Origin of the sequence: Ruegeria sp. HKCCA5426, assembly GCF_013034585.1 — a bacterium.
In the GTDB taxonomy this organism is placed as follows: Bacteria; Pseudomonadota; Alphaproteobacteria; order Rhodobacterales; family Rhodobacteraceae; genus Ruegeria.
On record NZ_WQGH01000002.1, the window covers coordinates 454,838 to 512,508 of the forward strand.

Below are 57,671 nucleotides of genomic sequence, written 5' to 3' on the forward strand. Positions count from 1 at the left end.
TCGCCAAGGCGCTGCAAGTTATAACGGGCGATACGCGCTATAACCTGCAATACCTGCCGACAAACGGTCCAGCGGCCGGGCGAATTTCACCGCCCGGCTCACAGGCAATTTCTAGAACAACTGCAAATCCTTTGCGCCGCTCTGGATTTCAGCGAAGTTGGGCATGTTCTGGACGGCCACCGGCGCAGGTTTCGCACCCGGCATCGCAACCGTCGGCTTCGCAGCCACCGCTTTGCCAAAGGCGGGCTTTTCCAGCTCTCCTCGGATATCGCGCAACAGGGTCTTGTGATCCGGCATAGATTTGAGAATCTGCGCAAGGTCCACTTTCGCGCCCTTCCACCACTGGAACCAGATCGGCTTTTTCAAAGGCCGCACCCGATCACGAATGCCTGTGCCATAGCCTGTGTCGTAGACTTGCTTGCCCAACAGCACCGTCTGGTAAACGCGGTGATCAAACAGCGTCGCGAACTCAACATCGTGCTGCATCGGCAAGCGGTGCTGCCACAGCTCGAGGTTCTCGGCCAACCGGTCGGGTATTTTCATCTCGGTCCGGGCATCGATCCAATATTGATCATCCGTGCGGTTACCCAAGCGATAGTGCAGACAGATGAATTCGAGCACCTCGTCATAAAGCTTGTCCATCTGTCGGTTGTACCGCGCCCGCAAGGACGGTTCGATCGCCTGCGTCGGCAGATGTTCGGCGAACCAGCGCACCGCGTGGTCGATCATATGAATCGCGGTGCTTTCCAACGGCTCGATAAACCCGCCGGACAATCCGATGGCCACGCAGTTCTTGACCCATGCATTGCGCACCCGTCCAACCCGCATTGGGATCACACGCGGCGTCAAACCTTTGCCGCTGTCGCCCAGCCATTCAAGGTATTCATCCGCCGCTTGATCATCCGTGCGGTGCGCAGAGGAATACACATAGCCCGTGCCCACACGATTGAACAACGGCACCCGCCACGTCCAACCAGCTCCCAGCGCCGTAGAACGCGTGGCGCTTTCGATCTTTTCGGGGTCAGGATGTTCGACCTGCAAGGCCATGGCCCGGTCATTGGGCAGATAGTCCGAATAATCCATGAACGGCTCACCCAAAGCCTGATTAATGATCAGCCCCCGGAACCCGGTGCAATCCACAACCATCTCGATATCGTGGCGGCCTTTGCGCTCCAGCATCAGATGGCTGACATTGCCCTGCTCGTCCAGTTCGACCGATTGGACCTCATCCTGAATGTGTTCGACACCGCGCTTTGTGCAGACCTTCGTCAACATCCCCGCGAATTTCACAGCGTCCAGGTGGTATGCAAAGCCGAACCGTTGTTCGAATTCCGGTGCACCCAGTGGCCGCGCGCCTTTGCACATACGAGCCAGATCATCGTGCGGCGAGATTGATTGCGTAAAGTCCCGATCCCCGTTGCCAAAGCGCAGGAAATATTCGGCCGCCTCCAGCCCTTCCAGCATCTGGCCATGAGCAAAAGGGTTCATATAGTCGATGCGGTTGCCCTTGGCGTCGTTGTTCCAGTTACAGAACTTCACACCCAGTTTAAACGACGCGTTTGTCTCGCGGAAAAAGTCCCGCTCGGCAATCCCCGCCTGCCGGAGCGTAACCGGCATGCGCGGCACGGTAGCCTCTCCCACCCCCACCGTCGAAATATTCGGGCTTTCGATCAGGCAGATGCGCGGTCGGTCCTTTGGCGCTGACGTGCGAGAAAACACCATCTCAAGGATCAGCGCGGTCATCCAACCTGCGGTGCCGCCGCCCACAATAGTGATTTTACGCAAACGGTTGTTCATTTAGCTCTCCCCCTCAATATTTCAGGGGACTATACCAGCTTTCCGATACCTCGCTAGGGCCTAGGCCTCCTTGGTTGTCAGCATGTTCAAAGCTGTGACAATCCGTGAAGATTCCCCCATCCCATCACCGCTATGACACCGGCTAAACTCATCAAAGTTGCCCCGGTTTCAACCGTTTTTGCGGGCTGGCAACTATTGGCAATCCCAGCGTTACGAATAGTGCAAATCCCTAGATGGATTAGATTTCCTCGCCCTTCTTAAGCAGCTCATCAATCAGCTCACGCTGAAGATCTTGGCTGTCGCCCCCTCCGAATTCGGCAGCGCCGCCTGAATACAGGGTGCCATACGTCTTGGCGATATTCACGGTTTGGGCCAGCCCCGAAATCAGTTGGTCCTTATCTAGTTTGGACAGGGGGTGAATGAATGCGGCCCACAACGTGCCGTTGGCAATGGCATAGCGCGCGTCCAGAGTGCTGTCGAAATTCGCCTGCATCATGCGTTGAAGGTCCGCAGCCGACAAATCAGCGGCGCTGCTGATGGAAACCATCGCCCGCATCCGATCCGCGTTGATATCCGTGATCACCAAAACCGAAACATCCGACACGGTCATTTGGAAACCCGGCCCTTGGGGTTGCGCGTCCGGATCCAGCGCAAAAATTATCTTCCCAAGACGCTCATAGGTCATGGGTGGCTCGGCTTCTTGCGCAGCTAGACTTCCAGCCAGAAAAATCAGAGCTAAGGTCAATCGGATCATGGTATCGCTCCTGCGGATTACCAATTCACCCTACGCAGCCCTGAGGCGACTGACCAAACAAAGCTTGGTGAGGAGCGTTCCCAAAATCGTGAGAGCCACCAAGGTTCTAAAACACCTTGCGTTTGGCGTCTTCAACTATGGCAATCGCCTCGGCCAACGCCGCTTCGATACTCAGATTCGATGTATCCAGCAGCACAGCATCCTCCGCAGGTTTCATCGGGGCCGTGCTGCGCTCGGAATCGCGGGCGTCGCGTTCACGGACATCTTGCAGAACCTGCGCGCGGGTTGTGTCGGACCCATTAGCGCTGAGTTCCAGATACCGCCGCTCTGCCCGAACCTCGGCGCTGGCGGTGACAAACAGCTTAACCTCAGCCTCGGGGCAGATCACCGTCCCGATATCGCGCCCGTCCAAAACGGCGCCTCCGGGGCGGGTCGCGAAACTGCGCTGAAAGTCCACAAGTGCCGACCTAACCTCAGGGATCACAGCCACCTTTGACGCGGCCTGAGCGATTTCGGCGGTGCGTAGATCGCCCTGCCCTAACTCTTCAGCAGTTAAAGCCTGAGCGGCTGCGACCGGTTCCATCCCGTCAAGTGTCCGGCGGCCAACCGCACGGTACAGCAGGCCGGTGTCCAGATGCGCGAACCCGAAATGAGCCGAAACCCCTTTCGAAATCGTCCCCTTCCCCGCCGCTGCAGGCCCGTCTATGGCAACCGTGAAGCTCACGTGCGGTCCACCTTGGCACCCAGTGCCGCCATCAGCGGTTCAAAGATCGGGAACGAGGTCGCGATCGGGCCGCCATCATCGACCGAGACCGGCGTTTTTGCGCCCATCCCCATCACCATGAAGGACATGGCGATACGGTGATCCAGAAAGCTTTCACAGGTGCCGCCGCCGGGCACATTGCCAATGCCCAGTCCCTCGACCGACCACCAGTCGTCACCCTCATCCACGCTCACGCCATTGGCGCGCAGGCCGCGAGCCATCGCGTCGATCCGGTCGCTTTCCTTGACCCGCAGTTCTTTCACGCCACCCATCATCGTGGTGCCAGTGGCATTGGCCGCAACCACGGACAGCACCGGATATTCGTCGATCATCGAGGCCGCGCGTTCCGGCGGCACGTTAATGCCCTTCATATTTGGTGAGTATTTCGCGCGTAGATCGGCAACAGGCTCGCCGCCCTCTTCACGCTCGTTCTCATAGGTCAGGTCCGCGCCCATCTCGCGCAACGTGGTGAACAACCCCGCCCGGGTCGGGTTCAGGCCGATGCCCGGCACCAACACATCCGAGCCCGGCGTGATCAGCGCCGCGCAAACCGGAAAGGCAGCGCTGGACGGATCACGCGGCACGGCAATCACCTGCGGTTTCAACTCAGGGCGACCGGTCAGGGTGATCACCCGGCCTTCATCCGTATCTTCAACGGTAATCTCTGCACCGAACCCGGCCAGCATCCGTTCGGAATGGTCACGGGTGGCCTCTTTCTCGATCACCACGGTTTTGCCCGGCGCATTCAGACCTGCTAGCAGCACGGCGGATTTCACCTGCGCCGACGGAACGGGAACCTCATAGCGCACCGGAACAGGTTCAGCCGCGCCGACGATGGTCATCGGCAAACGTCCGCCCGAGCGTCCAACGGCCTGCGCCCCGAACAGAGCCAACGGATCCGTCACTCGCGCCATGGGGCGTTTGTTCAGGCTTGCGTCGCCAGTAAACGTCGCGCTAATCGGACAAGTCGCCATCGCACCCATGATCAGTCGCACACCCGTGCCCGAGTTGCCGCAATCGATCACCTGATCAGGTTCAGCAAAACCGCCGACACCGACGCCATGCACCGTCCATTCACCGCCACCGTGATCTGTCACCTCGGCCCCAAAGGCGCGCATGGCCTTGGCGGTATCCAGAACGTCCTCACCTTCCAGCAGACCGGAGATCTTCGTCTCACCCACCGCCATCGCACCCAAAATCAGCGAACGGTGCGAGATCGACTTGTCGCCGGGCACCTCTGCCGTACCGGTCAACGGGCCGCAGGGATGCGAGGTCATCGGGATGGGCGTACCGTGTCCGGACATGGGGGCTCCTGTTTTCGCTATCAGTGCCTTAGCCGCTTAGCGAATTGGGGCCAGATGGTCCAGCGACAATCAGCCCTTGCGGCGGAAGGTCAGATAATGAGGCACGCGCCCCTCGCGCAGGGCCTTCTGTTCATAGCGGGTGGAAATCCAATCGCCCCAAGGCTCACGCCAATCGGTAGGACCCTCGGCCAACCACTCAAAACCCGCGCGTGGCACTTCCTCAAGCGTCTGGCGGACATAATCAGGAATGTCCGTCGCCACCCGAAAGATTGAACCCGGCTTCAAGGCGCGGGCAAGTGGCTCCAGATGTTCTTGCGTCACAAAGCGGCGGCGGTGGTGCCGCGTTTTGGGCCATGGGTCGGGATAGAGAAGGAAGGCGCGCGAGATACTGGCCTCTGGCAACACGTCAAACAGATCACGTGCATCGCCGGGATGAACGGCGAGGTTCTCAACCCCCGCCTGCCGGATTTTGCCCAGCAACATCGCGACGCCGTTGATGTAGGGCTCGGCACCTATAATACCGATACCGGGGTTGCAGGCAGCCTGATGCACTAGATGCTCACCGCCGCCAAAACCAACCTCAAGCCAAACATCCCGTCCGCCAAACAGCGCCTGCAGATCCAGCGGCGCGCGTTCGGGGTTACTCTCCCAATCGACCGCGCCGGGGGACAGCGCCTCGAGGTCTTCGCTTAGATATGTCTTTTGACTGGGCTTCAGGGTCTTGCCCTTGAAGCGGCCATAAAAGTTTCTGCGGGGGCGTTGGGGTGTCTGGTTTCTCATGGGCGAAGCCCATACTGTGCAGACACCACGGACACAAGAGGGCGGCCCGGTCCACTCAACAGACCCGCCGCCCCCAAAAAGCATCAGAATAGAGCGCGCCCGTTAGGGCGCACCTTTGGATAACAATCAGACAGCCGATTTCAGGGCGTCCACCAGATCGGTGCGTTCCCAACTGAAACCGCCATCCGCGTCGGGTTCACGGCCAAAGTGGCCATAAGCCGCCGTGCGCTGGTAGATCGGCTTGTTCATCTGCAGATGCTGGCGAATGCCGCGCGGCGTCAGGTCCATCACCTGACCGACGGCTTTTTCGATCTCGGCATCTGAAATCTGGCCAGTACCATGCGTATCCGCATAGATCGACAAAGGCTTGGATACGCCAATCGCATAGCTAAGCTGAATCGTGCAGCGTTCCGCCATGCCCGCGGCCACCACGTTCTTGGCCAGATAGCGTGCAGCGTAAGCAGCCGAACGGTCCACCTTGGTTGGGTCCTTGCCCGAGAACGCACCGCCGCCATGAGGCGCGGCACCGCCATAGGTGTCCACGATGATTTTGCGCCCGGTCAGGCCCGCATCGCCATCGGGGCCGCCGATCACAAATTTGCCGGTGGGATTCACATGCCATTCTGTGTCAGCCGACAGCCAGCCATCGGGTAGAGTTTCGGTTATGTAGGGCTCAACAATCGCGCGGATATCGTCCGAGGACAGCGCCTCATCCAGATGCTGTGTCGACAGCACGACCGAGCTGACGCCCACAGGCTTGCCGTCACGGTACACGACGGACAGTTGCGATTTCGCGTCCGGGCCCAGCGCGGGCTCGGTGCCGTTTTTGCGAACCTCGGCCAGACGGCGCAGGATCGCGTGGGAGTACTGGATCGGGGCTGGCATCAGCGCAGGAGTTTCAGTCGTGGCGTAGCCAAACATGATCCCCTGATCGCCCGCGCCCTCGTCCTTGTCGCCCGAGGCATCAACACCCTGCGCGATATGCGCGGACTGCTCGTGTAGCAGGTTCGTCACCTCGACGGTTTCGTGGTGAAACTTGTCCTGCTCATAGCCGATATCCTTGATACAAGCGCGCGCGATCTCGTCGATACGGCCCATGTAATCGTGCAGTTTTTCCTGATCAGACAGACCTACTTCTCCGCCGATGACAACGCGGTCAGTCGTTGCGAAGGTTTCGCACGCGACGCGCGCTTCGGGTTCTTCATTCAGAAAAGCGTCTAGGACGGCATCGGAAATCCGGTCACAAACCTTATCCGGGTGCCCTTCGGATACGGATTCCGAAGTGAAAGTGTAGTTCTGTCGGGACATGAAAGTGCTCCATTAAGATTTCCCCATCACGCCAGGAAGCCGTTGTGACAGGCATTCGATGGGATACGCCCGCAAAATCATCGGGTCAATCCGAAATTACGCGCCCTCTCTCCGAGCGTTGCGCCAAAGCAGCGCAAGCGCTCCGACCAGCAGCAAAAAGATGGGTATGTCACCAATCCTTGAATAAAGTGTGACCGCAAAAGGCTTTGGCAGGTTTGCATCGACATACCCGGCCTCACCCAAAGCAAGCGACCGAGTGATGCGGCCCAGCGGGTCAATCATTGCCGACACCCCGGTATTGGCTGACCGCATCATGGGCAATCCCTGCTCAATGGCCCGCATCTGGGCTTGTGCAAGATGTTGATAAGGGCCTGATCGTGTTCCAAACCACGCATCGTTGGTAATCTGCAACAAGAAATCGGCACGTCCCGGAGCGGACAGAACATCCTGGGTAAAGACCGCTTCGTAGCAAATCAAAGGCAGTGCCTTACCCAGCGCACCCGCATCCATCAAGGCAGCGCCCGGCCCGGCGCTGAACCCGCTGCCCGTGGTTGCAGCCATGCCATAGATACCAATTCGCGCCATGAGGTCGCCAAGCGGCACGTACTCTCCGAACGGGGCAAGGTGATGTTTATCGTACAGCCCTTGTTGTTGACCGTCCTCGTTCAAGTAGATCATCGAGTTGTAGATCCGAGGCCCGTCCCCGCGTTGAATACCCAAAAAGACCGGCGTCCCCTGTGCCGCATCCACGACAACATCCAGGTAAGGTTGCGCGCTACCCAACCAAGCCGGCACCGAGGTTTCCGGCCAGACAATCAAATCCGGTTTTGGCTGCGCGGCCGTGAACTCAATCTGACGCGCAAAAAACAGCGGCGCATAGTCCGGGTCCCATTTCTGGTGTTGCGGCGCGTTGGGCTGAATTAGGCGTACGATATGCCCCGTTTCGGTAACATCAGGCCGAAAAGCAGCATAACCAACGGCCAAGCACACCACTCCCACAGACAAGCACGCAGGCAACGCAAACGAGGATCGTTGCGTCAGAGCGGCTCCCATAGGCAATGTTGCCAACAGCGTCAGAGCGCCTACCCCATATGGACCAACCAGCGCCAAAACCTGAGCGAAGGGCGTGGCGACCCAAATCTGCGCCAACCCAGCCCATGGAAATCCGGTCAGTACGTAGCCGCGCGCGCACTCTGCCAAGGATATCGCGATGGTCAGAAACACAGCCTGACCAATTGCGCCTTGCCCCGGGCGGCGCGCCACCCAAAAGGCCAGCGCCCAGAACAGCGCCAGCCCTCCGGCCATGAACACAAGCGCAAAGGGTGCCATCCAGGCATGACGTTCCGCGTCCACAAGGAACGGTTCAATGATCCAACTTAACGCATGAGCGAAATAGCCCGTCGCAAAGGCCCACCCCAGCCAAGCCGCCTGTGCACGCGTTTCCGTTGCCAAGTTCAGGGGCGCCAAAGCAAGTAACGCTGCAATGGATGCAGCCCAAAACCCGAATGGCGCCAGACCAAACGCAGTTACCGCGCCCAATATGAACGCCAACACTAGCCTTAACCAAATAGGCAAGCCCTGTGCAGGGTTCATGCAACGATATCCGGCAACATGACACGCAAGCGCTTGATCCTGCGCGGATCGGCATCCAAGACTTCGAACTCTGGCCCCTCGGGGTGCAGAACAACTTCACCACGTGCAGGGACACGCCCCGACAGCATAAAGACCAAACCGCCCAGCGTGTCGATCTCTTCTTCGTCGACATCCTCGTGGCTGGTCAACGAGCGCCCGATCTCGGCTTCAAATTCTTCAAGCGGGACACGGGCCTGAACCACATAGCAACCCGGCTTCTCTTCAACCCAGAGCTGGCTTTCGTCGGCGTCATGTTCATCGGCAATCTCACCGACCACCTGTTCAATCAGGTCCTCGATCGTCAGCAATCCGTCAACGCCGCCATACTCGTCTATCACAAGCGCCATGTGCCGGCGTTCCGTCTGCATTTTGGTCAACAAGACCCCAATCGGCATTGACGGCGGCACAAACAACAGGGTCCGCAGCATCGACACCAGATCAAATTCAGAGGACGTTCCGTTGAAACCATGCGTCAGCGCAAAATCCTTGAGGTGAACAAACCCAAGCGGTGTATCAAGCGTCCCCTCGTATACCGGTATCCGCGACAGCCCGCTGTCACGAAAAACCTGCGCCAATTCGTCTTTGGTGATGGTCGAGGATACAGACACGATCTCTGCCGTTGGGATGGCCACATCTTCGACGCGCATACGCCGCAGGTTGATCATGCCCCGTGGCTGGCTCTTGTCGGCCTCGTGTCCGTTGGCCGCAGCAACCTCTTCGACGTTCTGGGTCGAGAACGCGTCCACTATTCGAGAAAAGAAACCCGTTTTCTCTCTTATGTCATTGTCGCCGTCCTTTGGTTGCGCGCCCTGCGCCGCCATAGAACTGCCGTCTGTATCGCCCATTTTCCCATTCCAAATGATCGGCCCGAATGGGCCCCTATTAAACTATATATGGGTTATCAATACCCAGTTTGCCAAGTATCTCGACCTCGACACCCTCCATCAAAGTGGCGTCGGGGTCACGAACGTGATCGTATCCCAGCAAATGCAATGTTCCGTGAACAAGCAGATGTGTCACGTGATCTTCGAAAGGTTTCCCCGCCTCATTGGCTTCGCGTGCGCAGGTATCATAGGAAATTGCGATGTCGCCCAGTGCGATTTCTCCGGTGAAATCCGGGCTTGGACAAGCGGGTTCCTGACCCGCGATCTCAGCCGCCAGATCATCGGTTGGCCAGCTCAGAACGTTGGTCGGAGTGGGTTTTTCGCGAAATTCCGCATTCAACTCGGCGATGCGAGTGTCGCCGCAGGCAAGAAGGCTTATCTCACACAATTCGGAATCCACGCCCTGATGGGCCAGCACAGCGGTCACAGCGCGCGTGGCCAAGGGCTCCAACCCCTGCCAGCGCATGTCCTCAACCGTTAGCTCAAGATTCATTGTGTCTCTTCCAAAGCCCCCGCAGGGCCTTTGAAACTATCCGGTTTCACGACCCGAGTCAGCCTCATACGCTTCGATAATCGCAGCGACAAGCGGGTGCCGCACCACATCCTTCGAGGTGAAATAGTTGAAGCTGATGTTCGGGATCGTCTTCAGCAAACGCTCGGCATCGGCAAGCCCCGATTGGACCCCGCGCGGCAGATCGACCTGCGATCGGTCGCCCGTAATTACCATCCGGCTGCCTTCGCCCAACCGGGTCAGGAACATTTTCATCTGCATGGTCGTGGCGTTCTGCGCCTCGTCCAGAACAACAAAGGCATTCGCCAGCGTTCGACCGCGCATAAAGGCAAGCGGAGCAATTTCGATTCGTTTTTCTTCGATCAGCTTGGCCAATTGCTTGCCGGGAAGAAAGTCGTTCAGCGCATCATAAAGCGGCTGCATATACGGATCGACCTTGTCCTTCATGTCACCGGGCAAATATCCCAGCTTCTCACCCGCTTCGACCGCAGGACGGCTGAGGATGATGCGGTCCACATGGCCGCCAATGAACATCGACACGCCCACCGCGACGGCCAGATAGGTTTTACCTGTCCCTGCCGGACCGATCCCAAAGGCCAGTTCGTTATTGAACAGGGATTGCACATAAGCCTTTTGCGCATCGGTACGCGGTTCAACCAGCTTTTTGCGGGTCTTGATCTCAACCGTGCCACCTTTGAACATTTCAAGCTGGTCACCGTCGCGGCTTCCGGTGCCTTTTTCAGATCCGCCCATACGAAGTTCGCGATCCACATCTGCTGCTTCGACCTCGCGCCCACCCTCAAGGCGGGTGTACAGGGCCTGAAGGACCTCAATTGCCTGTTTCTGGGCATCTTCCTCGCCCATCACAACCAACTGGTTTCCGCGTCGCACGATCTGAACGGATAATTTATGCTCAACATCAGTCAGATTGCGGTCATATTCGCCGCACAGATCAATCAACAACCGGTTGTCTGGGAATTCAACAAACGCCTCACGCTGGGGCATTTCATTTTGCGGTGGGTTCAGGGCACCGATGGCCAATACGTTCTCCTGTCTTGGCGTTTCACCTTGAGCGTAGACAACAACTCTTGGTGGGTGCAAGTAACAGTTTCAAATTTTCCGTAACTGATGTCGAAACCGCCGATCACAGTCCGGTCTGAAAACCGGCGCAGGTATAAAAAACTGGCAAAAAGCCGGTTGTTCAGAACCGGTAATTCAAGCCAAATCGCAAACCCCGATACCGCGGTGTCGACTTGGTGAAAAATCCATTTTCAAAGACGATGTCCTTGGAATCAAACTGAACGTATTCATATTCGCCTGTAATCGACCAATTGGCGTTCAAATTGTGTTCCGCACCAATGCTGGCGGAAAACCCGTTGCGCGAGTCGCTTTCTGCAAAGCTTTGAACCGTAGGCCCAAGAGACAAGCTGTTCGTGGTTTCAACGTCACCGTTCACATAACCCACCGAGAGGAAATACAACACCGTGCCGCTTTTGTTGGTAAGGCCATTTCGGAAGCGAATCGACACAACGTCCGAGACTTCGGATCCACCGTCCACAGTGATGCCCCCGATTTGCGTCGTGACATCATCATCCAGCGAACCGAAGTCATATCCGATTTCAAACCCGTAGACATAGTCGCGGCCTTGCCTGGCCGGTAGAATACCCCGCCATCCTGCCCGTACACCACCATAGGAACCGCTTAGATCCAATTCACCGATCGCAAATGTATCGGTGGGCGTTGTCAGGCCAAAGCGATCCGTTCCACTGGTCGCGTATCCGCCGGTCAAGCCGAGATAAAACGCACTGACGTCGCTGTCGAAACGCTTGGGGCTGACGATGGGAGGATCTGAAACACCTTCTTCAAGGTTGCCAGCCGTTACCGCGCCGGAAAGAAACACAAATGCAACCAAAGCAGAAAGTGGCAGTTTGAATTTGAGTATATTGATAAGATTCAAAACCTTCACTCGCACTCTCCATGGCCACGCCCTTGATACTGGGCGACGCAAAAACGACCTCAGGGACGGCTAGAGCCGTATACCCCTAAAAAATATGACTTTTCTCGAAACATAGTTCCAAGTCATAAATCAAGGGTAAATTTTTCCATAAGATTCAACCATGACGCAACGACACGAAAAATGTCGCGTCAAAGCAACCTGCCAGCCAGCGAATTCGAGCCTGAGCTGGTGATGCGCACGTCTCTCAACTCACCCACCTCGACATCGGCATCCGAGACGTGAACCGAATGAAGATACTCGGATTTTCCGACCATCTGCCCGGGCAGACGGCCGGTTTTTTCAAACAGCACGCGGACATTTCGTCCAACCATCGAATCCTGAATTTCGCGCTGGTGCCGCGTGATCATGGCCTGCAAACGCTGTAGGCGGTCATCCGCCACCTCAGGATCAACCTGAGACCGTTCGGCGGCAGGGGTTCCGGGGCGCGTGGAATACTTGAACGAATACGCATATCCGTATCTGACCTGCTCGACCAAATCCAACGTGGCCTGAAAGTCCTCGTCTGTCTCCTCGGGGAAGCCCACGATGAAATCGCCTGACATGATGATATCAGGCCGCGCTGCGCGGATGCGTTCGATCAGGCGCAGATAGCTTTCGGCGGTATGACTGCGGTTCATCCGCTTCAAAATCCGATCCGAGCCTGACTGCACCGGCAGATGCAGGTAGGGCATCAGCTTGTCGCAAGTTCCATGCGCCTCGATCAGGTCATCGGCCATGTCGTTGGGGTGCGAGGTGGTGAACCGGATGCGCTCCAGCCCATCAACCTTGTTCAATTCCCAGATCAGACCCGCCAGCGTCATGTCCCCATTGGGCCCCGCACCGTGATAGGCGTTAACGTTTTGACCCAGCAGAGTGATTTCGCGCACGCCACGTTCAACCAGATCCTGCGCTTCGCGAATGATGCGGTCGGCTGGACGGCTGACTTCGGCCCCGCGGGTATATGGCACCACACAGAAGGCGCAGAACTTGTCGCAACCTTCCTGTACAGTCAGAAACGCCGTCGGGCCGCGCTTGGCCTTGGGGCGGTTTTTCAATTTCTCGAACTTGTCTTCCTCGGGGAAATCCGTGTCTAGCGCCTTGGCACCTTCGCGGGTCTTGGCTTCCATCTCTGGAAGACGGTGATAGCTCTGCGGTCCCACCACCAAATCGACCAGAGGTTGCCGGCGCATGATCTCTTCGCCCTCAGCTTGCGCAACACAGCCTGCGACGCCGATCTTCAGATCAGGCTTTTCCGCCTTCAGTCCCTTGAAACGGCCCAGTTCGGAATAGACCTTTTCAGCCGCCTTTTCACGGATGTGGCAGGTGTTCAGCAGAATCATATCTGCATCGTCAGGCGTCTTTGTTTCGACATAGCCCTGACCGCCCATTGTCTCGGCCATACGCTCGCTGTCGTAGACGTTCATCTGACAACCATAGGTCTTGATGTACAGCTTTTTGGGTTCCGACATGGGTGTAGCCTTTGCGTTCGCGGGATCGACGTCGTCTATACTTTACGAACGCCGCTTGCAATGCCCGCGCGATTACCCGATTTTGGCCAAAAACTCCAGTTGGATGAAATCAGACGGGCGATGCAGTACGACTCCCTCAACTCTTTCCTGCGAACCGGCGCGAAGGCCCTCATGAAAGGCCCAGTCGCACTGATTTTTGCCGAAGACGATGTTGAGGTCGATGGCACAATTCAGCACCACCTGAACCTGGGCTTCAAATCTCTTGTCGTGTTCATGCCGCAGGAGTTTTCTCTGGACCCTGCCCTTGCCGACCGTATCCACCGCGTCACTTTGACATGCGCACCGCGCACAACCGTCTTTGAGGCGATCAACAAGGTCATGAAAGCCGCGCCGGATGTTTGGATGTATTATTGCTATAACACCGAGTACCTGTTTTTTCCGTTTTGTGAGACACGGACGATCGGCGAATTGCTAGCCTTCCATTCGGAAGAGCGCCGTAATTCCATGCTATGCCATGTCGTTGATCTTTACGCGGATGATCTGACGGCTGCGCCGAATGGGGTAGCCCCTGATCGCGCCCTGTTGGACAAGACCGGTTATTATGCCCACACCCGCCACGACACCGACGGCCATCCGCTGGAGCGTCAGTTGGACATGTCCGGTGGCCTGCGGTGGCGGTTCGAAGACCAGATCCCTTATGAACGCCATCGCATCGACCGGATCGCCATATTCAAAACGCAGCCGGGATTGGAACTCAGACCCGATCACACGTTCAACGAGCCCGAATATAATACCTATTCCTGCCCGTGGCATCACAACCTGACCGCTGCCATCTGCTCGTTTCGCGCGGCAAAGGCGTTGAAAATCAACGCTGGTTCAAACAGCAATATCCAGTGCTTTCGCTGGAGCAACTCGACCCCGTTTCAGTGGTCGTCGCGACAATTGCTGGACTTGGGGTTGATCGAAACCGGTCAGTGGTTTTGATTCGAACGCCTAACGTCTGAGAAGAATCGGGAACCAATCCTCTCGCAGCCGCTGTCCGGGCTGCATGTCATGCCCCGGAAACGGAGGAGATGTGCGACCCGGGCGTTCGACATAGCGCGCATCGTCACCAACAAGGCGCAATGAAAAGGCGCGGCGGCGACTGTCTGAATGATTGCCACGTGCACCGTGCAAGGTTCGGTAATTGAAGGCAACGGCGTCACCCGGCGCCATCTCATACTCGACGACCTTCATGCCCTCTGCGTCGGGGTCAGGGACTTGGATGTACTGCCCCCCATCGGGAAAGAACCCTTCTTCGGAAACCCAGCGAGTCGGCAGAACCTCTTTCTTCCACCGGTGCGATCCGGCGACGCACCTCAGCGTTGCTTGTGACACGGGGTCCAGCGGCGACCAGAAACTGATGGTTTGCTGACCTTCGACAAAATAATACGGCCCGTCCTGATGCCATGGAGTTGCCATCGACGTGCCCGGCTCTTTTACCAGAACGTGATCGTGAAACATCTGAACAGTCTGAGACTGCATCAGGTCCGCCGCGACTTCGGCCACGGGCGAATTGTGGACGACCTTCTGAAATTGTTCGATCCGCGACCAGTTGCAGTAATCGTCAAAAAACAGCCCCGTTTCACCCTGCTTTTTGTTATCCGACGCATATGGACCGGGATCGGCGATGTTGACCTCAATCCCATCGCGCAGGGTGTCGACGTAGTCCGCAAACAAACCTTTGATCAGAATCACACCGTCGCGCTGATAGGCGTCAATCATTTCTTGCGTAACCAAAGGGTGCATCTTTTCTGTCTCCGTTCCGGTGGTTCGTCGATCTGCGCATGGATCAAACCCCGGTTCAAATCACATCTTTCGAATTTGGACTTGATTTCCTTTTTGTTTCCCCCGGCTTCAGAGCGTATATCTTTGCGCGATTGGCAGACATGGCAGCTTGCCATCAGCGGCCCGGCAATTCTTGGGGTAAATCTGAAAATCGGGCAAAACACGATGGTCGCGCAAAGAGCTGCCTCGTTGGAGATTCAACGCGACACGTCACACAGCCGCTAGACCCGGTTACGGTTAAGGCGTTGTGATTACTTACAATTACTGAGAAAGGTTACTTCTTCCGCAGGCGGATCACGACGTCCACCGAAGCTATTTCCACGCCTTCGGGCGCTTCGGGAAGACGTTGAATCACCAGTTCTTCTGATGGTGCATCGCTCAGGCGGCCCTCATCCTCCCAGAAAAAGTGGGGATGGTCATGGGTGTTGGTGTCGAAATAGCTTTTCGACCCGTCCACTGTAATTTCCTGCAAAACGCCCGCATTGCAGAAGGCGCGCAATGTGTTGTAAACGGTTGCCAAAGATACGGCATCACCGTTCTTTTTGGCTGATTCAAAAAGGCTCTCTGCGGTCACATGGCGATGACGGCCATCGCCCACCAACAACTCGGCCAGCGCCACCCGCTGACGCGTCGGACGCAATCCGGCGTGAACCAACCAATTCGTGGCGATGTTCTGGCTTTCAGGTGTCATCAATCCGATACCTTCGTTGTACTTAGGTATATATAAGTGCTGTGGTCAGGTAATTTCAAATGAATTTCATTCGCAAAGAATAGTCTGAACACAACATGATGTGGACCACCGCTCTTGCAGGACCTTGCATACGGGTGCTAGACGAGGCCAGATTAGATAAACGGACCCCTGGCAGGAGAGGCGGCAAGAATGGCCCAATTCCCGAGCAGCTTTGACAAGGACGATCTGCTGAAATGCGCCCGTGGCGAATTATTCGGCCCCGGTAACGCGCAGTTGCCTGCCCCACCTATGCTGATGATGGACCGGATCACCGATATCTCGGCCGATGGCGGCGCGCATGGCAAGGGCCACGTTCTGGCCGAATTCGATATCACGCCTGATCTGTGGTTCTTTGACTGCCACTTCCCCGGCAATCCGATCATGCCCGGCTGTCTGGGGCTGGACGGACTGTGGCAATTGACAGGCTTCAACCTGGGCTGGCGCGGCTGGCAGGGGCGCGGCATGGCCGTGGGCGTGGGCGAGGTCAAGCTGACCGGCATGGTACGTCCTGACCGCAAGATGCTGACTTACAAAATAGACTTCAAAAAAGCGATCCAGACACGGCGCCTGACCATGGGTGTTGCGGACGGAATCGTCGAAGCGGACGGTGAAATGATCTACGACGTTAAAGATATGAAAGTCGTATTATCTGAAGCCTAAGCCTGACCGGGCCGAAATAAGGAGCACGCAAATGCGTCGAGTAGTTGTCACCGGCTTGGGGGTCGTGTCCTCCATCGGGAACAATGCCGAAGAGGTTCTGGCCTCACTCAAAGCTGGTAAGTCCGGCATCGAGGCCAATGACCAGATGGTTGAACACGGCTTTCGCAGCCAGATCGCCGGGTCGCTCAAGATCGACGTGACCGAGCATGTCGACAAGCGCACGCTGCGGTTTATGGGGCCCGGCGCGGCCTATGCGCATATCGCCATGTCTCAGGCGATCGCTGATGCCGGTCTGACCGAAGATCAGGTCGAGAACCCGCGCACAGGTCTTGTCGCTGGCTCAGGCGGCCCGTCGACCAGTGCAATGCTGACGGCGCATCAGACTGTTCTGAAAAACGGCGCGACCAAGCGGATCGGGCCCTTCGCCGTTCCCAAATGCATGTGCTCGACCATCTCGGCCAACCTTGCGACGGCGTTCAAGATCAAGGGCATCAACTACTCGATCACATCGGCCTGCTCGACCTCGTTGCACTGCATCGGCAACGCGGCGGAACAGATCATGCTGGGCAAGCAAGACGTCATGTTTGCCGGCGGCGGTGAAGAACTGGACTGGACCCTGTCCTGCTTGTTCGACGCGATGGGCGCGATGTCGTCGAAATACAATGACACGCCAACCAAAGCCTCGCGCGCGTTCGATCAGGATCGCGATGGTTTCGTGATCTCGGGCGGCGGCGGTATCGTCGTGTTGGAAGATCTGGATCACGCTCTGGCCCGCGGCGCAAAAATCTATGCCGAGGTCACAGGTTATGCAGCAACCTCTGACGGTCACGACATGGTTGCCCCGTCCGGCGAAGGCGGCGAACGCGCCATGCGTCTGGCCTTGGGCACCCTCCCCGAGGGTCGGAAGGTCGGCTATATCAACGCACATGGAACCTCGACCCCGGTCGGTGACGTGGGCGAGGTTGAAGCCGTGCGAAGAATCTTTGGCGAAGGCAATGTGCCTCCGATTTCATCGACCAAGTCGATGACCGGCCACGCGCAGGGGGCGGCTGGCGCACTCGAGGCAATTTTCTGCCTGCTGATGTTGCACCATGACTTCATTACGCCGTCGATCAATGTCGACACACTTGCCGAAGGCATCCTGCCCGGTGAAATTGCAACACAAGTGATTGAAAATGCAGGTTTGGACAGTGTGATGACCAACAGCTTCGGCTTTGGCGGCACGAACGGGTCCATGGTTCTGTCCAAGTATAACGGGTGAATATGATGTCGGATCTTCTTAAGGGCAAACGCGGCCTGATCATGGGCGTGGCGAATGACCGCTCGATCGCGTGGGGCATTGCCAAAGCCATGCACGAGGCTGGCGCGGAACTCGCATTCACCTATCAGGGCGAAGCATTCGGCAAACGGCTGGAGCCATTGGCACAAAGCCTCGGCAGCGATTTCATGGTGGATGCGGACGTCACCGACGACGCCTCGCTGGACCGTGCATTTGGCGAATTGGGCGAACGCTGGCCGACGATTGATTTCGTGGTCCACGCCATTGCCTATTCGGACAAATCCGAATTGACGGGCCGGTTTCTGAACACAACACGGGCGAATTTCAAACACTCGATGGATGTGTCGGCCTATTCGTTCATCGAGGTCGCGCGCCGCGCCTATCCGCTGATGAAAGACAATGGCGGCACGTTGCTGACGCTGACCTATCAGGGCTCGAACCGCGTGGTTCCGAATTACAATGTCATGGGCGTGGCCAAGGCCGCGCTGGAATCGGCCACACGCTATCTGGCTAACGATCTTGGCCCTGAAGGTATCCGCGTGAACGCCATCTCCCCCGGTCCGATGAAGACACTGGCAGGGGCGGCCATTGGCGGCGCGCGCAAGACCTACAAGTTCTGCGACCAGAACGCGCCGATGCGCTCGAACGCGACGCTTGAAGCTGTGGGCGGCACTGCTGTCTACCTGGCATCAGATGCCGGCGCGTGTACTTCCGGCGAAATCATCCGCGTCGATGGCGGGTTCCATGTTCTGGGTATGCCGCAACCGGATCACATGTGACCCGATCTTTCCCTGTCGGTGCCAAGATTTGAACATCTTTCCCCGGCAGTGATAGCGGCATGAGCAAAGCCGAACATATTATCGCAAGTAGCCCCCGCGTTTCCCGCTCCCGCCGAAAGCAGGGTTTTTTAGGGGTTCGTGGTCGCGCAGCATTGCTGACGCTGACAATGCTGTTGATGCTGTTTGTATTCTTCACGCAACCGCATGTTCGCGCCACTATTGAATCCTGGACCAGCCTGATTACAGGCTGATCCGATCCGGGCCTTGTGTGGGCTTAGTTTATCGAAACAACCTCAATATCGAAAATTAGGTCCTGCCCTGCCAGCGGATGGTTTGCGTCGAGCGTAACGGTCGCCTCGTCCGCCTCAACGACAGTCACTGGCATAACCTGTCCGTCGGGGGCCTGCATCTGCAATTGCGAACCGGGATCCAGCGGGATGTCATCAGGAATTCCTTTGCGCGGAATGCTCTGCCGCATTGCGGGATTGATCGGGCCATAAGCGTCCGCACAAGCGATCTCGACCCGCTTCTTTTCACCCACGGACAACCCGGGCATAGCGCTATCCAGACCGGGAATAATCTGACCGGAGCCGACAACGAATTCCAACGGGTCACGCCCATCCGAGCTGTCAAAGACTTTGCCGTCCAACAGCGTCCCGGTGTAGTGAATGCGAACCGTGTCGCCTTGCTTGATTTCGGTCATATTGGCCTCCGGCCGGAAAAAGGATTGAGCGGCCAACCCTAGGGTGTGACACGGCATTGTAAACCCTTCGCTCTTTTGCCAACCTGCGCCCAAAGAAAGGAGGGGATCAAATGCCAATCAAAACTTGCGTTTTCGACGCGTATGGAACGCTGTTCGACGTCGCGGCGGCCGCACGTCAGGCTGCTGCCGAACCCGGCTTTGAAGCATTGCAGCAGAAATGGCCGGAACTGGCGAATTACTGGCGCTTGAAACAGTTGCAATACACGTGGTTGCGCGCAGTTGCGGATGCCCATGCAGATTTCTGGGATGTCACGCAAGACGGGTTGGATTGGGCGCTTGAGGCAACCGGCCTAGACGGAGACAGCACGTTGCGACAGCGGCTCTTGGACTTGTACTGGCAGTTGCAGGCATATCCCGAAGTCCCCGAGATGTTGCGCGCGCTGAAGGCCGGAGGGTTGCAAACCGCCATCCTGTCCAACGGTTCCCCCCCAATGCTTGACGGCGCCGTAAAATCCGCAGGCATCGGTGACATTCTGGATGACGTCCTGTCGGTCGAAAGCGTTGGAGTCTTTAAGCCCCACGCAAGCGTTTATGATCTTGTGCAGGGTAGGTTCGGCGGCGAACGCGACGAAGTTCTGTTCGTCAGCTCTAACGGCTGGGACGCAGCCGGGGCATCCGGTTACGGCTTTACGACCGTATGGGTCAACCGGGCGGGTGAGCCGATGGACCGTTTGCCATGGAAACCCGCACATGTTCTGACCGACCTGACGACGATACCGCAATTGGCTGGGCTTGAATGACTTTCTTCACCACGACAGACGGCAGGAACATCTATTTCAACGACACGGGCTCGGGCCAGCCGGTGTTATGCTTGGCGGGACTGACCCGCTGCAGTCGGGATTTTTCGTTTCTGGCACCGCACCTGACGGGTATGCGGATGATCACCATGGACTACCGCGGGCGCGGCAATTCGGACCGCGACCCGGACTATATGAACTACAATATCTTTCGCGAATCCCATGACGCGATCGAATTGCTGGATCACCTCGGTCTCGAAAAGGCGACGGTGATCGGAACATCCCGGGGCGGTCTGATCGCAATGGCGTTGGCCGCCAGCCACCCCGAGCGCCTGTCGGCTGTGGTTCTAAACGACGTCGGCCCGGTTCTGGAACTGTCGGGTATTGCTAAGATCATGGATTACGTTGGCAAACAGCCCGTGTCCAAAAACTATGATGAAGCCGCAAATGTCCTGCAACAGTTTATGGAGCCGACCTTCCCAGGCGTCCCATTGGAGCGTTGGCGGCGACAGGCTGAAATCCAGTATGAACAGACGGGTGACGGGCTTGCGATGCGTTATGACCCGGCGCTGCGAACCGCATTGCTTGAACAAGCCGCAACGGGGGCCGTTCCGGATATGTGGATGTTCTTCGAGGCGCTTCGTGACACGCCAACCGGCGTCATACGGGGCGAGAATTCTGATATACTTGGCAAAGAAACGCTGACGGAAATGCACAAGCGTCACCCCGGCCTTATCTCGGCAGAGATACCGGATCGGGGGCACGCCCCATTTCTGGACGAACCCCAATCGCTTGACCTCATTCACAAAGTACTGGACGCTGCATGAGCTCGCTTGACCTGATTGAAGCCGCGGCAGGGCGGTTAAAAGGCCACGTTCGGGAAACCCCGATCCTGACCTCTCCGTTTCTGGATGAGATCGCGGGACGCCGTGTATTGGTAAAGCCGGAATGTCTGCAACATACTGGCAGCTTCAAATTTCGGGGGGCATGGTCGGCGATCTCGGCCCTCAGCGAAGCGGATCGCAAGCGCGGTGTAATTGCCTATTCCTCGGGGAACCACGCGCAGGGGGTTGCGCACGCCGCTTCTTTACACGGCACGGCGTCAGTCATTGTCATGCCATCGGATGCGCCGCAGTTGAAGATCAACAATACGCGCGCGCTGGGCGGTGAGGTGGTCCTTTATGATCGCGCAAATGAAAGCCGGGAGGATATCGGAGAAAGGCTTGCCTCGGAACGCGGCCTGACCCTGATCCGGCCCTATGATGAGCCGCAGGTAATCGCAGGGCAAGGCACAACCGGCCTCGAGATCGCCCGCCAAGCCGCGTCCTTGGGGGTTGAGACAGCCGACGTACTTGTGTGCTGTGGCGGTGGCGGGCTGACGTCAGGTATCGCGCTGGCGCTTGAAAGGCATGCCCCGGGTCTGCGCGCCCGACCTTGCGAGCCCGAGGGGTTCGACGATGTGAAACGCTCTCTGGCGACCGGGCACATACAGAACAACGCCGCGTCGTCTGGGAATATCTGCGATGCGATCCTGACACCGCAACCGGGCCAAATCACCTTTCCGATCTTGAAACGGCTTTGCGGTCCGGGGTTTTCCGTCACCGAAGAAGAAGCGCTGCGGGCTATGGCGCTTGCCTTTCTGCGCCTCAAGATTGTTCTGGAACCGGGCGGTGCTGTATCATTGGCCTCGGCCCTTTTCCGCAGCGATGAAATCAAGGGCGACGCGGTGATAGTTGTTGCATCGGGGGGCAATACGGACCCCGAAGTCTTTGGGAAAGCACTGGAATTCCTGACCTGACAGCGCACGCAGGATAAGTCAGGTTGTGAATTCCACGTGTGACGAATGGGGATTAAGTCATGCAGTTCGCCGAGATAGGAGATATTGGCATCCATTACCGGGTCGACGGCGACCCAAATGGCGCACCCGTGGTATTCGCCAATTCTCTGGGTACCGACCTACGCTTGTGGGACGCCACGCTGCCGCATTTGCCACCGGGCCTGCGGATCATCCGGTATGACAAGCGTGGGCACGGTCTGTCGTCCTGCCCTTCTGCGCCTTATTCGATGGGGTCACTGATCCGCGACGCCGAAGCTTTGTTGGACTTTCTTGAGATTCGGGATTGTGTCTTCGTCGGCCTGTCCATCGGCGGGTTGATCGCGCAGGGGCTTGCCGTGAAGCGCATGGATCAGGTTCGCGCCTTGGTCCTGTCGAACACGGCCGCGAAGATCGGAACCCCGTCAATCTGGCAGGACAGGATGAACGCGGTGCGTCAGGGCGGGATCGAAGCGCTGGCGGACGCCACGATGGAGCGGTGGTTCTCAAAGCCATTTCGCGCGTCGCCAGACCACTTGCTGTGGCGAAACATGATGGTGCGCCAGCCGGTAGATGGATATCTGGGTTGCTGCGCCGCCATTTCAGGCACCGATTTTTACACGCCCACCAGCGGCCTTAGATTGCCAACGCTTGGAATTGCCGGCAGCGAAGACGGCTCGACCCCGCCCGATCTGGTGCGCGAAACCATCGACCTGATCCCCGGCTCACGGTTCGAGCTAGTGCGGAGGGCGGGCCATCTTCCATGTGTTGAACAACCAGTTGAATACGCGGCCCTGCTTCAGCAGTTCATGGCCGACATAGGACATATTTAGACGTATTTTGAAGGAGCGGTATTTTGGCGGATTTCCTATTGGTCCATGGGTCGTGCCACGGGGCGTGGTGCTGGCGCGACGTAGTCCCAGCGCTAGAGCATCTGGGCCACTCGGCGCACGCGATCGACATGCCCAGCCACGGTTCAGACCCGACACCGATCGCAGATGTGACATTGCGCAGTTGCCGCGATACCGTTCTGTCCGCCAGTTCGCCCCAAACGATAATCGTCGGGCATTCCTGGGGAGGCTATCCGATCAGCGCAGCAGCCGATGCGGACCCGAAAGGTATGAAAGCACTGGTATACCTTTGCGCCTATGTGCCCGAAGAAGGTCAATCAATGATCGAGATGCGCCGTAAATCGCCGCGACAAACGATCGGCGACGCTGTCGAGAAATCCTCGGATGGGTTGTCCTATTCCGTTAAACCGGATCGCGTTCAGGCGCTATTCTACCATGACTGTCCCCCTGCAACGGTGCCCTATGCCCTGGCGCGATTGTGTCCGCAGGCCATTGCGCCTCAGGATACGCCGCTGCCTCTTGGCGACCGATTTAAGCAAGTTCCAAAGGCATATATCCGCGCATCCGACGACCGGACAATACCAAACGAATATCAGGAACACATGAGCCAAGCCGCGCCCCAACACATGCGATATGTGATCGACAGCTCGCACTCTCCGTTCTTTTCTCATCCGGACCAGTTGGCTGAAATCCTTAACGAGATCGCCAATTCGTTGCCGTCCGACCCATAAGAATTTCCGAAACCGGTATTTTCCTTGTCAAACGACTATGGTTAAGGTCCGGTCGACATGTCCTTCTCCCGGTTCCTATGCGCCTGCCTTTCTTTTTTGTCCTGCTGACAGTCATGATCGACGCCATGGGCATCGGGCTGGTGCTGCCAATCATGCCCGACCTAATCGTCGAGGTTCAGGGGGGAACGCTGGCAAGCGCAGCAATTTGGGGCGGTGTCCTCAGCACCTCATTCGCTGCGATGCAGTTTATTTTCGGCCCTATTCTGGGGAACCTGTCAGACGCCTATGGCAGACGCATTGTTTTGTTAGTCTCCCTTTTTGTCATGGCGCTGGACTATGTCGTTATGGCCATCGCCGGCAGCATCTGGCTGTTACTGGCCGGCCGGATTGTCGGGGGCATCACGGCTGCCACTCACTCAACCGCTGCGGCATTTATGGCCGACGTATCGAAGCCGCATGAAAAAGCCGCGAACTTTGGTCTGCTAGGGGCTGCTTTCGGCGTTGGCTTTGTCCTCGGTCCCGTGATTGGTGGATTGCTAAGTGAATACGGAACGCGCGCGCCCTTTTGGGCGGCAGCAATATTGTCTTCGCTATCGTTCATCATCGGAGTGTTTGTCATGCCGGAAACGGTCACTGACAAAACCCGCAGACCCTTCAGCTTGCGCCGCGCCAACCCTGTCAATTCGCTGCGCGCAATTGCTGAACTGCCGGGCATTCGACCGTTGCTGTGGGTTTATTTCCTCTATTCTGTTTCGATCTATGTCTATCCGGCGATCTGGGCCTATTTCACGACCGAGCGTTTCGGCTGGTCTGCGCAAATGATCGGCCTGTCGCTGGGTGTCTACGGAATTGGAATGGCCGCAGTACAAGGCGGGCTGATCCGCCCGGCGACCCGATATCTGGGTGAACGTGTCACCATTGTCTACGGTATGGCCTTCGAGATCGTCAGCTTTCTGTTGTTGAGTTTTCTCACAAACGGATTGATTGCGTTGCTTTTGATCCCCATTACGGCGCTTGGGGCGGTTGTTACGCCTGCCCTGCAGGCGCTGATGTCGCGCGCAACACCGGATTCTCAGCAGGGTGAACTTCAGGGCGTTCTTACATCGCTGCACGCCTTGTCCATGGTGATTTCCCCGTTGTTGATGACCAGTATTTTTGCGCAGTTCGTCAAACCCGGAACCGCGCTTTACCTGCCCGGGGCACCGTTCCTACTGGCTATGGTCTTGATGATCGTTGGATTTACCATGTTTTTGCGTTCACGCCCCAACAAGTCGTAACAACGACCCCAAAATGACGGTTTCCGTCTTGCAGAGCGTCCCTGACCGCGCCACCGTGATCCAAACGAAACGAGGGGAATCCATGCAGACGATCAAGGCCGCCGTATGCCACGCGTTCAACGAACCTTTGGTGATCGAAGATGTTCAGCTTGCCCCACCGGCTGCGGGCGAAGTTGAAGTGACCTTGGATGCGGTGGCGATCTGCCATTCCGACATCTCATACGCAAGTGGCGCGTGGGGTGGATTCCTGCCTGCCGTTTACGGGCATGAGGCCGCCGGAATCGTCACCGCAGTCGGCAGTTCCACCGATGGGTTTAAGGTAGGTGACGCTGTTGTCGTCACGCTGATCCGGGCCTGCGGATCCTGCCCGTCCTGCGCAGGAGGTCAGCCAACAATTTGCGAAACGCCATACGACACGGTCAAAGGGCCGCTGAAGACATCGAAGGGCGAGCCGCTGGAACAAGCAATGGCCTGTGGCGCGTTTGCGGAAAAGGTGGTGGTCAGTCACCGGCAGATTGTCAAAATCCCTGAAAATATGCCCAAGGACGTGGCCAGCCTGCTATCTTGCGGGGTGATTACTGGGGTCGGTGCCGCAGTGAATGCCGCCGGTCTGCGCGCCGGGCAAGATGTCGTGGTCATCGGCGCGGGCGGGGTTGGCCTGAACGCCATTCAGGGGGCCCGCATCGCCGGGGCCCGGCGCATCGTGGCCGTCGACATGACCGAAGAAAAACTTTCGATCGCGAAAGAGTTCGGCGCGACCCATGGCGTTTTGGCTACTTCCAAGGCTCCGTGGAAGGACGCCTACAATGCGTTGGGTGGGCGCGGTGCCGATGCCGTGCTGATTACGGTTGGCGCGATACCGGCATATGATCAGGCCGTCCGGTATCTGGGGCGCGGAGGCAAGGCCGTCATGATCGGAATGCCCCATTCCGGTGACACCGCCAGCTACGAACCCGTCATTCTGGCCGCTTTGGGCCAAGGCTTGATCGGGTCCAAGATGGGCGACGTGGTCATCCAGCGCGATATTCCCTGGATGATCGACCTGTATGAACAGGGCAGATTGAAACTGGACGAACTGATCTCGGGCCGCTGGTCTCTGGCGCAGATCAACGAAGCAATCGCAGACACCAAAACCGGATCGGCCAAACGCAATGTCATTGTGTTCGACAGGGCCTGACACAACGCGGGGAGAACCGGGATGAAACTACAGGATCTCGATATCATCATCACCGCACCGCCTGCTCCGGGTTGGGGCGGGCGGTACTGGATCCTCGTTAAGCTCACGACCGACACCGGGATCACCGGTTGGGGGGAATGTTATGCCTCATCGGTTGGCCCCGAAGCGATGCTGCACGTCATCCGCGATGTGTTCGAACGGCACATGATGGGCGAAAACCCCGAGAATATCGAACTGATGTTCCGCCGCGCCTATTCCAGCGGATTTACCCAGCGCCCGGACCTGACCGTGATGGGCGCGTTTTCGGGTCTTGAGATCGCGTGCTGGGATATCCTTGGCAAGGACCGTGACCGCCCTGTCTATGCCTTGCTGGGCGGGCTGATGAACCCTCGCATCCGGGCCTACACGTATCTTTACCCCCTGCCCCAACATAACCTCACCGATTTCTGGACTGCGCCAGATCAGGCCGCGGACTGCGCGGCCGAAATGGTCCGGCGCGGCTTCACGGCTATAAAATTCGACCCCGCCGGCCCTTATACAATTCGCGGCGGACACATGCCTGCGATGACCGACATTTTAATGTCGGTTGCGTTTTGCAAAGCGATCCGCGACGCCGTCGAAGACAAGGCAGACCTGCTATTTGGCACCCATGGCCAATTCAACACCGCAGGCGCGATCCGCTTGGGGCAGGCGTTGGAACCCTATTCCCTCCTTTGGTTCGAAGAACCCACCCCGCCCGACATGCTCGAAGATATGGCCCGCGTTGCCCGCAACGTCCGTATCCCAGTTGCGACTGGGGAACGCATGACAACCAAGGCCGAATTCGGCGCGGTTTTGCGGGCTGGTGCGGCTGAAATCTTGCAGCCCGCACTCGGTCGCGCAGGGGGTATTTGGGAGATGAAGAAAGTTGCGGCAATTGCCGAAGTGTTCAACGCGCAGATGGCCCCGCACCTTTATGCCGGTCCGATTGAATGGGCCGCCAACATCCAACTGGCGGCGTCTATCCCGAACCTGTTGCTGTTGGAAACTATCGAAACGCCATTTCACGATAGCCTGATCAAGGGCACGCTTCGCGTCGAAGACGGGTTTGTAACGGCCCCAACCGCACCCGGTCTGGGGATCGACGTGGACGAAGATCTGGCCCGCGCGCATCCGTTCACTGGCGACGGGCTGCACCTGCAGATGCAGGAAGAACCCTGCGACTATGTCAACGGAAACGCCTTTCAGGGCGGGGCGCCAGCAACCGAGGGGTGACAAGCCCCCGCGATCTGAGGCATATTGGACCAGCCCCCAGTTGCGAACAGGCTGCGCGTGACGCTCAAAGAAGACAACATTCAGAACACCGACGACGCCCTGTCGGACATGAAGGACAGCGCCGCAAATGCTGCGGCGTTCCTGAAGGCTTTGGCGCATGAGGGGCGCCTGATGATCCTATGTCATTTGGGCGAGGGCGAAAAATCGGTAAGTGAGCTTGAACGGCTGCTGGATACGCGGCAGGCGGCCGTCAGCCAGATGCTTGCGAGGTTACGCGGTGAAGGTCTGGTTTCGACCCGCCGCGAAGGGAAAACGATTTACTACTCGCTTCAGGACGGCAACACGGCGCAAGTGATCGGCCTGCTATACGATTTGTTCTGCAAACCCAAAAGCTGATCCACTTAGTTCGATACGTATCCCGCGATGACCTGCAACAGCTTGAACGCGGTCGCCGCGTCATTTTCGACAACGGCCAGAAACTCTTCTTCACCGATTCGCAGACAGGACAACTCCGTTTCGGCGATCATGCTCAGGGCGCGGGGTTCTTTTCGGATCAACCCCAGTTCACCGACCAACGCGCCCGCGCCGACCGTCGCGATAAGCTGATCCGGCCCGCCCGCCTGAGGCAGATACAGGCCCGCCTCTCCTTCCAGCACAACATACGCGCCGTCTGTTGGTTGATCGTCCTTCAGGAATACAACTTCACCCGGCTTCGCATCAAACCAGCGCGCACCAAAGGCCAAAAGGCGCAACTGACGTCGATCCAGACCCGAGAACAACGGCGTTTGCTCTAGCGCCCGCAGTTTACGCGCAAGGTCTGCCGAGGCTGCACTGTCTTCCTCCACGTCCGCCGGTCCCTCATCCGAAACAACCCGACCTTGCCTGATTTCGACAAACATGTCGAATACGTCGGGACTGTCGAACTGATCATTCAGATAGATGACAGTTGTATCAGGCAGCAATGAACGCAAGTTTTTATAAACCGCGACCTGCGTTGCCATGTCATAGCTTGCCAACGCGTTTTCCAGAATAAGAATGTCCGGCTTCTTGATTGTCGCGCGCGTAAAGGCCAGCGGTTCGGCAAATACTGCGGGTAAGTTCTGGCCACCCAAAGCAACCGGGACGTCATAAATCAGCTCGACCACCAAGGGGCGCGCACCGTTTTGATCCAGCACATCGACGATCAATTTGCGCACTTCGTCCGATCGTGCCCCACCGATCTGGCTGACCTTGCCGAACAGCGCATTCTCCATCACCGTCAGACCCGGCGCAAACGCCTCGGCATCCAGAGGGGCAAATACGTCGTGCAGCGTTTCCAGCAACTTGTGTGAGTGGCTGTGCCGCAATTCGAGGATGCGGTTCTTAAGCTCATCCGTAAACGCAGGCCCGATCTGTTCGGCGGATATGACAACGGGAACAGCCAGCAGATTGGCAAGCTGTTCGTCGTCCAGCCCGGACACACCTTCATCGCGGGTTCGCTCCAGCAATTCCACCGCGCTTTCGTAGGTCTGAACCTCAAGACCCAGCTTGCGGAACAAGGGGTGGTCGGTCCCGTCCAGACCAAAGATCTGGCGTAGCATATCGACCACGTCGCGCGTCAGGTTGACCAGCGTTTCATCCAGCCCCAATTCGCGCAGTTGCCCCAAAAAGACGGGCTGACGCGCCAAGAGGGCCTGCGTAACGGGCACACGAGGCGTAGCGAACAAAAGGTTCTCGGCAACTGGCAAAGCGGCATTATAGGCATCGCGGTCAAAAACCAGCGCCTGCTGTTCCAGCCCAGCATCGCGCACGGCTTGTTGGACGATCGGGCGCAGCTCGACTAGCTTTTGGGCCAGTTCGCGATGTTCATCAACGTCAAATGCCTGTTCTGATCCGCGTTGGAACAGGGCCGCGCCGGATCCCATCCCGTCAATCAGTTGCAGCCACCAGTCACGCAGCGCGTCCGCGGTCTCGACCCCGGCCAGCGACGGATCCAGCCATTCTACCTTAAACGGGTCACGACTGTTGCCAGCCCTTTGCGTTTCGGCAAAACCGGGGTCATCCGTCGTGGCCGACAGCGGTTTGAACCGCATGGGCATCATGACATTGTCACCCAGAGTTCCCTGAAACATGACCGGCCGGGACGAGGCGTACCCGATCCGGGTTGCCACAACGCTCTGATGCAGGCCAGACAGATTGTGACCCCCGATTTCGACGCGACCCGCACTGGGAAGGATTTCACGCGTCAGCAACTCAGCAATCGCACGGCGATCTTCTTCACTCGGGGCGGCAATGCCGATGGTTTTACCCCCCGGGAATGTCAGGTTCAGATCATCCAGAACCTGATTTCCATCCATATCCCGCACCGAGACATGATCCAGAACAACATCCGCGTTCAAATGCGGGCGCTCTTTTGGGTCGTCCTCGAACAGCTTTTCGTCCAGCATGCCGGGCGGCGCAAAACGATCTATCACGACGTCCCAGCGCAGAGACATATCCTGCGTCTGGTTGTAATACGTCAGCAGCTCTTTCCAGGGTGAGCTGAGATCCTTGTACGCAGCAAGCGCCGCGACAAGGGCACCCAGTGAAACCGACCCTTGCAGCACCAGCAAGCCGCCGACCAGATAGAACATGAACGGCGTGAGCTGAGAGATGAAGTTGTTTATGAACTTCATAAAGAACTTCTTCTGGTAAATCTCGAACCGAATCCCAAACAGACGCCCCAGTTGATCCGAGATCATGGCGCGGCGATACCGCCAGCCGCCATTGACCCGCAGCGTCGATGCCCCGGCCGCATTCTCGCCAATCTGGGCGGCAAGAACGCGCACTTCCTGAATACGGCGTTTGTTGAGCAGGTTAATCTGGCGCTGAAGTTTGGGGATCAGCCACGCCTGTACCGGGATCAGGGCAACAGCCGCCAACCCGAACCAGACGCTTTGCAGGAACAAGAAGGACAAGATTGTTATCATCTGCCCGGCCTGCAATACCGGCTGGCTGATCGCATCGCCCATCAAGCCGCCCATCGGCTCGCTTTCGGCGGTGACCATCGACACCATCTCGCCTTGACTGACCCGCTCGAAATATGGCTGGGGAAAGCGCAGGGCGCGGCTGATCAACTGATACCGGAACCGCCGCAACATGCGTTCGCTAAGCACGCCCTTCATCGTGTTTATGCGCATCTTCATCAAGCCATGCGCAAGCACGGCAGCCAGAAAGGCGAAACACAAGATGATCAGAAAGGTCGTCTGCGGCAGGCTGTAGCCAAGGACGTCAACAACAGGACTTGCCGCACCGATAGCGTCGTTGATGATCCGCTTCGGCAATTCCAACGTCAGGTAGAGTAGCGGAAACAGCGTCGAGGTGACGGCCAGAAGGATAAGCTGGTCGCGTTTCGAATACTTCCAAATAAACCGGAAAATAGTACGTTCTATGGAACCTGCCCCTGTTGCGGATCACTGATCCGATCCTGACATATGCGTCGCAAATCCAACTTGGTGATTTTACCGCAATCACATCAGAATACGCAAATAGTTTCCAATTTGATCAGATAATTGCCGACTGTGAACAAGTTCATTTGCGCAACAACAATTAAGCACATACTGTTGTCCGCAGGACGATATCGGGAGGTCTAATTTGCCTGCCAACTTAGGCGCTGTGTTTTTGATGCTCTGCTTGTTGCAGATCAAACACATGTTTGCGGACTATTATCTCCAAACGCCCAAGATGCTGGCGGGGCGTGGCGAGTATTTTCATCTCGGACGCGCTCAGCATGCCGCGGTGCATGTTGTGGGCTCTGTCTTGGTGTTTTTGATCTTTGGTGCGCCGTGGTCCTTCATCCTGATAATCGCCGCCTTGGAATGGATCGTCCATTTCAACATCGACTTTGCGAAAGCAAGCTATTCCGACAAGAAGCAGCTTATGCCGACACAGGCCGCGTTCTGGCGCGCCGCCGGGTTGGATCAGTGTCTGCACAACCTGACCTATGTGGCTATGGTTTGGGCCTGGGTAAAATTCGCGGCTTAGAAGACGCATTCAGCCACATGAATGGCCGCCAACTTTGCACAAGTTCACGACCTTGTATTCTGAGCACAATCTTGACTTGACCGGGCTAGCCCAGAACCGAAAAACTGCTTTCTTCGTTTATGGGTCGCTTTCGCGAGTAAAACCCCACATCAATCGAGCGTTTGATATACGGCAGTTCAAACTGTAACGGCTGGGCATCGTGATCCGCGCCACCCTCGCAATAGCCGATCAGGGCCGCCATCATCTTACCTGCAATCGGCGCGTTCTTGTATTGGTTCCCGCTGGTGCCGCAGGCCATGTAAAACCCCGGCAGGCTGGACTTGTCGTAGATCGGAATCCAGTCGGTAGACGCGTCATACAGGTCCACAACACCACGTGTCTTCGAAGGTATCCCAAGGCTGGGCACCCGCTGCGCGTAACGCATGGCCTGCGTCGTCCATTGATCCGTAAAGTCGTGGTTATAGTGAACGTCGTCCTCGCACCATTGATGCGGATCGCATTCGGGATCTTCCGAGCCGATCAGGATATGGTTGCCATGCTCGGGCCGGCAATACAGGGCAATGTCACTGTCGGACACGATTGTACCGTCATGTTCAAAATCGAAACCCTCGGGGGACGGGACGTGTACTACCTCCTGCCGTAAGGGGCGGGTTTCAATCGTCATGTCGTCCAGAACCCCGGCCATTTTGTTCACGATCGCGGAGCCCGGCCCTGCAACATTCACGACGACCTTGGCGCGGATCTCTTCGCCCGAGGCCAGTTTGACGCCCGCAACACGTCCGCCGTCTTTTAGTATCTCGACAACCTCGGCCCCGGTGCGCAGCTCGGCCCCGTGTTGCTTTGCCGCGTCCATCAGATTCTGGGCCGACAGCGCCGGGTCGGTAACATAGCCAGCCTGAGGCCAGAAAACCCCGCCTTGCATCTTGCGCCCGTTAGGCTGCCCGAACTCAGGATCGTCTTTTCGACGGGCCGGCGCGTAGCTTTCCAGCGAATACACAGGCAGGCGTTCCGTGATTTTTTCAGGCGACCATTCCTCGAACGGGCAATCCAGATCGGCGCTGTTCGCCATGTGCTTTTCCAACATCCCGTTGGCATCGGTTTTCATCACAAGACACCCGGTCTCGCGAAACTGCGCAAGGTTTGCATCCGTGGGCAAGCCCAGGTACGCGGCCCAATCCCGCCAATAGTGATACCCTTCCCACGCAAAGGCCGTGCCGTCAAAAGTCGAATAGTGCATCCGAATGATCGCACAGGACCCCGCGGTCGAGCCGTGGCCAACCTGACTATTTCGATCCAGGGATAGGGTTTTCCAGCCCGCTTTTGCCATCTCGAACGCGATGGCGGAACCGATCACTCCTGTTCCGATTATGATTGCGTCTGGTTGGCTCATGCTGGGTCTCCTTTCCAGTAGCGCATGGAATAGGCGCTGAATTCTTCGATTTCTTCAGGTCGTGGTTCGACCCCTGTAAAGACGTACAGATAATGCGGAACCATCGAGATCCGCACAGACATGGGTTCGTTCAGTTGCGCCAGATCGTAGCCGATCTGCATGTAATACAGCACACGGGCGCGGGTTTCGGCCTCGACCTCGGAATAGCCATAGCGGGCGAACATGGCGTGCAACGCCTTCAGCCGCCGCGCGTCAGACTGATCCAGCGCACGCCGTACCTTGCCCGACTTGCGTGCCCAATCGCGTACTGCGAAATCCAGCGCAGTATCGAACAAGTCGGTGTTCACCACACAGCGATGCACGTTGCACACCGCAGCCGTAACAGTCGCTGCCGGGGCCTCCGCCTGCGCGATCAGGGCTGCCGTGTTTGTGGCTTGCCATCGTTCGAGTAATGCATCCATCAACTCCTGACGCGACTTGAAATACCAGTAGAAGGACGAGCGGGACACAGCCATCCGTTCGGCCAGATTCAGTACTTTTATCTGATCCACACCATCGGAAATCAGAACGTCCATCGCCACGTTCAGCCAGTCGTCGCGCGTAACCTTGATATTGCCGACCAGAGGTTCGGCTTTAGGGTCATCTCGGTGGAGGATCGGTTTATTGCTCATTCAACTCTCCGGCGGTGCGCCGCCCTCTTCCGTGCGACGTGCAACGAAATTCCTCACAGCCTCAATCCGGTCACCGTCCTGTTTGGGTGGCTGGAAATTGGCTAGGATGTCCTTCCACACACCCGTAGCCCGGTGATTGGCGTCGACTGACCCGCGCTCAGTCCAGGTGCCAAAATTGGCATAGTCGTGAACGTGCGGCTCATAAAACGCGGTGTTGTAACGCTCCATCGTCTGACTGGTCGCAAAGAAGTGGCCGCTGGGTTCAACTTCGCTCAGTGCGGTGTCGAAACCGATCTCAGCCAGACCCGCCTGCGCCCCTGCGCAAAGTTCGGCCACCATGTTCAACACTTCGGCATCACAGACCAGCTTTTCGAAGGAAACGGTCAACCCGCCTTCCAGCCACCCGGCCGAATGAATGATCACCGTTGCCCCGGCCATCAAACACCCCCACAAACCGAACTGGTTTTCGTTCGCTGCCTGAACGTCATTGCTGTTGGAGGCCGACCCCGCAGCAGACCGCCACGGCAGGCCCAGATGCCGCGCCAACTGCCCCGCCGCCAGCGACGCCTGAAAATGCGAGGGCGTCCCGAACGCAGGCGCGCCGGATTTCATATCAACATTGCTTGTGAATGTCCCATAGCAGACTGGCGCACCGGGATTTACCAATTGGGTCAGCGCAATGGCGGACAGGGCTTCGGCATGGGACAATGTAATTGCCCCTGCCACAGTAATAGGTGCCATTGCCCCCATCAGCGTAAAGGGCGTGACAATCGACATCTGTCCGTGGCGGGCAAAATCTATCAGCCCCTGCGCCATTGGAACATCCAACGTCCGGGGGCTGTTGGTGTTGATGATCGTATAGCAGTGCGGGTTTGCGCGGAATGCGTCATCCGACAACCCGCGAGCGGTCGAAAGCATTTCAAAGCAATCCATCACCTGCGGTGTACCGCGCGAGAAAAAGAACGGAAACTTGTCCGTCAACTCCATCTGCGCCTGCGTGGTGAAATAGTGCCGCAAATGGGTTGGCACGTCCTGCGGTTCAACCTGGGGCGAGATCATCTGGAACACATCAAAATGATGGGTAAGCTTCAGGAACTCCAGATAGTCCTGCCCTGTTGCTGGACGGCGCCCCCGTTCAAGATCGGTCGCATTGGGGGCACCTGCCCCGGGTTGAAAGACCAGACTGCCCAGTTCCAGCGTAAAATCCCGGCGGCGAGCCCCTGCGCGACAGGCAATGGATTTTGGGGCCGAGGCTACAGCGGCCTCGACAATGTCGCGCCCGATAAAGACCATCTCGGTTTGCTCATCAACCTTGGCACCGGCTGCGGCGAAAATCCTTCTTGCCTCGGGCAGCAGGACCTTGATGCCCAACTCCTGCAACAAGCGCAGGGCGGTTTCATGCATGTCGGCGATCTGCTCTGCCGGGAAAACCTCCATCTGCGGGAACGGGTTCCTGAGTTGGCGGTAGTTCACATCACGCTTTGCGGCAGGTGGGGCTTCTGCGCCACGCCCACGCCGTCGCCTGCCGCGTTCCGAGGTTTGTGAGATCATCGTCAACCCCGCATCGCCTGGCCTTGCGGATCATAAGGCGACGGTGCAATCACCCTTGCCGGGCGCTCAACACCGACCACATGAACCGACAGATCAGTCCCCGGAGTTGCTTTGTCGCGGTCGACCAGTGCCATCGCCAGCGACTTGCCGGTGTAATGGCCATATCCGCCCGAGGTCACGAACCCGACCCGCTCACCATTGGCCCAGACGGGTTCATACCCGCTTGCGTCCGCATCCAGCGCATCAACCTCCAACGTGACCTGCACCTGCGCGGGGCCGTTGCCGTCGCGTTCGGCCAGTGCCGCATGTTTGCCGACAAATTCCTTGTCCCAGTCGATCCAGCGATCCATCCCCGTCATGCCGGGCGTGTAAAGCTGTGTGAACTCTGCCGACCAGATGCCAAAGCTCTTTTCAAGGCGGGTCGACAGCATGGCGTTAAAGCCGCATTCGCGAATGCCTTCGTCTGCCCCGGCTTCAAGCAACATCCGGCGCAGCTTGATGTGATCACCATAACGGCAGTTGATCTCATACCCTTTTTCACCGGTGACCGACATGCGCGCAACACGGGCGCGGACGAGGCCGATATCGAAATCCCCGCAGCCCATGAATTTTAGGCCCGAGATATCCTGCTCAGCCAATTTCTCGACCACGGCCTGCGATTTTGGGCCGACTACGGCAAACCCACAATATTCCTCGCCCAGATCGCGAACGGTCACACCGTCGATCATGTGGTCATCGAACCACCGCATATGCCAGGCGCGCAGGTAATAGCTGCCCATGATCCACCATGTCCCATCGCCCCAGTTCAGCACAGTCAGGTCACCCTTGAGCCGCCCGTTCTCGCCCAGCATCGGGGCCAGCTTTGCCCGTCCGGGCGCTGGCAGTTTCGAGGCCATCACTTTATCCAACCAGACCTGCGCGTTGGGGCCGCTGACCTCGAACCGCGAGAAACCACTGATATCCATCAGGCCCACGCCCTGGCGGATCACCTTGCATTCCTCGGCTACGATGTCATGCGCGTTCGATCGCTTCAGGGTTGGTGTTTCCTCGAACCCTTTGGGCGCGAAATAAAGCGGTACTTCAAGATCCCAACTGATGCCCCACTTGCAACCCGCCTCGGTCATCGCGTCATGCGCCGGAGCCATCTTCAACGGACGCCCCGCAGGCAGTTGTTCGTTCGGATAGGTCATCACGAAGCGGCGGGAATAGAACTGTCCGGTCGTTTCGCGGATATACCGCTTGTTCTGCGCGAAATCGCCAAAGCGGGCCACATCCATGGGCCACGCATCAGCCTCGGGCTCACCATGGATCATCCACTCAGCCAGCGTCTTACCGACGCCACCGCCTTGCAAGAAGCCTGCCATCACCGCGCAGGCTGACCAATAGCCACGCTTGCCCGGCACCGGCCCGACCAGAGGGTTCCCGTCCGGCGCAAAGGTAAACGCACCGTTGACCCACGTCTTGATGCCCACATTCTGGATCGACGGATAGCGTTCAAAGCCCAGTGTCAGCTCATTCTCGATCCGGTCAAGCTGCTCCTGAAACAGTTCTTCACCGTAATTCCACGGCGCGCCGTCCATGGCCCAGTGTTCGTGTTCCACCTCATAAATACCAACCAGAACGCCCTTCTGGTCCTGCCGCATATAGGTGAAGCCTTCCAGATCCACGGTCATCGGCATCTCAAAATCCGCCTGCGCGACCTCGGGGACCGTGTCGGTGATCAGATAATGGTGCTTGAGTGGTGAGACCGGCAGTTCGACCCCTGCCATGCGGCCCACCTGCTTGGCCCAGAGGCCGGCTGCGTTGACCACGTGCTCACAGGTGATTGTGCCCTTATCGGTCGCGACTTCCCAACCGTCGGCGGTCTGCGTCAGGCTTTCAACCTTGGTTTCTTCATAATATTCAGCACCGCGTTTCTTGGCTGCGGTCGCATAAGCCTGCACGGTGCCGGTCGTGTCGATATACCCTTCGCGATCCGCCCACATCGCGCCCAGCACACCATCAGTGGACATGATCGGGCAACGTCGCTGCGCCTCTTCCGGGGACAGCAACTCGCAATCGTCGATCCCAATGGATTGGAAGATGCGATAGTTCGCTTGCAGCCATTCCCACCGTTCCGGGGTGCCCGCCAAGGTCAGACCACCTGTCATGTGCAGGCCGATATTCTGGCCGGATTCTTTTTCGATCTCACTCAGCAGGTCAATGGTATAAGCCTGCAATGCTGCCATGTTCGGATCGGCGTTCAAGGCGTGAATACCGCCCGCCGCATGCCACGAGGACCCCGACGCAAGACGCCGCCGTTCCAGCATCACCACATCCGACCAGCCAAACTTGGCCAGATGATACAGAACCGAGGCACCCACGACGCCGCCCCCGATGACCACAACACGATACTGAGATTTCATCCTGCACTCCCCCGCATGACTCGCAGGGGACGCTAGACGCACTGTTCACCTCTGTCTAGACATTTCTGTACAGTTCTGATGGTTGAAATCTAGCAGGACCTGATCGGGTCTTTAAAGCTGGGCGCTGGGTCGCGACGCTATCTTGTCAAACCAGGCCAGAGTTGCCGCGTTTTCCTGAGGAATCTTCATTTTGATCACGCGTGCGAAATCAACGAATACGAATGTCGAAATATCCGCCAACGTAAACACTTCGCCCGCGACAAAATCGCTTTCGGCAAGCCTGGCTTCCAGAACATCGAAAAACCGCGCGACCCGCACTGTCGCGCGCTGCGCCAACTCGGGGATCTGGGCGTGGTTCACAGGTCCGGGTATCGCCCGACCTTCAAACGCAGGATGGGTATTGCGCAGCGCCTCGGCAATCGGCGCCCCGCCTTGTTGCTCGACGATACTGTTCCACATCAGAACCGCACCCTTTTCGTCCGGTGTCCGCCCCATCAAGGGCGGCTCGGGAAAGCGTGCTTCCAGATAAGCCGCGATTCCCAGATTCTCGGCCAACGTAGTCCCTTCGTCGGTTACAAGAACCGGAATGGTCGCGTTCGGATTGACGGCCCGAAATTCCTCGCTGAGTTGCTCGCCCTTGGCAATGGAGATGTCGCGGGTCTCAATCTCAAGCCCTTTTTCAGCGATGAACATCCGTGCACGGCGGGGGTTCGGAGCAGTAGAGCAATCATAAAACAGCATCAGAAAAATCCTTATAAGCCAGTTAGCGGCGATAAACGAAGCAGCGGCCTTCGACGGCCCCCGTCGGCAATGGCAATTCTGTCAGGGTTTCGAAATACATCCGGTCGCTCGATACCATCAGCCCCCCTTCCGCCAAAAGCGGCTCGATCAAAGGTGACACAAGACGCGCAAACGCATCGTTCTTTTCCCGGTTGTGACCGCCAAGATCAGCATGGATCACGCTGGCCGTTGCGCCAAAGCGATCCAGTGCCGCAGGAAGCGTTTCCCGCACATCCCCCAAAATCACCATGTCCTCTGGCGGGGTTGAATCAGGATGCGAGGCAACAGCACGCTCAAAAACATAGACGGGCCGATCTTTGATATACTGGACCATATGGTGATAGGTGCGACCATTGCCCAACCCCAGTTCGAACACAGGCCCCGCCATGCCTTTTGTCTGTGCAATGGCGTGGTCCAGACAGGCTCGCTGCGAAACCATACGGTCGATGAACAAATCGAGGCGGCTTTGGTCGTCAGGCACTGGGAAATCTCTCCTTGATATCTGTCGGTATGAAAGGTGGGGCCGACATCGCATTTGATGGCAAATCCTCAAGGCTTTGTGTAGGCAAATAGGCCTCGGATTCAAATTTTCGCGACATTTCAGCACAAGAACGGGTTTGACTAGTTGGGTCCAACCGCGCGAAACTGCTTCAAAAAACACGGGGAGTTGAACAAGCCGATGAAAACCCACGGCCAGACGGGTGGAAAACCCGCATGACTGCGTTGTTGTCTGTCCGAGACCTCAGCATCGGTTTCGGTGCGGGCGATTCTGTTGTCAAAGACGTCAACTTCGACGTCGAAGCCGGGCAGACACTTGCGCTGGTTGGAGAGTCGGGCTCGGGGAAAACGATCTCGTGCAGGGCGGCGCTACGCATCCTGCCGCGCACTGCACAAATTCGCAGCGGCACCATTACTCTGAATGATTCCAAGGGAATGGAAGACCTGACCCGGATCAGCGAACGCCAGATGAGGGATATCCGAGGCAACCGTGTTTCGATGATCTTTCAGGAGCCGATGCGTTCCCTGTCGCCCCTGCACAAGATCGGAAATCAGGTAAGCGAAGTCCTCTGGCTGCATCGCGGCGCGTCCGAAGCCCAGGCGCGCAAAGAAGTTCTGACACAGTTTGAACGAGTCGGGTTTCCCGATCCTCAGCGTGCGTATGATTCTTATCCGTTCGAACTGTCGGGCGGTATGCGGCAGCGCGCGATGATCGCGATGGCCATGGTTTCCAAGCCAGAGCTGCTGATTGCCGACGAACCCACGACCGCGTTAGACGTGACAACTCAGGCGCAGGTGCTGGGGCTGATCAAAGAGCTTCAGCGTGAAACCGGAATGGCGCTGATCCTCGTAACACACGATCTGGGCGTGGTTGCGAATATGGCAGAGCAGGTCGTTGTCATGCACAAGGGCCGCGTCATGGAATCCGGTGCGGCCGCACCTATCCTGACCGACCCGGCGCATCCATACACACAGCAGTTATTCAACGCGGCCCCGGAAATTCCCGACGAAGATTCGGTAGGCATCCCGATGCCTGACGAGGATTTGATCCTGCAACTGAAGGGCGTATCCAAGACATATACAATGCGTTCAAGCAAAGGGTGGCAGGGGGAACGGCTGATACATGCCTGCCGTGGTGTTGACCTGAATCTAGCACGCGGCAAGACACTGGCCATCGTGGGCGAAAGCGGCTCTGGCAAAACCACCGCCGCCCGCATAGCCTTGGGCGCGGAGCCACCCGATCCGGGTGGAGAGGTTCTTTTCCGCACGTCCCCGAACGAGGACCCGATAACCGTTCACCGGATGTCTCGCGCGCAACGCACCGCCTTTCAGCGCAAGGCGCAGATGGTGTTTCAGGACCCCTACAGCTCGCTCAGTCCGCGTATGCGCATTCAGGACGCCATGACCGAACCGCTGGAAATACACAACATCGGCTCGACTGCAGAACAAAGGGACAAGGCCGCCGAAATGCTGCAACGGGTCGGCTTGAACGCCGATATGCTGAAACGCTATCCGCACGCGTTTTCGGGTGGCCAGCGTCAGCGCCTGTCTATCGCACGCGCCATGATGCTGGACCCTCAACTCATCGTCTGCGACGAGCCGACTTCGGCGCTGGACGTGTCGGTTCAGGAACAAATCCTGACACTGTTGGAAAACCTGCAGGAAAGTCTGAACCTGTCGTATTTCTTCATCTCCCACGACCTGGCGGTCGTGGCGCGGATCGCCGACGAAGTCGCGGTGATGCGCCGGGGTCTGGTGGTTGAACAAGCCCCGCCCGAGACCCTGTTCTACAACCCCCGCCACCCCTACACCAAGGCGCTGATTGCCGCTCAGCCGGAACCCGACATCAACCGGCCCATTGACCTGAATTTGGTTGCTTTGGGCGCTGGTTCACCAGACAGTTGGGATGACGCCTTCCGATTTACCGACTCCGTGATACCTTCGCTGGTAGAGATGGAGCCCGGCCATAAGGTACGATGCCATGTTTAAGACCACTCGCCCCCTGTTACTGGCAGCCGCTTTTTCGGCCCTGTGTTCCCTGCCGACACTGGCCGCGACACCCACCCCAGTCGAAGGCCCCTTCTGGCAGTCTGAGGTCAGCGCGGGCAACCTACCCCCAATCGAGGAGCGGCTTCCGGCTGACCCCTTGGTCGTGGACCTTGCCGCGAAGGGGCGCGAATTTGGCACCCCGGGCGGCACCCTGCGCACGATGGTGACGCGTTCCAAGGACATTCGCCAGATGGTCGTTTACGGCTATGCCCGTTTGGTTGGATTTGACCAAAACTACGAGATTGTCCCGGACCTGCTCGCGTCATTTGAAAACGAAGGGAACCGCAAGTTCACGCTGCGCCTGCGAGAAGGTCATAAATGGTCGGACGGCTCGCCTTTCACGTCCGAGGACTTTCGGTACTGGTGGGAGGACGTTGCGAACAACGAACTACTCAGCCCGTCCGGGCCGCCCGACTTCCTGATTGTCGAGGGCAAGCCGCCAACCGTCAGCTTCCCGGACGAAACCACAGTCGTGTATGAATGGGACGATCCGAACCCCGACTTTCTGCAATCTCTGGCGCAGGCCCGCCCGCCCTTCATTTACCGGCCTTCAGAATTCCTCAAGCAATATCACGAGAAGTTCGCTGATGCCGATGAGCTGGCCTTTCAGGTCGAGGATGCCCGCGTCAAAAGCTGGGCCGCGCTGCACAACAAACTGGATAACCTGTATAAGTTCGACAATCACCAACTGCCCACGTTGCAGCCGTGGCTGAACGCAAGTTCCGGCAAGAAGATCCGGCACAATTTTGTCCGCAACCCTTATTATCACCGCATCGACAGCAAAGGCATGCAATTGCCCTATATCGACGTCGTCGAGATGGAAATCGTCGCCCCCGGACTGGTGGCCGCGAAAACAAACGCTGGCGAAACCGATCTGCAAGGGCGTGGGCTGGCGTTCCGCGACGCCTCGATCCTGAAAAAAGGTGAAACGGGCGGCGACTACAAAACCTTGCTATGGAAAACCGGAGTCGCGTCGCAGATTGCGATTTATCCCAACCTGAATTTTGCCGATGATGCGTGGCGCGAGGTTCTGCGCGACGTGCGCGTGCGCCGTGCCCTGTCGTTGGCCATCGACCGAAAGACGATCAATCAGGCGCTCTATTTCAAGCTGGCGCAGCCAGGGGCCATGTCTGTTCTGCCAGCCTCGCCGTTTTATGACGAAGAAAACGCAAAGGCTTGGGCCCAGTACGATATTGAGCAAGCCAACGCCCTGCTGGATGAGGCTGGCCTGACCGAGCGTGACAAGAACGGTATCCGACTGTTGCCCGATGGACGCCCGATGGAGCTGATCATTGAAACGGCAGGCGAACGGCAAGAAGTTGAGAACGCGCTGCAGATCGTTACCGACACGTGGCGTGAGATTGGCGTCGACCTTGTGATGCGCCCATTGGACAGGGATATCCTTCGCAACCGGGTATTTGCGGGGAACACGATGGCCTCGGTCTGGTTTGGTTGGGATGACGGAATTCCGCAGCTCCATACCTCACCGGCGTATCTGGCGCCGACCGATCAGGTGTTTCTGGCCTGGCCCAAATGGGGGCAGTACTATCAGACCGGAGGCGAAGCTGGTGAGCCGCCCGACATGCCCGAAGCACAGCGCCTGATGGAGCTGGCCCATGATTGGCAGATCGCCAAGACGGACGATGAGCGGCAGACCGCGTGGAACGAAATGCTGAAGATACACGCGGACCAGTTGTACGCGATCGGTATCCTGAACGGTGCGCCTCAGCCCATCGTTGTCTCGAACCGGCTGCGCAATGTGCCCGAGCAGGCAATGTGGGCATGGGAACCGGGTGCTCATTTTGGTATTCATCGTCCCGACGAGTTTTTCTTCGCCGACTGACAGGAGCAGCTAAATGGTAATGCTGCGCTATGCGGTGTATCGCTTTTTCACGATGCTGCTGACGCTTTTGGTGGTGTCGGTACTGATCTTTGTGATCATCAACCTGCCGCCCGGCGACTATCTCAGTAACCAGATCGCCGAGCTTCAGGCATCGGGCCAGTCTGCAGGCGTAGCCAAGGCCGAGTTTCTGCGTACGGAATACGCATTGGACCGCCCAATGTGGGAGCAGTATCTGATCTGGATGGGTTTCTGGCCCGGTCCCCACGGGTTCGAGGGCCTGATACAAGGCAATTACGGCTGGTCCTTTGAATTTGACCGTCCCGTAGCCGAAATCGTTGGCGACACTTTGTGGCTGACCGTCGTGGTTAACCTTGCCGCCATTCTATTCGTTTACGCGGTCGCCTTGCCGCTTGGCGTCATTGCCGCTGCGCGCTCCCGGACGTGGATTGACTATACCTCGGCGTTTGTTGGGTATCTTGGACTGGCCACGCCGAACTTCCTGCTGGCTCTGATCCTGTTCTATTACGGCCACCGCTACTTCAACTTGCCGATCGGCGGCCTGATGGACCCGTCCTTCGAGGGCCAGCCAATGAGCTGGGACAAGATGAAGTCCATTCTGGTTCACCTGATTGTCCCGACATTCGTGATCGGCACGTCCGGCGCGTCTGCCATGATGCAACGCCTACGTGCCAATATGCTGGATGAATTGGGTAAACCTTACGTGGAAACGGCAATCGCCAAGGGGATGTCTCCGTCGAGGATGCTAACGAAATACCCGCTGCGCGTGGCCTTCAATCCCTTTGTGGCGGATATCGGTAACCTGCTGCCGTCAATGGTATCCGGCTCGGTACTGGTGTCGGTCGTTCTGGGTTTGCAGACCATCGGCCCGACCTTGCTGACCGCGCTGAAAACGCAGGACCAGTTCCTATCTGCCTTTATCCTGATGTTCGTGGCCCTGCTAACCCTGATCGGAACCATGATCTCTGACATTCTGCTGGTCATGCTGGACCCGCGCATTCGCTATGAGGGGCGCGAGGCATGACCAAACGTTCCGACGGCCGCTTTGTTGACGACGCTCCGTTCGATCCGGATGCCGCCCTCCAACAACTTGAGCGCGCGGATTTGGACGCGCCCAACTGGGTTTTGGTCTGGCGAAAATTCAGAACGCACAAGCTGGGTCTGATCTCTGGCATCTTCCTGTTGCTGTGCTATCTGATGCTGCCGTTTGCGGGGTTCATCGCCCCCTATGGCCCGAATGAGCGCAACGACGAACACCTTTACGCCCCACCGCAAAGCATCAACTTTTTCCACGAGGGAAAGTTCGTCGGACCTTTTGTTTATCCAATCGTCGCCGAGGCTGACCTTGAGACATTCCAGTGGAAGTTCATTCCAGATGAGGAAGACCCGCGACCAATCCGGTTCTTTTGCGAAGGAACCGAATACAAGCTGGCGGGGCTGATCCGAACGGATACGCACCTGTTCTGTCCGCCCGAGGGCGCAACCCTGTTTCTGTGGGGCTCTGACCGTTTGGGCCGCGATGTGTTCAGCCGAATTTTATACGGCGCGCAACTGTCGCTTACGGTGGGCCTGATTGGTATCTCTGTTTCCTTCTTCCTTGGCATCTTATTCGGGTCCATGGCCGGGTACTTTGGCGGAAAGATCGACTGGGTTATCAACCGTGTGATCGAAATTCTACGCTCTCTCCCAGAACTTCCGCTGTGGTTGGCGCTGTCGGCTGCGGTACCATCGAATTGGAGTCCGGTTGCGGTCTTCTTCATCATCTCGATCATTCTCGGGATACTCGATTGGCCCGGTCTGGCGCGATCCGTGCGCGCCAAATTCCTGTCCTTGCGGGAAGAGGAATATGTCCGCGCCGCCGAGATGATGGGCGCAAGCTCGGGCCGGGTGATCCGCAAGCACCTGTTGCCAAACTTTATGTCTCACCTGATCGCTTCCGCCACTCTGTCGATCCCGGCCATGATACTTGGGGAAACGGCGCTCAGCTTCCTGGGCCTTGGCCTGCGGGCCCCTGCCGTCAGTTGGGGTGTGATGTTGAACGATGCCCAGAACCTCGCTTCGATCGAGATCTACCCATGGACGGCGATCCCGATGCTTCCGATCATTGTTGTGGTTTTGGCCTTCAACTTCCTTGGCGACGGGCTGCGGGACAGTCTGGACCCTTATCAGCAATGACCCTGATCTCTGCCCTTCCCGCATCAGATGGTTATTTGACAACGGGATCGGGTTCCCGGCCCAGTCTTTATGCAGTCTCCGAACTGGCAACCGCCAGTTTCGCCGCTGTGGGTCAGGAACTGGCCCGCTTGATTGCTGCGCTGAACCTTGCCCCCAGCGCGCCAGAGGTTTCGGTTGATCATCGGCTGGCCTCGCTCTGGTATGGGTTTTCCTTCAAGCCGGACGGATGGGACATGCCAAGCCTTTGGGACGCCATCGCCGGGGATTATCAGGCCGCGGATGGGTGGATTAGACTGCATACCAATCTACCCCGTCACCGGGCGGCGGCCTTGAAAGTATTGGGTGCCAAACCGGAGCGTGAGGCCGTATCGGAGGCAGTGAAAACCTGGGCGATTTCTGACCTCGAAACCGCGATCGTCGCAGAGGGTGGCGTTGCCGCCGCCATGCGCAGCCGTTCGGACTGGTTGGATCATCCGCAGGGGCGCGCCGCGTCCCGCGATCCCTTGATCGGGTGGACCAATCCCCGCCAGATTACCTTGCGCGACAGGCCGCAAGCGACGGCAGAGCGTCCGCTGTCGGGCCTCCGTGTTCTCGATCTGACCCGCGTGCTGGCCGGGCCAGTATCCACACGCACCCTGGCCGGGTTCGGGGCCGAGGTACTGCGCGTTGATCCTCCGGGCTGGGACGAGCCCGGCGTGATCCCAGATATCTCTTTGGGTAAGCGCTGTACCTATCTGGATTTGAAATCACCCGCAGGCATTGAGCAATTGCAGTCTCTTCTGGCGCAAGCGGATGTGTTTGTACACGGTTACCGACCCGGCGCTTTAGACGCGCTGGGCCTGACACAGGCAAAGCGGGACGAACTTGCCCCAAACCGCGTCGAAGTCACCCTGAACGCATATGGTTGGCAGGGACCGTGGGCCAGTCGGCGTGGCTTTGACAGCCTTGTACAGATGAGCAGCGGAATCGCAGACGCAGGGCGCGTCTGGGCAAAATCCGACAAGCCGACGCCGCTGCCTGTGCAGGCACTGGATCACGCAACCGGCTATCTGATGGCGGCTGCCATTCTTTCCGCGCTGGCCGAGGCCGCATCGGGTGGGTCTGTCATGCAGGCCCGGCTGTCGCTGGCTCGCACAGCCGAGTTACTGGCAAGCCTCGCCAAATCCGAAACTTCAGAAGACATAACGCAGGCCATGCCCGCCGATTTTTCTGACACGCCCGAGAACTCGGGCTGGGGCAAAGGCCACCGCCTGAAACCTGCCCTCAGTGTGGGAAAGGCAAACATGGACTGGCCCCTACCTGCGTCGAAACTGGGCTCGTCCCAGCCCAACTGGCCGACATCTAAGTCGTAGCGCACCCGCCGCGCGGCACGCGCGGCCCGGCCCAACGCTTTGGGCAGTGCCTCATCAGAGGCGCAACCCAAAGGGGCGGGAGCCGCCCCTAGCGATCATCACCACCACCCGGGCCGATATCGTCGAGGTAATCCTCGTCAATCGCAGCCTGCACCGCACCAGTTACGGCCTCACGCTGTTTTGGTGTCAGGTCCTCGGCTCCTTTTTCGTCGGCCAGACGAACCGTAACCTCGCGGTGGGCAAAGCGAATGCCTTCACGGGCGAACAGCTCGCGGATGTCCTGATAGACCTTTTTACGCACAAGCCACTGATCACCCGGCTTGGTCATGAACTTGACCCGAATGATCATCGCGGAATCCTGCATTTCGATCACGCCCTGCGACTTGAGCGGTTGGATGAAATTGTCACCAATCACCGGGTCACTCAGCAATTCCTGACCCAGTTTCTTGATGAGCTTGCGCACCTTTTCAACGTCCGTGTCATACGTCACCCGCAGCGGCAGTTTCATGATCACCCAGTCGCGGGAATAGTTAGTCAAAACTTTGATCTCGCCAAAGGGAATGGTGTTCAGCGCGCCCAGATGATGACGCAGTTGGAACGACCGGACCGAGATCTTCTCAACCGTTCCTTTCACATCACCAATGTCGACGTATTCTCCCTTACGGAACGCATCATCCATCAGGAAGAACGCGCCCGAGAAGATATCCCGCACCAGCGTTTGCGAACCAAAGCCCACAGCCAGACCCACGACGCCCGCACCTGCAAACAGGGGACTGACATTGATGCCCAGTTCCATCAGGGCAATCAGTGCGATGGTCACGACAACTACGGCAAGGATCGCGCCACGGAACAGCGGCAGCAACGTGGCCAATCGGCTTTGCCCGCCTTCGCCCCCTTCATCGCCCAACTCGGCCTCACCCCCACCGTCATCTATCTCTTCGGCAATTTTGCTGTCGATCCAGACGCGGAAGAAATGGAACAGGATATACCCGATGAACAGGATGACCATCACATCGAGGGCACGCTCGATGGGCAGGTCCTCGCTCCAGCTTGCATCCGGGTTCCAGATCACCACCAGTGCATACAGACCAACGACAAAGGCCAGAATACCAGCGACGCGCCGAGCCAGGTCCTCATACGTCACGATCGAGTGCTTGCGCCGCTCCGCCAGTGGTGTGTCTATGATTTCCGGTTCCTCATCCCTTTCGGCCTCGGCATTCATTTCTTCAATCTTGCGATTGCGGTCGAAATACCGTTCCAGAAGGTAGTTCATCGCGCCATACGCAATGACGACCGACATGAAGATGGCGTAGCTACTTGCGACAATGGGAATCGAATTGTCGTTCTCCAGCACCAGATCGACCGCCAGTTTGAACCAGCTAAACACCATGTAAACGATCAAAACCGGGGCCCAGGCGAACGAGATAAACCGCAAAATCCATGACACTTGATCCGGTGCCCTGCCCCCGCGGATGGCATTGGATATGGAGCGCGCGTTGAACAGGATCATCAGCACATTGCCTAGCGCGCCAACCATCGTCAGGCCGCCATAGACCATGGCATAGACGTTGTAATTCAGGCCGAAATCCGCAACCCATGTCGAAAACAGCACCACGGTGATGTCATAGGTCGCCAATGCGGATGCCCAGATATACAGCCGCTTGGCATCCCGATCCGAAAACGGCGGCAGTCGGTACTGGCTTAAATACGGCGACAGCACCATACGCCACAGGTCCGACACCGTTCGAGACAGGAAGAATGCCGTGAATATCGCCGTGACCGTGAACTGAATCGAGATATCTTCGGCCTCACCAAAGAACAGATATCCGACGATCAGCGCCATCAACATTGCAAAGACCGTAGCTCCGATCCCCATCAAGAAGCGGAACACCAAAAACGGCATCTTTTCGCGATACCCCTGCGGGTTTTCCTTGGACCGCGCAACAACGATCTTCTTGGCAATACGTTTGCCGTAAATCTCGGTGGACAGCCAACGCCCTAACAGCAGGAAAAGGACATTCCAGAACAAAACCTCGACATAGGTTTGAATACGTCCGTCCGGGCTGGTCTGCCGCAAAATGTACTGCACTTCAAAGATCGAATATGGCAACGCCTCTAGCCGCGAGACCATCGACTCGCGGAACTTCGAAAGCCGCTCCTGCGCCTTCATAAGTTGCGAACCTTCGGCCATCGGGTCATGCGGCTCGGATTCGGCCGAGGTGTCCTGTTGCGCACCGGTTGAAACGATCTGACCTGCGCTGTCGATCACGATGACACTGGCGCCACTTTCAGTGGCTGACCGAATTGCGGCGGCCAGATCGCCTTCGCCAGTTGTGTCTTCGGTGGTGCTTGTGGCGGCGCCGTATCCGGGAATAAGCGAGGTCTGCGCAGCAGCCCCATTTGCCAAAACCACTGGCATCATCCAGAACAACAGGGCGAGAACGGCAAAAAATCTAAGTTTCATCAGGTGTTCGATCCAGTTCGGCATTTGCACAAAACACTACAGAAGCGTGACGCGGTGTTCAAATAATCAGCCTCGCGCTTCTCGTGATCGTGTCTATTCGTGTCTCGGGTGCACCGACGCCAATTGAAGTGTTTTCAACCCAGAAAAAACTGCATATGACCCGTTAGACGGACTGCAAACTGATGCCTGCGCTCTGTGTTTGATGTAGGACAGGGAATATCTGGCAAATCACAACTAAGATGTAGCTAAATCGCAATGCTTACCGGTTTCGGGTCATCTCAACCGAGTTTTTGCAAGCGCAGGGAAAACATATACGATACAGGTGCAAACGCGCGGAGCTGCACCGGAACACTAAGACAGGCGAAAGCATGAGCCTAGGAAGACAAAAAGATACAATCGGCCGTGCGCCCCGCATCCTGTTTTACAGCCATGATACGTTTGGACTGGGCCATTTGCGCAGGTCTCGTGCATTGGCCTCGGCGATTACGCAGGCTGACTCGAGCGCATCTGCGTTGATCCTGACAGGATCACCGGTCGCGGGCCGATTTACATTTCCGCGCCGCGTGGACCACGTCCGCCTGCCCGGGGTGACGAAACGGGCTGATGGGTCCTATGCCTCGCAAACGATGGGCATGGGCATTGAAGAAGTGACGGAACTGCGGGCAGGCTTGATTCAAACTGCGGTCCAGCAGTTCGAGCCCGACGTCCTGATTGTCGACAAGGAACCCACCGGATTCCGCGGTGAGCTGCTGCCAACGCTTGAAACGCTGTACCAAACCAAGGACACACGTTTGGTCTTGGGGTTGCGCGATGTTCTGGATGAACCCGAAGTTCTTGCAGCCGAGTGGGACCGGAAAGAAGCCGTTACCGCGACCGAAAAATACTATGACGAAATCTGGGTATATGGCTTGCGGTCGATCTATGATCCCACCAGTGGCTTGCCCCTTAGCCCGGCTACGCAATCCCGCATCCATTGGACCGGCTACCTGCGGCGTGATCTGGGGCCAATAGGTGAACCGCCCGAACAACCCTACATCCTGATCACTCCGGGCGGCGGTGGCGACGGCAAGGCGATGGTCAATCTGGTTTTGTCCGCCTACGAACAGGACCCGGACCTTTCCCCACGGGCCGTGCTGGTCTATGGCCCTTTCCTGTCCGGTGAGTTGCGCGAGGATTTTGAAACACGCGTCGCCGCCCTGAATGGCCGCGTGACAGCCGTGGGCTTTGAATCCCAGATCGAAACACTATTTGCGGGTGCCGCTGGCGTGGTTTGTATGGGGGGCTACAACACCTTCTGCGAGGTGCTGTCTTTCGACAAACGCGCGGTCATTGTTCCGCGCACAACGCCAAGATTGGAACAGTGGATCCGGGCCTCGCGCGCGGAAGGTCTGGGACTGGTTCGGATGCTGGACGAAAACCGGGACGGGCTGACAACCGACGCGATGGTACAGGCGATCCGCGCGCTACCCCATCAGCCGCTGCCCTCTCAGGCCATTCAAGACGGGCTGCTGGATGGGTTGGATTATGTCACCAGCCGTGTTGACGCCCTGCTGGGTGGTGAACGGGAACGGGCCACCGGATGACGTCCACCCCTCCGAAACTGGCGGTGCTGGTCAAAGGGTGGCCGCGCCTGTCCGAGACATTCATCGCGCAAGAACTGGTTGCCTTGCAGGACGCAGGCCATCGCTTTGATATCTGGTCCCTGCGGCATCCGACTGATGTGAAACGCCACCCGCTGCATGATCGGTTCGAGGGTCGGGTGCACTACCTGCCCGAATACCTTTACCAAGAGCCTGATCGCGTCCGGGCTGCCAGGCACCTGGCCCAAGGCTTACCCGGCTATGCTCAGGCCTATCGGGTCTGGCGTGCTGACCTACGTCGTGACCCGACGCATAACCGCATTCGACGCTTTGGGCAGGCGTGCGTTCTGGCCGCCGAACTGCCGCAGGCGACGCGGGCGATGTATGCCCATTTCATGCATACGCCATCATCCGTCGCCCGCTATGCAGCCATCATGCGCGGCCTGCCCTGGAGCTTTTCCGCCCACGCCAAGGACATTTGGACTTCGCCCGATTGGGAAAAATCCGAAAAGCTGCGGGCCAGCACGCATGGCGCTGCGTTTGGCGCGACCTGTACCGCAGTCGGGGCGGAACACCTACGCAGTCTGGCCGACGATCCAAGGCGGGTTGATCTGATCTATCACGGGTTGGACCTGACGCGGTTCCCGCCCCCACCAGATCGAACGCCCCGCGCCCCGAATGACCCGTTTCATATGCTGTCCGTTGGGCGGCTGGTCGAAAAGAAGGGGTTCGACCGTCTGATCGACGCACTTGCCATGCTACCGGGCGAGCTGAACTGGCACTGGACGCATATTGGTGGCGGCACCTTGGGAAAGGCCCTGCAGGAACGCGCGCTGGCCGCCGGGGTCGCGCATCGGATCACGTGGAAAGGTGCCTGCGACCAGCCGGAAGTCATCGCTGCCATGCGCGAAGCCAACTTGTTTGTGCTGCCCAGCCGCATCGCGTCAGATGGGGACCGGGACGGCTTGCCCAACGTGCTGATGGAGGCCGCGTCCCAGCGCCTGCCGATCCTGTCCACACCCATCTCCGCGATCCCGGAGTTCATCGAAACCGGTCGGCATGGCATTTTGTCCGACGATGATCCTGCGGCCCTGGCTTCCGCTATGATCCAGATGGCCACCGATCCCGGCGAAACCGCAGCAATGGCAGACGCTGCCTATGACCGGCTCATCGCCGATTTTCGGATGGATCCAGGAATCGCGCGTCTTTCCCAGCGGCTCAACGCCCTTGGCGCGGGTCCGGACTAATGGCGCGCGTCGCCTTTTACACGCCAATGAAATCACCGGGCAGCCCGGTGCCTTCGGGTGACCGTGAAATGGCGCGCAACCTGATGCAGGCCATTGGCGCGCAAGGTGACACGGTTGATCTGGTGTCGCGCCTGCGCATCTACGACAAGAACGGCGACACCGACGTCCAAGAGGCATTGCGCAAGCAAGCCGAGACAGAGTCGCAGAGACTGATTACAGAATTGCCTACGGAAACGGCGCTTTGGGTGACCTATCACAACTATTACAAAGCGCCGGACCTACTGGGCCCTCGCGTGTGCAAAGCCCGCAACATCCCTTATGTGCAATTGGAAAGCACGCGCGCCACAAGCAGGTTGAAAGGCCCATGGGCCGGGTTCGCGCAAGCTGCACACGATGCATGCGACGCTGCGCAGGTGATCTATTACCACACCGCCAACGACCTGATTACGCTGGAACGGGAAAGGTTTGGAAACCAACGTTTGGTGGAACTGCCCCCGTTCCTACCACTTTCAGAGCTGCCGGCCCTATCAACATGCACAGGACCGATGCTGACGGTTGGAATGATGCGGCACGGCGACAAGCTGGCTTCATACGAGATTTTGGCGCAATCGCTGGATCATTTACAGGGCGATTGGTCCTTGAAAATAGCGGGGGATGGTCCGGCCCGCGCAGAGGTCAAAGCGTTGATGTCCCCCTTCGGTTCAAAGGTGCAGTTTCTGGGTCAACTGGAACGGGACGCGTTGCAGGCTCATTACCACACCGCGTCCCTGCTGGTTTGGCCCGGCGTGAATGAGGCCTATGGAATGATCTATCTAGAAGCACAAGCCAACGGTGTTCCGGTTGTGGCTCAGGACAGGCCGGGCGTTCGTGATGTTTTGGCTCCGGGTGACTATCCGTCGGTGGAATCCGGTCCTTCTGCGTTGGCTACGCGCCTTCAAGACCTGCTGAATGACAAGCCGCTGCGCCAATCAATCGGACGTATGTCGCGCGAACGGATTGCGTCACGACACCTCATGCCTGCGGCCACTGACAGGTTCTGGCAGGCCGCACGGCCATTGATTGAGGGACGCCAATGACCCGCCTTGCACTGCTGCGCCACGGACATACGGAGTGGAACCGCGCCGGTCGCATACAGGGGCGCAGCGACATCCAACTCGACGAAGAAGCGCGCCAGGACTTGTCGACCAACAGCCTGCCGCAACCGTGGGACACGGCGGACATTTGGTCCAGCCCGCTTGCGCGGGCCCGCGAAACAGCCCAGTTGGTATCAGGACAGGACCCCATGATGTCCGCTGCACTGACCGAAATGAACTGGGGCGACTGGGAAGGTCTGCGCGGTGTCGACCTGATCGCTGATACAGGCAGCGGCTATCGTCATATCGAGGATTGGGGATGGGATTTTCGACCTCCGAACGGGGAAAGCCCTGCGGATGTGAAGATGCGATTGCGCCCGTGGCTGGACTCACTGCGCGCAGATACCGTAGCGGTCTGCCATATCGGTATCATGCGGGTCATTATGGCCCTGGCCTGGGGTTGGGATTTTAGCGGGATCCCCCCCTTCAAAATCAAGCGCAACCGCCTGTATATCATTGATATGGATACAATGCGTCCCGACCCCGAGCCCGTCCGCCTGATCCGGGCAGAGGTTCCCGAATGAAAGTGATGATCGTCGTCACCCATCTGCTGGGGACAGGGCACCTGAGCCGCGCTCTCACGTTGGGGCGGGCCTTTGCGCATGACGGCCATCAAGTCCTGCTGGTATCCGGCGGGATGCCCGCGCCACAACTGGACAGCGCCGGAATGACGGTGTTCGGGTTACCACCTTTGCGATCGGACGGCACGGATTTCACACGACTGCTGACCCAAACAGGCGACGTTGCCGATGACGCCTATGTGCAGGCACGTAAACGGGCGCTGGTAGAGGCGGTGCGATCCTTTGCGCCGGATACTCTAATCACCGAGCTTTATCCCTTTGGGCGCAGGTCGTTGACGGGTGAATTCAGCGCAGCACTTGAAGCGGCACAGGAACTGCCTGCCAAACCCGTCATCCTGGGATCTGTGCGGGATATTCTTGCTCCGCCGTCCAAGCCTGCAAAGGCTGAACGCACCGAGCAGATCGTGCTGGGAATCTATGACGGCATTTTGGTCCATTCCGATCGGAAAGCCGTATCGTTGGATCTAAGCTGGCCTGTCTCGGAACAGCTTGAGAAACGGCTATTCTACACGGGCTTCGTTGCGCCCAATGCACCTGATCCGCACCCCGACGCCATGGGTCGGGGCGAAGTGCTTGTCAGCGCCGGAGGGGGTTCGGTGGGGCAACCGATCTTTCGCGCGGCCATCGAAGCCGCCAGAAAGATGTCCAGCAGGCGCTGGCGCCTGCTGGTCGGTGGACAGGACGCAAGCGAACGCATTGATCACCTGTCCCAATACGTTGGCGACGCTCCGGTAACACTTGAAAGAGTACGACCAGATTTCCGTCAAATGCTGCCCCACGCGGCCGCATCGGTTAGCATGTGCGGATATAACACCGCGCTCGACATCCTTCAGACCGGAACAGCCGCAGTATTCGTGCCATTCGATGATGGAAAAGAGGTTGAGCAAACCTTACGCGGGCGAAGTCTTTCAAACCTGCCCGCAATTGACGTTCTGCCAAGTCAGGACCTGAACGGCGACACGTTGGCGACGGCGGTAGGCCGCGTTATTGATGCCCCAACCAGACCAGCCGCAGAATTTGGGTTTAACGGTGCAGCAAAGTCTGTGGACATCGCCAAGACCCTTTGGGAGCGGCGCACATGATCGTCGATTGGCGTCCTTTGATGGTTGAACTTGAGATCTGGCACAACAAGGGCCTGTCGCTGCCTCTTTGGTGGCGCGACGACGATGCAACAACCACGACACAACAGCTTGATCGTCTGACGGCCCTGTCAGATAGGCTTGGTTTGCCAGTGCATCTGGCGGTAATCCCACATGACGCGGGCGACGCGCTGACGGACCATGTCACTGACAACCCCTGCCTGATCCCGGTCGTTCATGGATGGGCCCATCAAAACCACGCACCGCAGGGCGAGAAGAAATCAGAATTCCGCCTGCACCGACCTATGTCAGAGATACTGAAGGATGCACAAAACGGGCTGGACCGATTGAAAGTATCGTTCGGCGAAAGGTTGTGCCCGATGTTCGTACCGCCATGGAACCGAATTGCCCCAGACGTGGTAAAAGAACTGCCCGATTTGGGTTACCAGTTTTTGTCTACTGCCACACCGCGAAACGCCGCTTACCCGGTGTCAGGACTTCTGCAGGTCAATACGCATCTTGATCCGATTGACTGGCGCAGAACACGGGGATTGATCGCCCCGGACGTCCTGATCAACCAAGCCGTGGACCTGCTGCGGGATCGCCGTGAGGGGCGTACCGACAACGCTGAACCCTTTGGTGTTCTGACCCATCACCTTGTTCATGACGAAGACATCTGGACATTCACACGAGACCTGTTGCACCGGCTTCTGGATGGGCCTGCCGTTATCTGGACCGCGCTGCAAAACGACACAAAACGGAGACCCGAATGAGCCGACTGGATTCCATGCTGCGCCGCCTGACGGCCCAAAGAGATGGGCTGGACTGGGCAGCCGAACAGATATCCGACATCATCGGGGACGTTCTGGATATGGGTCTGGGAAACGGTCGAACCTATGATCACCTCAGAGAAATCTTGCCGGACCGCCGCATCTGGGTGATGGACCGGGTTCTGCAATGCCATCCATCCAGCACTCCGCCGCCCGAGGATTTTTTGCAGGGCGAAGCGGAACCCATGCTCGAAAAGCTGGCCGCTGGTGGGCAAAAAATGGCGATGGCACACTATGATTTTGGGCGCGGCATCAAGGACGAGGATGTGGCCGAAGCGGCTCGTCTCAGCCCCCTTATAGCGCGCGTAATGCGTCCGGGCGGGCTATTGATCTCGGGTCAGCCCTTGGTGGGGTTCGACCAGATTAGCGGCCCGGACACCATCGCCCCGGACCGGTACCTGTTCTACAGAGCCTGATCAGGCCACACGGCGTCCACGCGACCAGGCACCATTTAGCGCAGGCGCGCCCTCGCGCATTCGGAACCGAATGACGTCCGCGCGGGCCCCGACGCGCAATTCGCCGCGATCATTCAATCCGACGACCTGTGCAGGCGTCTGCGTCACGGTCCGCAATCCACGTGCCATGTCCCCCCACATCTCGCCCAATCGCGCCGCCGACAGCAAAAGAGCGGCAGGCACATAGTCTGACGACAGAATGTCGAGATGCCCAAGCTCGGCCAGTTCATGCGCCGCGACATTGCCGGAATGGGACCCGCCCCGGATGACATTCGGAGCGCCCATCATCACCTTGATTCCGTGATCGTGGCAGGCACGGGCGGCCTCAACCGTTGTGGGGAATTCGGCCAACGTAATTCCATGCCCTGCGGATGTGCGCACTTGCGCAGCCGTGGTATCATCGTGGCTCGCCAACATCGCGCCAAAGCGCCGGGCGGCCTTGACCGTTTCGACTTCGTGCCTGTCGCCAAAGCGTTCGCGCAACGCCTTGAGCTGGGCGACATGCTGAAGAAAGTCGTCATCATTCATGCCATGCTTGCCCTTCATATAAGCCTCAAGCTGGGTCATGTCCCGAAACTGCCGCTGGCCGGGGGTATGATCCATCAGCGAAACAAGGCCCACACGGTCGCCAGCGTCAAACTCGTCAAGCTCCTCGACCAGTGTCTCGGAACAGACCTCTGCCCGAAGGTGCAGGAAATGGCTGATCTTCAGCGCGTCCTGCTCGCGCAGTTGCCAAAGCTCGCGGGACAGGTCGCGCGCATATTTCTTATAGCGCTGGCCGCTGGGGATCGAGCCGATGCGCATGGCGTCAAACACGGTGGTGATCCCTGTGCTGGCCAGTTCAGCATCATGCGCTAGGATGGCCGCTGCGTGGGGCCAGTCGACCTTGGGGCGCGGCTGAATGTGACGTTCCAGATTGTCGGTGTGCAATTCGACCAGTCCGGGGCAGACATAATCCCCTTCGCAGTCAATCGCACCTGCAGGAATCGCAGCACCCGACGCGACCTCGATAATTGTCTCACCCGCAAACCGAACGCTGCCAGTTAGCGTCTCGTTGGGAAGAACGAGTGTGGCATTGGCAAGGATCATTTCTTCTGTCATCTGAACTTCACACGGTTTGAGCTATTGGGAAGGCCACGCATAGGAGGCCAATGTGACATTCACGCGATACGCAATCTATTTTGCGCCCCCGGCCGAGGCCGGTTGGACAAAATTTGCGACCCAATGGCTGGGTTGGGACATGGAGACCGGACAGGCCGTGGCCCATCCGGACATCGCCGGGGTTGACGTTTCCTCGATGACTGAGGTTCCGCGAAAATACGGGCTGCATGCGACGATGAAGCCTCCATTCCGACTGGCGGTCGGGCAGTCGTTTGACGGTCTGCACGCGGCCTGTGCTGAATTTGCGGCCACACGCGCGCCCGTGGTGCTGGACGGGCTTGAGATCGCACGTCTTGGCCGGTTTCTGGCTCTTCGCCCTGTCGGAGACACTGCCGACCTGAATGCTCTGGCCGCTGGCTGTGTTGGGGAACTGGACGCATTTCGCGCACCAGCGCCCCAATCCGAACTTGACCGTCGGCGCGGCGCAGGTCTGACCCCGGAACAAGAGGCCAATCTCGTACAATGGGGCTATCCCTACGTGATGGAGGCATTCCGCTTTCACATCACGCTTAGCGGACGTCTGGACAAACCTACGCTGTCCAAGGTGCAGAAAACGCTGGAAGACCGGCTTGCGCCCTCGCTGCCAAACCCGTTTAAGATCAAGGATCTGGCCCTTGTGGGCGAGGCTGAGGATGGACGCTTTCACATGATCCATCGTTACGTCCTTTCCGGTTGAATACGGTCCAGAATGGTATCAATCGTCTGATCCAACGGGCCGGAGTTATCGACCTCAAAGACCTTCACAAGGCCTTCGGGCAAATTGGTTTCCGCACGCGCCAGACGCCGTTCTTGTTCGGCTGCGCTTTCACGCCCACGGCTTGCTAGTCGTTGGGCAAGAACCTCGGGGTCGGCGGTCAGCGAGATTACGATCAGATCGCCGAACACCTCCTGCGCCCGAAGCAAGACAGCGCGCGACAGGTTCACAAGTACCGCATCAACGGTTTGTCTGAAGGTCTCGATCGAACGCGGGACGCCATAATTCAGCCCATGTGCCGACCAGTGCAAAATAAACGCATCGTCGGCCACCATGTGTTGAAAGTCATCTTCAGCGACCCGGTCAAAATCTTCGCCCTCTTCGCCCTTTGGCCGGGTAATCACGCGCCGCACTCTTAGAATTCCAGGCGTACGCGCAACCAGTGCCTCCATCACGCTGTCCTTGCCCACCCCGGACGGGCCGACAACCGCTATGACCGGGGCGCGGGTCATGCGGCCTTTCCCGGTGTGAACCCTGACACGTCGATTTCCCGATCACACACACGGTTTCGCGCTTCGACATCGTGGAAAATACCGACAATGGCAGCGCCGCGCTCTTTGGCCTCTTCGATCAGGGA

General features: G+C 58.0%; 54 protein-coding genes and 1 riboswitch (1 of these 55 cut by a window edge). Of the genes, 28 read left to right on the plus strand and 26 right to left on the minus strand.

Annotated elements, in window-relative coordinates; all coding sequences use genetic code 11:
- Positions 1-111: 111 nt before the first annotated feature.
- The 12 genes from GOV87_RS04790 to miaB form a co-directional block, all read right to left on the minus strand.
- Complete coding sequence (locus tag GOV87_RS04790) at positions 112-1,797, minus strand: tryptophan halogenase family protein (protein ID WP_171210996.1); 1,686 nt, start codon at positions 1,795-1,797, stop codon at positions 112-114.
- A gap of 238 nt (positions 1,798-2,035) precedes the next feature.
- Complete coding sequence (locus GOV87_RS04795; protein WP_171125795.1) at positions 2,036-2,551, minus strand: hypothetical protein; 516 nt, start codon at positions 2,549-2,551, stop codon at positions 2,036-2,038.
- 106 nt (positions 2,552-2,657) lie between these two features.
- Positions 2,658-3,275, minus strand: coding sequence for a (d)CMP kinase (cmk, locus tag GOV87_RS04800; RefSeq protein ID WP_171210997.1), 618 nt, complete (start codon positions 3,273-3,275; stop codon positions 2,658-2,660).
- Positions 3,272-4,618 (minus strand): 3-phosphoshikimate 1-carboxyvinyltransferase, encoded by a 1,347-nt coding sequence (aroA, locus tag GOV87_RS04805; RefSeq protein ID WP_171210998.1) that lies wholly within the window; start codon positions 4,616-4,618, stop codon positions 3,272-3,274. The genes cmk and aroA overlap by 4 nt, the downstream gene beginning before the upstream one ends.
- 69 nt (positions 4,619-4,687) lie before the next feature.
- Complete coding sequence (locus GOV87_RS04810; RefSeq protein WP_171210999.1) at positions 4,688-5,398, minus strand: tRNA (guanosine(46)-N(7))-methyltransferase TrmB; 711 nt, start codon at positions 5,396-5,398, stop codon at positions 4,688-4,690.
- A gap of 126 nt (positions 5,399-5,524) precedes the next feature.
- Positions 5,525-6,706, minus strand: coding sequence for a methionine adenosyltransferase (gene metK / locus GOV87_RS04815; RefSeq protein ID WP_171121777.1), 1,182 nt, complete (start codon positions 6,704-6,706; stop codon positions 5,525-5,527).
- 5 nt (positions 6,707-6,711) lie between these two features.
- A riboswitch (SAM-SAH riboswitch) is annotated at positions 6,712-6,760 on the minus strand.
- Positions 6,761-6,802: 42 nt separating this feature from the next.
- Complete coding sequence (gene lnt / locus GOV87_RS04820; RefSeq protein WP_171211000.1) at positions 6,803-8,299, minus strand: apolipoprotein N-acyltransferase; 1,497 nt, start codon at positions 8,297-8,299, stop codon at positions 6,803-6,805.
- The gene (locus GOV87_RS04825) at positions 8,296-9,183 is read right to left on the minus strand and encodes a hemolysin family protein (RefSeq protein WP_171125804.1); all 888 of its coding nucleotides are present in this window, start codon (positions 9,181-9,183) and stop codon (positions 8,296-8,298) included. The genes lnt and GOV87_RS04825 overlap by 4 nt, the downstream gene beginning before the upstream one ends.
- A gap of 37 nt (positions 9,184-9,220) precedes the next feature.
- Entirely contained in the window at positions 9,221-9,715 is a 495-nt protein-coding gene (ybeY, locus tag GOV87_RS04830; RefSeq protein ID WP_171211001.1) for an rRNA maturation RNase YbeY, read from the minus strand.
- Between the two features lie 36 nt (positions 9,716-9,751).
- Positions 9,752-10,774, minus strand: coding sequence for a PhoH family protein (locus GOV87_RS04835; protein WP_171211002.1), 1,023 nt, complete (start codon positions 10,772-10,774; stop codon positions 9,752-9,754).
- Positions 10,775-10,934: 160 nt separating this feature from the next.
- Complete coding sequence (locus GOV87_RS04840; RefSeq protein WP_171211003.1) at positions 10,935-11,699, minus strand: outer membrane beta-barrel protein; 765 nt, start codon at positions 11,697-11,699, stop codon at positions 10,935-10,937.
- 179 nt (positions 11,700-11,878) lie between these two features.
- On the minus strand, positions 11,879-13,198 hold the full coding sequence (gene miaB, locus GOV87_RS04845) for a tRNA (N6-isopentenyl adenosine(37)-C2)-methylthiotransferase MiaB (protein ID WP_171211004.1): 1,320 nt from the start codon (positions 13,196-13,198) through the stop codon (positions 11,879-11,881).
- A 60-nt stretch (positions 13,199-13,258) separates the two neighbouring features.
- Here miaB and GOV87_RS04850 point away from each other — a divergent pair, with 60 nt between their 5' ends.
- Positions 13,259-14,182 (plus strand): hypothetical protein, encoded by a 924-nt coding sequence (locus GOV87_RS04850; protein WP_371813459.1) that lies wholly within the window; start codon positions 13,259-13,261, stop codon positions 14,180-14,182.
- A 9-nt stretch (positions 14,183-14,191) separates the two neighbouring features.
- On the opposite strand, the gene GOV87_RS04855 is transcribed toward GOV87_RS04850, so the two are convergent.
- On the minus strand, positions 14,192-14,986 hold the full coding sequence (locus GOV87_RS04855) for a phytanoyl-CoA dioxygenase family protein (protein ID WP_171121769.1): 795 nt from the start codon (positions 14,984-14,986) through the stop codon (positions 14,192-14,194).
- 313 nt (positions 14,987-15,299) lie between these two features.
- Positions 15,300-15,716 (minus strand): iron response transcriptional regulator IrrA, encoded by a 417-nt coding sequence (gene irrA, locus GOV87_RS04860; RefSeq protein ID WP_171211006.1) that lies wholly within the window; start codon positions 15,714-15,716, stop codon positions 15,300-15,302.
- 189 nt (positions 15,717-15,905) lie between these two features.
- On the opposite strand from irrA, the gene fabA reads away from it, so the two are divergent.
- From fabA to GOV87_RS04880, 4 genes are read left to right on the plus strand one after another with little or no spacing between them, the layout of a single operon-like run.
- Complete coding sequence (gene fabA, locus GOV87_RS04865) at positions 15,906-16,415, plus strand: bifunctional 3-hydroxydecanoyl-ACP dehydratase/trans-2-decenoyl-ACP isomerase (RefSeq protein WP_170326986.1); 510 nt, start codon at positions 15,906-15,908, stop codon at positions 16,413-16,415.
- A gap of 31 nt (positions 16,416-16,446) precedes the next feature.
- Positions 16,447-17,676: a beta-ketoacyl-ACP synthase I gene (gene fabB / locus GOV87_RS04870; protein WP_171125815.1), complete on the plus strand. Its 1,230-nt coding sequence runs from the start codon at positions 16,447-16,449 to the stop codon at positions 17,674-17,676.
- Positions 17,677-17,681: 5 nt separating this feature from the next.
- On the plus strand, positions 17,682-18,473 hold the full coding sequence (locus GOV87_RS04875) for an enoyl-ACP reductase (protein WP_171121766.1): 792 nt from the start codon (positions 17,682-17,684) through the stop codon (positions 18,471-18,473).
- A 59-nt stretch (positions 18,474-18,532) separates the two neighbouring features.
- A complete protein-coding gene (locus GOV87_RS04880) occupies positions 18,533-18,724 on the plus strand; it encodes a hypothetical protein (RefSeq protein WP_171211007.1) in 192 nt (63 codons plus the stop codon).
- A 23-nt stretch (positions 18,725-18,747) separates the two neighbouring features.
- Here GOV87_RS04880 and GOV87_RS04885 read toward each other — a convergent pair whose 3' ends face one another.
- Positions 18,748-19,176, minus strand: a complete 429-nt coding sequence (locus GOV87_RS04885) for a peptidylprolyl isomerase (protein WP_171211008.1) — start codon at positions 19,174-19,176, stop codon at positions 18,748-18,750.
- Positions 19,177-19,286: 110 nt separating this feature from the next.
- On the opposite strand from GOV87_RS04885, the gene GOV87_RS04890 reads away from it, so the two are divergent.
- The 9 genes from GOV87_RS04890 to GOV87_RS04930 all read left to right on the plus strand — a co-directional run bounded on the left by GOV87_RS04890 (position 19,287) and on the right by GOV87_RS04930 (position 27,472).
- On the plus strand, positions 19,287-19,976 hold the full coding sequence (locus GOV87_RS04890) for a haloacid dehalogenase type II (protein ID WP_171211009.1): 690 nt from the start codon (positions 19,287-19,289) through the stop codon (positions 19,974-19,976).
- Positions 19,973-20,800, plus strand: a complete 828-nt coding sequence (locus tag GOV87_RS04895; RefSeq protein ID WP_171211010.1) for an alpha/beta fold hydrolase — start codon at positions 19,973-19,975, stop codon at positions 20,798-20,800. The genes GOV87_RS04890 and GOV87_RS04895 overlap by 4 nt, the downstream gene beginning before the upstream one ends.
- The gene (locus GOV87_RS04900) at positions 20,797-21,771 is read left to right on the plus strand and encodes a threonine/serine dehydratase (RefSeq protein ID WP_171121761.1); all 975 of its coding nucleotides are present in this window, start codon (positions 20,797-20,799) and stop codon (positions 21,769-21,771) included. Before GOV87_RS04895 ends, GOV87_RS04900 begins: the two co-directional genes overlap by 4 nt.
- A 59-nt stretch (positions 21,772-21,830) precedes the next feature.
- Complete coding sequence (gene pcaD / locus GOV87_RS04905) at positions 21,831-22,619, plus strand: 3-oxoadipate enol-lactonase (RefSeq protein ID WP_171211011.1); 789 nt, start codon at positions 21,831-21,833, stop codon at positions 22,617-22,619.
- A gap of 23 nt (positions 22,620-22,642) precedes the next feature.
- On the plus strand, positions 22,643-23,368 hold the full coding sequence (locus tag GOV87_RS04910; protein ID WP_171211012.1) for an alpha/beta fold hydrolase: 726 nt from the start codon (positions 22,643-22,645) through the stop codon (positions 23,366-23,368).
- A gap of 77 nt (positions 23,369-23,445) precedes the next feature.
- Entirely contained in the window at positions 23,446-24,645 is a 1,200-nt protein-coding gene (locus tag GOV87_RS04915; RefSeq protein ID WP_171211013.1) for a TCR/Tet family MFS transporter, read from the plus strand.
- Positions 24,646-24,727: 82 nt separating this feature from the next.
- Positions 24,728-25,822, plus strand: coding sequence for a Zn-dependent alcohol dehydrogenase (locus tag GOV87_RS04920; RefSeq protein ID WP_171211014.1), 1,095 nt, complete (start codon positions 24,728-24,730; stop codon positions 25,820-25,822).
- Between the two features lie 21 nt (positions 25,823-25,843).
- The gene (locus GOV87_RS04925; protein WP_171211015.1) at positions 25,844-27,076 is read left to right on the plus strand and encodes a mandelate racemase/muconate lactonizing enzyme family protein; all 1,233 of its coding nucleotides are present in this window, start codon (positions 25,844-25,846) and stop codon (positions 27,074-27,076) included.
- Positions 27,077-27,184: 108 nt separating this feature from the next.
- A complete protein-coding gene (locus GOV87_RS04930; RefSeq protein WP_171122319.1) occupies positions 27,185-27,472 on the plus strand; it encodes a helix-turn-helix transcriptional regulator in 288 nt (95 codons plus the stop codon).
- Between the two features lie 5 nt (positions 27,473-27,477).
- Here GOV87_RS04930 and GOV87_RS04935 read toward each other — a convergent pair whose 3' ends face one another.
- Positions 27,478-30,474, minus strand: a complete 2,997-nt coding sequence (locus tag GOV87_RS04935) for an ABC transporter transmembrane domain-containing protein (RefSeq protein WP_171211067.1) — start codon at positions 30,472-30,474, stop codon at positions 27,478-27,480.
- A gap of 244 nt (positions 30,475-30,718) precedes the next feature.
- Here GOV87_RS04935 and GOV87_RS04940 point away from each other — a divergent pair, with 244 nt between their 5' ends.
- A complete protein-coding gene (locus tag GOV87_RS04940) occupies positions 30,719-31,078 on the plus strand; it encodes a DUF3307 domain-containing protein (protein ID WP_171122314.1) in 360 nt (119 codons plus the stop codon).
- Between the two features lie 85 nt (positions 31,079-31,163).
- On the opposite strand, the gene GOV87_RS04945 is transcribed toward GOV87_RS04940, so the two are convergent.
- The 6 genes from GOV87_RS04945 to GOV87_RS04970 form a co-directional block, all read right to left on the minus strand.
- The gene (locus tag GOV87_RS04945) at positions 31,164-32,468 is read right to left on the minus strand and encodes an FAD-binding oxidoreductase (RefSeq protein ID WP_171211016.1); all 1,305 of its coding nucleotides are present in this window, start codon (positions 32,466-32,468) and stop codon (positions 31,164-31,166) included.
- Positions 32,465-33,139 (minus strand): TetR/AcrR family transcriptional regulator, encoded by a 675-nt coding sequence (locus tag GOV87_RS04950; protein WP_171211017.1) that lies wholly within the window; start codon positions 33,137-33,139, stop codon positions 32,465-32,467. The genes GOV87_RS04945 and GOV87_RS04950 overlap by 4 nt, the downstream gene beginning before the upstream one ends.
- On the minus strand, positions 33,140-34,690 hold the full coding sequence (locus GOV87_RS04955) for a trimethylamine methyltransferase family protein (RefSeq protein WP_171211018.1): 1,551 nt from the start codon (positions 34,688-34,690) through the stop codon (positions 33,140-33,142). It lies immediately after the preceding gene.
- 2 nt (positions 34,691-34,692) lie between these two features.
- Entirely contained in the window at positions 34,693-37,095 is a 2,403-nt protein-coding gene (locus GOV87_RS04960; protein ID WP_171211019.1) for an FAD-dependent oxidoreductase, read from the minus strand.
- 111 nt (positions 37,096-37,206) lie between these two features.
- Positions 37,207-37,836: a glutathione S-transferase family protein gene (locus GOV87_RS04965; protein WP_171211020.1), complete on the minus strand. Its 630-nt coding sequence runs from the start codon at positions 37,834-37,836 to the stop codon at positions 37,207-37,209.
- Positions 37,837-37,858: 22 nt separating this feature from the next.
- Positions 37,859-38,356, minus strand: coding sequence for a class I SAM-dependent methyltransferase (locus GOV87_RS04970; RefSeq protein WP_371813460.1), 498 nt, complete (start codon positions 38,354-38,356; stop codon positions 37,859-37,861).
- Positions 38,357-38,589: 233 nt separating this feature from the next.
- On the opposite strand from GOV87_RS04970, the gene GOV87_RS04975 reads away from it, so the two are divergent.
- The 5 genes from GOV87_RS04975 to GOV87_RS04995 are packed head-to-tail and all read left to right on the plus strand — an operon-like array spanning position 38,590 to position 45,810.
- Entirely contained in the window at positions 38,590-40,362 is a 1,773-nt protein-coding gene (locus GOV87_RS04975; protein WP_171211022.1) for an ABC transporter ATP-binding protein, read from the plus strand.
- Positions 40,355-42,265 carry an ABC transporter substrate-binding protein gene (locus tag GOV87_RS04980; protein ID WP_171121749.1) on the plus strand — a complete coding sequence of 637 codons (1,911 nt, stop codon included), beginning with the start codon at positions 40,355-40,357 and terminating at the stop codon, positions 42,263-42,265. The genes GOV87_RS04975 and GOV87_RS04980 overlap by 8 nt, the downstream gene beginning before the upstream one ends.
- A gap of 13 nt (positions 42,266-42,278) precedes the next feature.
- Positions 42,279-43,307, plus strand: coding sequence for an ABC transporter permease (locus GOV87_RS04985; protein WP_171125840.1), 1,029 nt, complete (start codon positions 42,279-42,281; stop codon positions 43,305-43,307).
- Positions 43,304-44,458: an ABC transporter permease gene (locus GOV87_RS04990; protein ID WP_171121747.1), complete on the plus strand. Its 1,155-nt coding sequence runs from the start codon at positions 43,304-43,306 to the stop codon at positions 44,456-44,458. Before GOV87_RS04985 ends, GOV87_RS04990 begins: the two co-directional genes overlap by 4 nt.
- Complete coding sequence (locus tag GOV87_RS04995; RefSeq protein WP_171211023.1) at positions 44,455-45,810, plus strand: CoA transferase; 1,356 nt, start codon at positions 44,455-44,457, stop codon at positions 45,808-45,810. Before GOV87_RS04990 ends, GOV87_RS04995 begins: the two co-directional genes overlap by 4 nt.
- 88 nt (positions 45,811-45,898) lie before the next feature.
- On the opposite strand, the gene GOV87_RS05000 is transcribed toward GOV87_RS04995, so the two are convergent.
- Positions 45,899-48,274 (minus strand): mechanosensitive ion channel domain-containing protein, encoded by a 2,376-nt coding sequence (locus GOV87_RS05000; protein ID WP_171211024.1) that lies wholly within the window; start codon positions 48,272-48,274, stop codon positions 45,899-45,901.
- 368 nt (positions 48,275-48,642) lie between these two features.
- On the opposite strand from GOV87_RS05000, the gene GOV87_RS05005 reads away from it, so the two are divergent.
- Genes GOV87_RS05005 through GOV87_RS05035 form a run of 7 tightly spaced genes read left to right on the plus strand, consistent with a single transcriptional unit; the run spans position 48,643 to position 55,140 of the window.
- On the plus strand, positions 48,643-49,857 hold the full coding sequence (locus GOV87_RS05005) for a glycosyltransferase family protein (RefSeq protein WP_171121744.1): 1,215 nt from the start codon (positions 48,643-48,645) through the stop codon (positions 49,855-49,857).
- The gene (locus GOV87_RS05010; protein WP_171211025.1) at positions 49,854-51,101 is read left to right on the plus strand and encodes a glycosyltransferase family 4 protein; all 1,248 of its coding nucleotides are present in this window, start codon (positions 49,854-49,856) and stop codon (positions 51,099-51,101) included. Before GOV87_RS05005 ends, GOV87_RS05010 begins: the two co-directional genes overlap by 4 nt.
- The gene (locus GOV87_RS05015) at positions 51,101-52,177 is read left to right on the plus strand and encodes a glycosyltransferase family 4 protein (protein ID WP_171211026.1); all 1,077 of its coding nucleotides are present in this window, start codon (positions 51,101-51,103) and stop codon (positions 52,175-52,177) included. The genes GOV87_RS05010 and GOV87_RS05015 overlap by 1 nt, the downstream gene beginning before the upstream one ends.
- On the plus strand, positions 52,174-52,758 hold the full coding sequence (locus tag GOV87_RS05020; protein WP_171211027.1) for a histidine phosphatase family protein: 585 nt from the start codon (positions 52,174-52,176) through the stop codon (positions 52,756-52,758). Before GOV87_RS05015 ends, GOV87_RS05020 begins: the two co-directional genes overlap by 4 nt.
- Positions 52,755-53,897 (plus strand): glycosyltransferase family protein, encoded by a 1,143-nt coding sequence (locus GOV87_RS05025; RefSeq protein WP_171211028.1) that lies wholly within the window; start codon positions 52,755-52,757, stop codon positions 53,895-53,897. The genes GOV87_RS05020 and GOV87_RS05025 overlap by 4 nt, the downstream gene beginning before the upstream one ends.
- Positions 53,894-54,667, plus strand: coding sequence for a polysaccharide deacetylase family protein (locus GOV87_RS05030; RefSeq protein ID WP_171211029.1), 774 nt, complete (start codon positions 53,894-53,896; stop codon positions 54,665-54,667). The genes GOV87_RS05025 and GOV87_RS05030 overlap by 4 nt, the downstream gene beginning before the upstream one ends.
- Positions 54,664-55,140 carry a class I SAM-dependent methyltransferase gene (locus tag GOV87_RS05035; protein WP_171125861.1) on the plus strand — a complete coding sequence of 159 codons (477 nt, stop codon included), beginning with the start codon at positions 54,664-54,666 and terminating at the stop codon, positions 55,138-55,140. Before GOV87_RS05030 ends, GOV87_RS05035 begins: the two co-directional genes overlap by 4 nt.
- Here the strand turns inward: GOV87_RS05035 and GOV87_RS05040 are convergent, their stop codons facing one another.
- A complete protein-coding gene (locus tag GOV87_RS05040; RefSeq protein WP_171211030.1) occupies positions 55,141-56,280 on the minus strand; it encodes an alpha-D-ribose 1-methylphosphonate 5-triphosphate diphosphatase in 1,140 nt (379 codons plus the stop codon).
- Positions 56,281-56,332: 52 nt separating this feature from the next.
- Here GOV87_RS05040 and GOV87_RS05045 point away from each other — a divergent pair, with 52 nt between their 5' ends.
- Positions 56,333-57,016: a DUF1045 domain-containing protein gene (locus GOV87_RS05045; RefSeq protein WP_171211031.1), complete on the plus strand. Its 684-nt coding sequence runs from the start codon at positions 56,333-56,335 to the stop codon at positions 57,014-57,016.
- Here GOV87_RS05045 and phnN read toward each other — a convergent pair.
- Positions 56,998-57,546, minus strand: coding sequence for a phosphonate metabolism protein/1,5-bisphosphokinase (PRPP-forming) PhnN (gene phnN / locus GOV87_RS05050; protein WP_171211032.1), 549 nt, complete (start codon positions 57,544-57,546; stop codon positions 56,998-57,000). The genes GOV87_RS05045 and phnN overlap by 19 nt on opposite strands.
- Positions 57,543-57,671, minus strand: partial view of a phosphonate C-P lyase system protein PhnL gene (phnL, locus tag GOV87_RS05055; protein ID WP_171211033.1) — the 3' end only. It continues 555 nt past the right edge of the window; only the last 129 of its 684 coding nucleotides appear in the window; its start codon lies off the right edge, out of view; its stop codon occupies positions 57,543-57,545. The genes phnN and phnL overlap by 4 nt, the downstream gene beginning before the upstream one ends.

What these genes read in the sequence shown, in the direction of transcription:
- GOV87_RS04920 (WP_171211014.1), top strand. Translation starts at nt 24,728, where the DNA reads ATGCAGACGATCAAGGCCGCCGTATGCCACGCGTTCAACGAACCTTTG.
- miaB (WP_171211004.1), bottom strand. Translation starts at nt 13,198, where the DNA reads ATGTCGGAACCCAAAAAGCTGTACATCAAGACCTATGGTTGTCAGATG.
- GOV87_RS04945 (WP_171211016.1), bottom strand. Translation starts at nt 32,468, where the DNA reads ATGAGCCAACCAGACGCAATCATAATCGGAACAGGAGTGATCGGTTCC.
- GOV87_RS05010 (WP_171211025.1), top strand. Translation starts at nt 49,854, where the DNA reads ATGACGTCCACCCCTCCGAAACTGGCGGTGCTGGTCAAAGGGTGGCCG.
- GOV87_RS04880 (WP_171211007.1), top strand. Translation starts at nt 18,533, where the DNA reads ATGAGCAAAGCCGAACATATTATCGCAAGTAGCCCCCGCGTTTCCCGC.
- GOV87_RS04980 (WP_171121749.1), top strand. Translation starts at nt 40,355, where the DNA reads ATGTTTAAGACCACTCGCCCCCTGTTACTGGCAGCCGCTTTTTCGGCC.
- GOV87_RS04925 (WP_171211015.1), top strand. Translation starts at nt 25,844, where the DNA reads ATGAAACTACAGGATCTCGATATCATCATCACCGCACCGCCTGCTCCG.
- fabB (WP_171125815.1), top strand. Translation starts at nt 16,447, where the DNA reads ATGCGTCGAGTAGTTGTCACCGGCTTGGGGGTCGTGTCCTCCATCGGG.
- GOV87_RS04940 (WP_171122314.1), top strand. Translation starts at nt 30,719, where the DNA reads ATGCTCTGCTTGTTGCAGATCAAACACATGTTTGCGGACTATTATCTC.
- GOV87_RS04790 (WP_171210996.1), bottom strand. Translation starts at nt 1,797, where the DNA reads ATGAACAACCGTTTGCGTAAAATCACTATTGTGGGCGGCGGCACCGCA.
- GOV87_RS05020 (WP_171211027.1), top strand. Translation starts at nt 52,174, where the DNA reads ATGACCCGCCTTGCACTGCTGCGCCACGGACATACGGAGTGGAACCGC.
- GOV87_RS04900 (WP_171121761.1), top strand. Translation starts at nt 20,797, where the DNA reads ATGAGCTCGCTTGACCTGATTGAAGCCGCGGCAGGGCGGTTAAAAGGC.
- GOV87_RS04990 (WP_171121747.1), top strand. Translation starts at nt 43,304, where the DNA reads ATGACCAAACGTTCCGACGGCCGCTTTGTTGACGACGCTCCGTTCGAT.
- GOV87_RS04890 (WP_171211009.1), top strand. Translation starts at nt 19,287, where the DNA reads ATGCCAATCAAAACTTGCGTTTTCGACGCGTATGGAACGCTGTTCGAC.
- fabA (WP_170326986.1), top strand. Translation starts at nt 15,906, where the DNA reads ATGGCCCAATTCCCGAGCAGCTTTGACAAGGACGATCTGCTGAAATGC.
- GOV87_RS05005 (WP_171121744.1), top strand. Translation starts at nt 48,643, where the DNA reads ATGAGCCTAGGAAGACAAAAAGATACAATCGGCCGTGCGCCCCGCATC.
- GOV87_RS04950 (WP_171211017.1), bottom strand. Translation starts at nt 33,139, where the DNA reads ATGAGCAATAAACCGATCCTCCACCGAGATGACCCTAAAGCCGAACCT.
- GOV87_RS04985 (WP_171125840.1), top strand. Translation starts at nt 42,279, where the DNA reads ATGGTAATGCTGCGCTATGCGGTGTATCGCTTTTTCACGATGCTGCTG.
- metK (WP_171121777.1), bottom strand. Translation starts at nt 6,706, where the DNA reads ATGTCCCGACAGAACTACACTTTCACTTCGGAATCCGTATCCGAAGGG.
- GOV87_RS04850 (WP_371813459.1), top strand. Translation starts at nt 13,259, where the DNA reads ATGCCCGCGCGATTACCCGATTTTGGCCAAAAACTCCAGTTGGATGAA.
- GOV87_RS04795 (WP_171125795.1), bottom strand. Translation starts at nt 2,551, where the DNA reads ATGATCCGATTGACCTTAGCTCTGATTTTTCTGGCTGGAAGTCTAGCT.
- GOV87_RS04855 (WP_171121769.1), bottom strand. Translation starts at nt 14,986, where the DNA reads ATGCACCCTTTGGTTACGCAAGAAATGATTGACGCCTATCAGCGCGAC.
- GOV87_RS04895 (WP_171211010.1), top strand. Translation starts at nt 19,973, where the DNA reads ATGACTTTCTTCACCACGACAGACGGCAGGAACATCTATTTCAACGAC.
- GOV87_RS05000 (WP_171211024.1), bottom strand. Translation starts at nt 48,274, where the DNA reads ATGAAACTTAGATTTTTTGCCGTTCTCGCCCTGTTGTTCTGGATGATG.
- pcaD (WP_171211011.1), top strand. Translation starts at nt 21,831, where the DNA reads ATGCAGTTCGCCGAGATAGGAGATATTGGCATCCATTACCGGGTCGAC.
- lnt (WP_171211000.1), bottom strand. Translation starts at nt 8,299, where the DNA reads ATGAACCCTGCACAGGGCTTGCCTATTTGGTTAAGGCTAGTGTTGGCG.
- GOV87_RS04975 (WP_171211022.1), top strand. Translation starts at nt 38,590, where the DNA reads ATGACTGCGTTGTTGTCTGTCCGAGACCTCAGCATCGGTTTCGGTGCG.
- ybeY (WP_171211001.1), bottom strand. Translation starts at nt 9,715, where the DNA reads ATGAATCTTGAGCTAACGGTTGAGGACATGCGCTGGCAGGGGTTGGAG.
- GOV87_RS05015 (WP_171211026.1), top strand. Translation starts at nt 51,101, where the DNA reads ATGGCGCGCGTCGCCTTTTACACGCCAATGAAATCACCGGGCAGCCCG.
- GOV87_RS05040 (WP_171211030.1), bottom strand. Translation starts at nt 56,280, where the DNA reads ATGACAGAAGAAATGATCCTTGCCAATGCCACACTCGTTCTTCCCAAC.
- GOV87_RS04930 (WP_171122319.1), top strand. Translation starts at nt 27,185, where the DNA reads ATGAAGGACAGCGCCGCAAATGCTGCGGCGTTCCTGAAGGCTTTGGCG.
- GOV87_RS04960 (WP_171211019.1), bottom strand. Translation starts at nt 37,095, where the DNA reads ATGAAATCTCAGTATCGTGTTGTGGTCATCGGGGGCGGCGTCGTGGGT.
- GOV87_RS04875 (WP_171121766.1), top strand. Translation starts at nt 17,682, where the DNA reads ATGTCGGATCTTCTTAAGGGCAAACGCGGCCTGATCATGGGCGTGGCG.
- GOV87_RS05025 (WP_171211028.1), top strand. Translation starts at nt 52,755, where the DNA reads ATGAAAGTGATGATCGTCGTCACCCATCTGCTGGGGACAGGGCACCTG.
- GOV87_RS05035 (WP_171125861.1), top strand. Translation starts at nt 54,664, where the DNA reads ATGAGCCGACTGGATTCCATGCTGCGCCGCCTGACGGCCCAAAGAGAT.
- GOV87_RS05030 (WP_171211029.1), top strand. Translation starts at nt 53,894, where the DNA reads ATGATCGTCGATTGGCGTCCTTTGATGGTTGAACTTGAGATCTGGCAC.
- GOV87_RS04955 (WP_171211018.1), bottom strand. Translation starts at nt 34,690, where the DNA reads ATGATCTCACAAACCTCGGAACGCGGCAGGCGACGGCGTGGGCGTGGC.
- aroA (WP_171210998.1), bottom strand. Translation starts at nt 4,618, where the DNA reads ATGTCCGGACACGGTACGCCCATCCCGATGACCTCGCATCCCTGCGGC.
- GOV87_RS04915 (WP_171211013.1), top strand. Translation starts at nt 23,446, where the DNA reads ATGCGCCTGCCTTTCTTTTTTGTCCTGCTGACAGTCATGATCGACGCC.
- GOV87_RS04810 (WP_171210999.1), bottom strand. Translation starts at nt 5,398, where the DNA reads ATGAGAAACCAGACACCCCAACGCCCCCGCAGAAACTTTTATGGCCGC.
- phnN (WP_171211032.1), bottom strand. Translation starts at nt 57,546, where the DNA reads ATGACCCGCGCCCCGGTCATAGCGGTTGTCGGCCCGTCCGGGGTGGGC.
- GOV87_RS04885 (WP_171211008.1), bottom strand. Translation starts at nt 19,176, where the DNA reads ATGACCGAAATCAAGCAAGGCGACACGGTTCGCATTCACTACACCGGG.
- GOV87_RS04965 (WP_171211020.1), bottom strand. Translation starts at nt 37,836, where the DNA reads ATGCTGTTTTATGATTGCTCTACTGCTCCGAACCCCCGCCGTGCACGG.
- GOV87_RS04825 (WP_171125804.1), bottom strand. Translation starts at nt 9,183, where the DNA reads ATGGGCGATACAGACGGCAGTTCTATGGCGGCGCAGGGCGCGCAACCA.
- GOV87_RS04995 (WP_171211023.1), top strand. Translation starts at nt 44,455, where the DNA reads ATGACCCTGATCTCTGCCCTTCCCGCATCAGATGGTTATTTGACAACG.
- irrA (WP_171211006.1), bottom strand. Translation starts at nt 15,716, where the DNA reads ATGACACCTGAAAGCCAGAACATCGCCACGAATTGGTTGGTTCACGCC.